The organism is Opitutus sp. ER46, from assembly GCF_003054705.1.
Taxonomy (GTDB): Bacteria; Verrucomicrobiota; Verrucomicrobiia; order Opitutales; family Opitutaceae; genus ER46.
In genome coordinates this window covers 115,344-173,014 of the sequence record NZ_QAYX01000017.1, presented here as the reverse complement: position 1 = coordinate 173,014, position 57,671 = coordinate 115,344, and the positions used below count along the sequence as shown (strand labels likewise).

At 66.3% G+C, this 57,671-nt stretch carries 47 protein-coding genes (2 of these 47 cut by a window edge); 17 read left to right on the top strand and 30 right to left on the bottom strand.

Annotated elements, in window-relative coordinates; genetic code table 11:
• Positions 1 to 480, top strand: partial view of a tetratricopeptide repeat protein gene (locus DB354_RS03040; protein ID WP_107833954.1) — the 3' portion only. 1,782 nt of this gene lie to the left of the window's left edge; only the last 480 of its 2,262 coding nucleotides appear in the window; its start codon lies off the left edge, out of view; the stop codon is at positions 478 to 480.
• 171 nt (positions 481 to 651) lie between these two features.
• On the opposite strand, the gene arr is transcribed toward DB354_RS03040, so the two are convergent.
• The 4 genes from arr to menB all read right to left on the bottom strand — a co-directional run bounded on the left by arr (position 652) and on the right by menB (position 4,767).
• Complete coding sequence (gene arr, locus DB354_RS03035) at positions 652 to 1,086, bottom strand: NAD(+)--rifampin ADP-ribosyltransferase (protein ID WP_107833953.1); 435 nt, start codon at positions 1,084 to 1,086, stop codon at positions 652 to 654.
• A 119-nt stretch (positions 1,087 to 1,205) separates the two neighbouring features.
• Positions 1,206 to 2,096, bottom strand: a complete 891-nt coding sequence (locus DB354_RS03030; RefSeq protein WP_107833952.1) for a TIGR01777 family oxidoreductase — start codon at positions 2,094 to 2,096, stop codon at positions 1,206 to 1,208.
• Positions 2,093 to 3,550, bottom strand: coding sequence for a deoxyribodipyrimidine photo-lyase (locus tag DB354_RS03025; RefSeq protein WP_107833951.1), 1,458 nt, complete (start codon positions 3,548 to 3,550; stop codon positions 2,093 to 2,095). Before DB354_RS03025 ends, DB354_RS03030 begins: the two co-directional genes overlap by 4 nt.
• A 383-nt stretch (positions 3,551 to 3,933) precedes the next feature.
• Positions 3,934 to 4,767 carry a 1,4-dihydroxy-2-naphthoyl-CoA synthase gene (gene menB / locus DB354_RS03020; RefSeq protein ID WP_107833950.1) on the bottom strand — a complete coding sequence of 278 codons (834 nt, stop codon included), beginning with the start codon at positions 4,765 to 4,767 and terminating at the stop codon, positions 3,934 to 3,936.
• Positions 4,768 to 4,887: 120 nt separating this feature from the next.
• Between menB and DB354_RS03015 the strand changes: the two genes are divergently transcribed.
• The 3 genes from DB354_RS03015 to hemL all read left to right on the top strand — a co-directional run bounded on the left by DB354_RS03015 (position 4,888) and on the right by hemL (position 8,885).
• Positions 4,888 to 6,774, top strand: coding sequence for a KUP/HAK/KT family potassium transporter (locus tag DB354_RS03015; protein ID WP_107833949.1), 1,887 nt, complete (start codon positions 4,888 to 4,890; stop codon positions 6,772 to 6,774).
• Positions 6,771 to 7,265 (top strand): GNAT family N-acetyltransferase, encoded by a 495-nt coding sequence (locus DB354_RS03010; RefSeq protein ID WP_199226780.1) that lies wholly within the window; start codon positions 6,771 to 6,773, stop codon positions 7,263 to 7,265. The genes DB354_RS03015 and DB354_RS03010 overlap by 4 nt, the downstream gene beginning before the upstream one ends.
• Before the next feature lie 342 nt (positions 7,266 to 7,607).
• Positions 7,608 to 8,885 (top strand): glutamate-1-semialdehyde 2,1-aminomutase, encoded by a 1,278-nt coding sequence (gene hemL, locus DB354_RS03005; protein ID WP_107833948.1) that lies wholly within the window; start codon positions 7,608 to 7,610, stop codon positions 8,883 to 8,885.
• 215 nt (positions 8,886 to 9,100) lie between these two features.
• Here hemL and DB354_RS03000 read toward each other — a convergent pair whose 3' ends face one another.
• The 9 genes from DB354_RS03000 to tkt all read right to left on the bottom strand — a co-directional run bounded on the left by DB354_RS03000 (position 9,101) and on the right by tkt (position 25,550).
• Positions 9,101 to 11,362, bottom strand: a complete 2,262-nt coding sequence (locus DB354_RS03000; protein ID WP_107833947.1) for an AMP-binding protein — start codon at positions 11,360 to 11,362, stop codon at positions 9,101 to 9,103.
• Positions 11,363 to 11,584: 222 nt separating this feature from the next.
• Positions 11,585 to 12,232, bottom strand: coding sequence for a hypothetical protein (locus DB354_RS02995; protein ID WP_107833946.1), 648 nt, complete (start codon positions 12,230 to 12,232; stop codon positions 11,585 to 11,587).
• On the bottom strand, positions 12,229 to 13,218 hold the full coding sequence (locus DB354_RS02990) for an ATP-binding protein (protein WP_107833945.1): 990 nt from the start codon (positions 13,216 to 13,218) through the stop codon (positions 12,229 to 12,231). Before DB354_RS02990 ends, DB354_RS02995 begins: the two co-directional genes overlap by 4 nt.
• A gap of 114 nt (positions 13,219 to 13,332) precedes the next feature.
• Positions 13,333 to 16,377, bottom strand: coding sequence for an AsmA-like C-terminal region-containing protein (locus DB354_RS02985; RefSeq protein WP_107833944.1), 3,045 nt, complete (start codon positions 16,375 to 16,377; stop codon positions 13,333 to 13,335).
• A 236-nt stretch (positions 16,378 to 16,613) separates the two neighbouring features.
• Positions 16,614 to 17,978 (bottom strand): TolC family protein, encoded by a 1,365-nt coding sequence (locus tag DB354_RS02980; RefSeq protein ID WP_107833943.1) that lies wholly within the window; start codon positions 17,976 to 17,978, stop codon positions 16,614 to 16,616.
• A 6-nt stretch (positions 17,979 to 17,984) separates the two neighbouring features.
• Positions 17,985 to 21,134, bottom strand: a complete 3,150-nt coding sequence (locus DB354_RS02975) for an efflux RND transporter permease subunit (RefSeq protein WP_107833942.1) — start codon at positions 21,132 to 21,134, stop codon at positions 17,985 to 17,987.
• A gap of 49 nt (positions 21,135 to 21,183) precedes the next feature.
• A complete protein-coding gene (locus DB354_RS02970) occupies positions 21,184 to 22,320 on the bottom strand; it encodes an efflux RND transporter periplasmic adaptor subunit (protein WP_107833941.1) in 1,137 nt (378 codons plus the stop codon).
• Positions 22,321 to 22,371: 51 nt separating this feature from the next.
• The gene (locus DB354_RS02965; protein ID WP_107834066.1) at positions 22,372 to 22,944 is read right to left on the bottom strand and encodes a MarR family transcriptional regulator; all 573 of its coding nucleotides are present in this window, start codon (positions 22,942 to 22,944) and stop codon (positions 22,372 to 22,374) included.
• A 611-nt stretch (positions 22,945 to 23,555) separates the two neighbouring features.
• Positions 23,556 to 25,550: a transketolase gene (gene tkt / locus DB354_RS02960; RefSeq protein WP_107833940.1), complete on the bottom strand. Its 1,995-nt coding sequence runs from the start codon at positions 25,548 to 25,550 to the stop codon at positions 23,556 to 23,558.
• Between the two features lie 264 nt (positions 25,551 to 25,814).
• Between tkt and DB354_RS02955 the strand changes: the two genes are divergently transcribed.
• Positions 25,815 to 26,702, top strand: a complete 888-nt coding sequence (locus DB354_RS02955; protein ID WP_146180085.1) for a hypothetical protein — start codon at positions 25,815 to 25,817, stop codon at positions 26,700 to 26,702.
• A gap of 163 nt (positions 26,703 to 26,865) precedes the next feature.
• Here the strand turns inward: DB354_RS02955 and rpsA are convergent, their stop codons facing one another.
• From rpsA to hisG, 7 genes are all read right to left on the bottom strand, one after another.
• A complete protein-coding gene (rpsA, locus tag DB354_RS02950; protein WP_107833938.1) occupies positions 26,866 to 28,524 on the bottom strand; it encodes a 30S ribosomal protein S1 in 1,659 nt (552 codons plus the stop codon).
• A 353-nt stretch (positions 28,525 to 28,877) separates the two neighbouring features.
• Positions 28,878 to 29,375: a hypothetical protein gene (locus DB354_RS02945; RefSeq protein WP_107833937.1), complete on the bottom strand. Its 498-nt coding sequence runs from the start codon at positions 29,373 to 29,375 to the stop codon at positions 28,878 to 28,880.
• Between the two features lie 122 nt (positions 29,376 to 29,497).
• On the bottom strand, positions 29,498 to 30,325 hold the full coding sequence (locus DB354_RS02940; RefSeq protein WP_107833936.1) for an arylamine N-acetyltransferase: 828 nt from the start codon (positions 30,323 to 30,325) through the stop codon (positions 29,498 to 29,500).
• A gap of 112 nt (positions 30,326 to 30,437) precedes the next feature.
• Complete coding sequence (locus tag DB354_RS02935) at positions 30,438 to 31,442, bottom strand: agmatine deiminase family protein (protein WP_107834065.1); 1,005 nt, start codon at positions 31,440 to 31,442, stop codon at positions 30,438 to 30,440.
• Positions 31,443 to 31,610: 168 nt separating this feature from the next.
• The gene (locus DB354_RS02930) at positions 31,611 to 32,489 is read right to left on the bottom strand and encodes a carbon-nitrogen hydrolase (protein WP_107833935.1); all 879 of its coding nucleotides are present in this window, start codon (positions 32,487 to 32,489) and stop codon (positions 31,611 to 31,613) included.
• Positions 32,490 to 32,662: 173 nt separating this feature from the next.
• Positions 32,663 to 33,832 carry an oligogalacturonate lyase family protein gene (locus DB354_RS02925; protein WP_107833934.1) on the bottom strand — a complete coding sequence of 390 codons (1,170 nt, stop codon included), beginning with the start codon at positions 33,830 to 33,832 and terminating at the stop codon, positions 32,663 to 32,665.
• 153 nt (positions 33,833 to 33,985) lie between these two features.
• Positions 33,986 to 34,846, bottom strand: coding sequence for an ATP phosphoribosyltransferase (gene hisG, locus DB354_RS02920; RefSeq protein ID WP_107833933.1), 861 nt, complete (start codon positions 34,844 to 34,846; stop codon positions 33,986 to 33,988).
• A 242-nt stretch (positions 34,847 to 35,088) separates the two neighbouring features.
• Here hisG and DB354_RS02915 point away from each other — a divergent pair, with 242 nt between their 5' ends.
• Entirely contained in the window at positions 35,089 to 35,859 is a 771-nt protein-coding gene (locus DB354_RS02915; RefSeq protein ID WP_107833932.1) for a response regulator transcription factor, read from the top strand.
• A 41-nt stretch (positions 35,860 to 35,900) separates the two neighbouring features.
• Here DB354_RS02915 and DB354_RS02910 read toward each other — a convergent pair whose 3' ends face one another.
• Complete coding sequence (locus tag DB354_RS02910) at positions 35,901 to 36,908, bottom strand: 5'-3' exonuclease H3TH domain-containing protein (protein ID WP_107833931.1); 1,008 nt, start codon at positions 36,906 to 36,908, stop codon at positions 35,901 to 35,903.
• A gap of 111 nt (positions 36,909 to 37,019) precedes the next feature.
• On the opposite strand from DB354_RS02910, the gene DB354_RS02905 reads away from it, so the two are divergent.
• Entirely contained in the window at positions 37,020 to 37,517 is a 498-nt protein-coding gene (locus tag DB354_RS02905; RefSeq protein ID WP_107833930.1) for an NUDIX hydrolase, read from the top strand.
• 167 nt (positions 37,518 to 37,684) lie between these two features.
• Here the strand turns inward: DB354_RS02905 and DB354_RS02900 are convergent, their stop codons facing one another.
• The 3 genes from DB354_RS02900 to DB354_RS02890 all read right to left on the bottom strand — a co-directional run bounded on the left by DB354_RS02900 (position 37,685) and on the right by DB354_RS02890 (position 40,831).
• The gene (locus DB354_RS02900) at positions 37,685 to 39,172 is read right to left on the bottom strand and encodes an NAD(P)/FAD-dependent oxidoreductase (protein WP_107834064.1); all 1,488 of its coding nucleotides are present in this window, start codon (positions 39,170 to 39,172) and stop codon (positions 37,685 to 37,687) included.
• A gap of 138 nt (positions 39,173 to 39,310) precedes the next feature.
• Positions 39,311 to 39,574, bottom strand: coding sequence for a phosphopantetheine-binding protein (locus DB354_RS02895; protein WP_107833929.1), 264 nt, complete (start codon positions 39,572 to 39,574; stop codon positions 39,311 to 39,313).
• Positions 39,575 to 39,592: 18 nt separating this feature from the next.
• The gene (locus tag DB354_RS02890) at positions 39,593 to 40,831 is read right to left on the bottom strand and encodes a beta-ketoacyl-[acyl-carrier-protein] synthase family protein (RefSeq protein ID WP_107833928.1); all 1,239 of its coding nucleotides are present in this window, start codon (positions 40,829 to 40,831) and stop codon (positions 39,593 to 39,595) included.
• A gap of 227 nt (positions 40,832 to 41,058) precedes the next feature.
• Here DB354_RS02890 and galE point away from each other — a divergent pair, with 227 nt between their 5' ends.
• Positions 41,059 to 42,054 (top strand): UDP-glucose 4-epimerase GalE, encoded by a 996-nt coding sequence (gene galE / locus DB354_RS02885; protein ID WP_107833927.1) that lies wholly within the window; start codon positions 41,059 to 41,061, stop codon positions 42,052 to 42,054.
• A 154-nt stretch (positions 42,055 to 42,208) separates the two neighbouring features.
• Here galE and DB354_RS02880 read toward each other — a convergent pair whose 3' ends face one another.
• Entirely contained in the window at positions 42,209 to 42,853 is a 645-nt protein-coding gene (locus DB354_RS02880; RefSeq protein ID WP_233256536.1) for a redoxin domain-containing protein, read from the bottom strand.
• A 363-nt stretch (positions 42,854 to 43,216) separates the two neighbouring features.
• On the opposite strand from DB354_RS02880, the gene DB354_RS02875 reads away from it, so the two are divergent.
• The 8 genes from DB354_RS02875 (at position 43,217) to DB354_RS02840 (ending at position 53,040) form a co-directional block, all read left to right on the top strand.
• Positions 43,217 to 44,590, top strand: coding sequence for a hypothetical protein (locus DB354_RS02875; RefSeq protein ID WP_146180084.1), 1,374 nt, complete (start codon positions 43,217 to 43,219; stop codon positions 44,588 to 44,590).
• A gap of 228 nt (positions 44,591 to 44,818) precedes the next feature.
• A complete protein-coding gene (locus tag DB354_RS02870) occupies positions 44,819 to 45,058 on the top strand; it encodes a hypothetical protein (RefSeq protein WP_146180083.1) in 240 nt (79 codons plus the stop codon).
• Positions 45,059 to 45,140: 82 nt separating this feature from the next.
• The gene (fabV, locus tag DB354_RS02865; RefSeq protein ID WP_107833923.1) at positions 45,141 to 46,328 is read left to right on the top strand and encodes an enoyl-ACP reductase FabV; all 1,188 of its coding nucleotides are present in this window, start codon (positions 45,141 to 45,143) and stop codon (positions 46,326 to 46,328) included.
• Positions 46,329 to 46,412: 84 nt separating this feature from the next.
• Positions 46,413 to 46,865, top strand: coding sequence for a D-aminoacyl-tRNA deacylase (dtd, locus tag DB354_RS02860; protein ID WP_107833922.1), 453 nt, complete (start codon positions 46,413 to 46,415; stop codon positions 46,863 to 46,865).
• 514 nt (positions 46,866 to 47,379) lie between these two features.
• Positions 47,380 to 48,105, top strand: coding sequence for an RNA polymerase sigma factor (locus tag DB354_RS02855; protein WP_146180082.1), 726 nt, complete (start codon positions 47,380 to 47,382; stop codon positions 48,103 to 48,105).
• Complete coding sequence (locus tag DB354_RS02850) at positions 48,102 to 49,103, top strand: FecR domain-containing protein (RefSeq protein ID WP_107833920.1); 1,002 nt, start codon at positions 48,102 to 48,104, stop codon at positions 49,101 to 49,103. The genes DB354_RS02855 and DB354_RS02850 overlap by 4 nt, the downstream gene beginning before the upstream one ends.
• A gap of 79 nt (positions 49,104 to 49,182) precedes the next feature.
• Positions 49,183 to 52,563: a TonB-dependent receptor plug domain-containing protein gene (locus DB354_RS02845; protein ID WP_107833919.1), complete on the top strand. Its 3,381-nt coding sequence runs from the start codon at positions 49,183 to 49,185 to the stop codon at positions 52,561 to 52,563.
• A 57-nt stretch (positions 52,564 to 52,620) separates the two neighbouring features.
• Positions 52,621 to 53,040 carry an acyl carrier protein gene (locus tag DB354_RS02840; RefSeq protein ID WP_158277335.1) on the top strand — a complete coding sequence of 140 codons (420 nt, stop codon included), beginning with the start codon at positions 52,621 to 52,623 and terminating at the stop codon, positions 53,038 to 53,040.
• Here the strand turns inward: DB354_RS02840 and DB354_RS02835 are convergent.
• From DB354_RS02835 to leuC, 5 genes are all read right to left on the bottom strand, one after another.
• Positions 53,037 to 53,720: an SDR family oxidoreductase gene (locus DB354_RS02835; RefSeq protein ID WP_107833917.1), complete on the bottom strand. Its 684-nt coding sequence runs from the start codon at positions 53,718 to 53,720 to the stop codon at positions 53,037 to 53,039. The two genes, DB354_RS02840 and DB354_RS02835, sit on opposite strands and share 4 nt — an antisense overlap.
• A 104-nt stretch (positions 53,721 to 53,824) precedes the next feature.
• Positions 53,825 to 54,226 carry a biopolymer transporter ExbD gene (locus DB354_RS02830; RefSeq protein WP_107833916.1) on the bottom strand — a complete coding sequence of 134 codons (402 nt, stop codon included), beginning with the start codon at positions 54,224 to 54,226 and terminating at the stop codon, positions 53,825 to 53,827.
• A complete protein-coding gene (locus DB354_RS02825; RefSeq protein WP_107833915.1) occupies positions 54,223 to 54,825 on the bottom strand; it encodes a MotA/TolQ/ExbB proton channel family protein in 603 nt (200 codons plus the stop codon). The genes DB354_RS02830 and DB354_RS02825 overlap by 4 nt, the downstream gene beginning before the upstream one ends.
• Positions 54,826 to 54,978: 153 nt before the next feature.
• Positions 54,979 to 55,581, bottom strand: a complete 603-nt coding sequence (gene leuD, locus DB354_RS02820) for a 3-isopropylmalate dehydratase small subunit (protein ID WP_107833914.1) — start codon at positions 55,579 to 55,581, stop codon at positions 54,979 to 54,981.
• A 98-nt stretch (positions 55,582 to 55,679) separates the two neighbouring features.
• Positions 55,680 to 57,098, bottom strand: a complete 1,419-nt coding sequence (gene leuC / locus DB354_RS02815; protein ID WP_107833913.1) for a 3-isopropylmalate dehydratase large subunit — start codon at positions 57,096 to 57,098, stop codon at positions 55,680 to 55,682.
• A 204-nt stretch (positions 57,099 to 57,302) separates the two neighbouring features.
• Here leuC and DB354_RS02810 point away from each other — a divergent pair, with 204 nt between their 5' ends.
• A protein-coding gene (locus DB354_RS02810) for a LysR family transcriptional regulator (protein ID WP_107833912.1) crosses the window boundary here: on the top strand, positions 57,303 to 57,671 show its start. The gene runs 537 nt beyond the window's last position; the window shows 369 of its 906 coding nt (coding positions 1-369); its start codon is at positions 57,303 to 57,305; the stop codon falls past the right edge of the window.

Genomic DNA, 57,671 nt, shown 5'->3' with positions numbered 1-57,671 from the left:
AAGCCCGGCGACGCCGCGCCCTACATCAGTTGGGCCAACTTCCTCCTCAACCAGGGGCAACTGGCCGAGGCGTTGGCCGCCTACGAGTCCGGCCTGCAGCTCAAGCCCGACGCCGCCGACGCCCGCTACAGCTACGCCACCGCGCTCGCCCGCGCCGAACGCTACGCCGACGCCGTCTCGCAGTTCGAGGCAACCCTGCGGCTCCGCCCCGACGACGCCTCCGCCCACAACAACCTGGCCAATTCCCTCGCCGCGCTCGACCGCGTGGCCGACGCCATCCCGCACTACGAGGCCGCGCTCAAGCTGCGTCCCGACGACGCCCGCACGCACGACAACCTCGGGCTCGCGCTTGCCCGCAGCGGTCGCCTCGCCGAGGCCGCCAAACACTTCGCCACGGCCGTTCGCCTCGACCCCAGCCTGACCGAAGCCCGGGAACACCTCTCGCGCGCTCAGGCGCAGGAAAAGGGATTGAGGGATTGAGGGATTGAGGGATTGAGGGCCGTCGCGGGATGTCGTAGCCGCCCTTCCCTCGTTCTCGATTTTCGTTCTTCAATCTTCGTCACAGAGCACACCGAGGCCGGAGGAGGACACAGAGGAAGACCCGCCCCCCTGCGCCCGCGCATTCCGGGTCACGGCCTCACGGCCGGCAGCTCAGTCGTCCACCGCCTCGAAGCCCTGTTCCTTCAGGCGCGCCAGGTGGTCCTTCATCACCTTGAGCGCCTCGGGCGGGTGCCCCTGCCACTCCTTCACCTCACCCACAATTCGGACCGGCGCCTTCGAACGATACGACTTCGTGGGGTTTCCCGGGAAGCGCTTGTCCGTCAGGTTGGGGTCGTCCACGAACGGCCCCGTAGGCTCGACGATGTAGATTCGTCCGGTGCCATCGCCGACCGCCAGCTCCGCGCCCCAGACCGCCGCCTCCAACGTGGCCGCAAAGTAGACGTGGTTTGCCTTCCGCCGCTGCCCGTAGTTCGACGCGTAGCCGGGACAGATCAGGTCACCGATTTTCAGGTCGATGCGGGTGCCGTGGTAATACGGCGGCGGGCTCGGGTAACGTGGTCCCTCCGCCGCAGAAACGTGAGTCATGGTTCCTCCGAAGTTGAGCGTTGCGACGCCTCACGAGAATGCGGTCGCGCGTATCCGCAACTCCGCGACCCGCTTTCCCGTCGTCGCCAGAATCTCGCCAGCCCACCGGCGGGCCGCGATCACACCACGTCCTGCAGCGCGGGGCCGAGTTCCGGGAAGGCGAATGCAAAGCCGAGTTCCAGAAGTCGCGTCGGGACCGCGCGCGTGCTCGCCAGCAGCGCCTCGTCCGCCATCTCGCCCAACGCCAGTCGCAGCGCCCAGGCCGGCGCCGGCAGAACCGCCGGCCGGTGTACGGTTCGCGCCAGCGCGCGGGTGAAGTCCACATTGGTTACCGGCGCCGGCGCCACCACGTTGAGCACGCCGCCGAACCGTTCGTCCCGCAGCGCGCACTGGGTCACGCCGACCACATCGTCGAGGTGCACCCAGCTCATCCACTGCCGGCCCGAGCCCAAACGGCCGCCCAGGCCGGACCGGAAAAGCGGCCGCAGCCGCGCCAACGCCCCGCCCTCCTTCGCGAGCACCACCCCGAGGCGCAGGCACACCACCCGCGTGCCAAACTTCGCCGCCCGCTGCGCCTCGCTTTCCCACTCCGCGCACACCTCCGCCAGCAACCCGCGTCCGAACGGACTCGATTCGGTCACGATCTCGTCGCCGCAATCCCCGTACGCCCCGACGGCCGATGCATTCACCAGCACGCGGGGCGGCCGATGCATCGCCGCCATCGCCTCCACCAGCGTAGCCGTGGCGTGAATGCGGCTGGAGCGGATCCGCTGCCGCCGCTCAGCCGTCCAACGGCCCGCGCCGATGTTCTCGCCCGCCAGGTTCACCACGGCATCCACGCCTTCCAACGCGGCGGGATCCAGCAGCCGTTGCGGGGGCTGCCATGCGATCGCATCGCGTGCCGCAACGCCGCCGCGCTCAAGCCGCAGGACATCATCACCGTCCGCGCGCAATTGCGCTCCGAGCGCCCGCCCGACCAATCCCGACGCGCCTGCGATGACGATCTTCATCCGGCCCCATTCTCGCGCAGTTTGTGGAAAGCCGCCAGCGCCTCGGCCCGGGCGGTCGCATGGTCGACGATCGGCCGCGGATAGTTGCCGCCCAGCGCGACGCCGGCGCGCGCCAGTTCCTCGGCCGGCGCCTCCCACGGCGCGTGCACGTGGGCGGCGGGCAATCGCGCCAGCTCCGGCACCCAGCAGCGCACGTAGGCCCCTTCCGGATCGAAGCGCCGCCCCTGCGTCACCGGGGCAAAGATCCGAAAATACGGCGCGGCGTCCGCCCCGCACCCCGCCGACCACTGCCAGTTGAGCGTGTTGGCCGCCAGGTCGGCGTCGACCAGCGTGTCCCAAAACCACGTCGCGCCTTCGGTCCACGGCAGCCGCAGGTGTTTCACCAGGAATGACGCGGCGATCATCCGCACGCGGTTGTGCATCCAGCCCGTCGCCCACAACTGCCGCATCCCCGCATCGACGATCGGATAGCCGGTGCGGCCCGCGCGCCACGCGGCGAGTTTTTTTCCGCCCGGATCGGCGGCCCACGGGAACCGCGCGAACGCCTCCCGCAACGGCGCCTCGGGCGTGTGCGGGAAGTGAACCAGGAGATGGTGCGCAAACTCCCGCCAGCCGATTTCGTTGAGGAACACCCCGGCGCCGCGGCTCGGCGGAAACACCCCTGACTCGCGGCCCTGCGCCGCCACCGCCGCCCACACCTGCCGGGGCGAGACCTCGCCGTAATGAAGATGCGGAGACATTCGCGAGGTGCCATCCTCCGCCGGCAGGTCGCGCCCCTCCGCGTAGTCCTCCATCGCACCGCGCGCGAACCGCTTCAGCCGCGCCGCGCCCCCCGCCTCACCCGGTTCCCACGGGCCGTAGAACCCGCGGTCCCAAGCCGGTCGCGGCGACAGGTGCAGCTCCGCCAGTGCCAGCGATGCCGGCCAGCGGGACGGCACCGGCCACGGCCCGGCCGGGACCTTCTCCGGTGTCGGCACCGGGAGCGTTTGCGCGTGCCGCCAGAACGGCGTGAAGACCTGGAACGGCGTGCCCTGCTTGTTGCGCAGTTCGTCGGGGTCGAACAGGAGCGTGCCGGCAAACTCCGCGGTCTCCACCCCCGCCGCCTTCAGCGCTGCCGCAACCGCAGCGTCCTGCCGCCGGGCGGCAGGCTCGTACCTTCTGCTCCAATACACCGCCTGCGCCCCGGTCGCGCGCACGATCCGCATCAGTTCGGTCGCGGTATCACCGCGGGCGAGGATCAGCCGCGAGCCGCGCTCCCGCAGCGCTGCCTCGAGCGCCGCCAGCGAACGGTGCAGCCACGACCGTGCCGCCGCGCCGCATGCCCAGCGGCCCTCACCGGCATCGTCGAGCACGTACACCGGCACGACCGCACCGCCGCGGCGAAGGGCGGAAGCCAGCGCCGGGTGGTCCTGCAGCCGGAGATCCTGACGGAGCCATACCAGGGTGGGAGCCATTCTCCGCCCACAAAGCCCGCAACCCGTCCGGCGGCAAGGGGGTAATAGTCCTCCCGCCTTGTCACCCGCGCCCTCATCCTCGTTCTCGTTCTCGAAATCGTTCTCGTTCTCAAGCCGGGCCACCGACGCGCCCGCGCTCAGCGGCGTATCACCCCACATCTTTCTCTTCCTCTTCCTCTTTCTCTTACTCTCACCAATCCGTGGTCGGTCGCCCCCCGCCGCAGGCATTTGCCAACCGGCGCACGCGCGCGCCGGTCGAGAGAACGAGAACGAGAAAGAGAACGAGAACGATTGGGGGGGGGCACCGGCGCGCGGCCGGGCCTCGGTCGGAGAAAGATAAAGAGGAAGAGCAAGAGAAAGACCGCGCGGGCGGGCCGCCCGCGCTAAGGCAGCCAGGGGTACTTCCGGGCGTCCGGCTTCCGCTTCTCGCGCTGGGCGCGGTGAAACTCCTTCGCCTCGTCGCTCATGTAATAGAGCATCGTCGCGTTGCCCGCGAGTTCCTGGATCCCCGCCTGGCCGTCGAGCTCGGCGTTGAAGCCGCTTTTCAGCAGCCGAATCGCCAGCGGACTCTTCTGCAGGATCTCGTTCGCCCACTTGATGCCCTCGGCCTCGAGCTCCGCGACCGGGACAACGCTGTTCACAAGCCCCATCTCCAGCGCCTGCTGCGCGTTGTACTGACGGCAGAGATACCAAATCTCCCGCGCCTTCTTCTGACCAACCACCCGGGCAAGGTAGCTTGAGCCGAAGCCGCCATCGAAAGACCCCATCGCCGGCCCAACCTGCCCGAAGATCGCGTTGTCGGCGGCGATCGACAGGTCGCACACCACATGCAGCACGTGGCCGCCGCCAATCGCGTAGCCGGCCACCAGCGCGATCACCACTTTCGGCGTCGAGCGGATGAGTTTCTGCAAATCGAGGACATTGAGTCGCGGCACGCCGCCCGCATCGATGTAGCCCGCGTGGCCGCGCACCGCCTGATCGCCCCCCGCACAAAAGGCATACTTGCCATCCTTATGCGGTCCCGCCCCGGTGAGGAGGACCACGCCGATCGTCGGGTCTTCACGGGCGTCCAAGAATGCATCATACATCTGGGCAACGGTTTCCGGACGGAACGCATTGCGCTTCTCGGGCCGATTGATCGTCACTTTGGCGATTCCGCCGGCCTTGTGGTAGAGGATGTCGGTGTAGTTTTTGGCGACCTTCCAATCGAGACTCATGCCCCAGACCGTGCAGGGTTTCGGCGCGTTGTCGATCGGGCAGAATCAAGCCGATAGTTGCCAGCGACATAAAACAGCTTGGAGGAGCCGGACCCATCGTAGAGACTCTTCCTTTCCCTGATGAGCCACCAACCGACACCCCTCAGCCGGGGCGCCCAAATCGCGCTGTCGATCGGTGCGCTCGGAGTCGTGTTCGGCGACATCGGGACGAGCCCGCTCTACGCGCTCAACGAGACGCTCCGCACCCTCCCGCCCGTCGAACGGATCGAAGGCGTACTGGGTGCCCTGTCCCTGGTGTTCTGGGCCCTGACGTTCGAGGTCAGCTTCAAGTATCTCGGCTTCATCATGCGGGCCGACAACCGCGGTGAGGGCGGCATTTTCGCCCTGCTCGCGCTGAGCCACACCGATCGCAGCCCCACCAGCCGCACCGGCAGCTGGTTCACCCTCCTGATCCTTTTCGGCGCCGCGCTGCTCTACGGTGACGGCGTCATCACTCCGGCCATCTCCGTACTCGGCGCGGTCGAGGGCCTCAAGGACATCGATTCCCATATCGGCCCGGCCGTGCCGCTCATCGCGTGCATCATCCTCGGCGCGCTCTTCTGGGTGCAGCACAAGGGCACGCGCATCATCGGCAGGCTTTTCGGCCCGGTCATGCTGGTCTGGTTCGCCGCGCTCGCAGTCCTGGGCGTCTGGAACCTCGTGCAGCAGCCGGTCGTCCTGCATGCGCTCAATCCGCTCCACGGCCTTCGCCTCCTCGCCACGCATCCGCTGCACGCCACCAAGCTCCTCGGCGTGGTGATCCTCGCCATCACGGGCGCCGAGGCGCTCTACGCGGACATGGGACACTTCGGCCGCAAGGCCATCGCCCGCGCCTGGTACTTTGGCGCCTTCCCCGGTCTCGCGCTGTGCTACTTCGGCCAGGGCGCCTACGTGCTGCTTCACCCCGAGGCGACCGAAAATCCCTTCTTCGCCCTCGCTGGCCACGGGGCCGGGCGCTACGTACTGATTCTGCTTTCGACCATGGCGGCGATTGTCGCAAGCCAGGCCCTCATTTCCGGAACCTACTCGCTCACGCGCCAAGCCATCCAGCTCGGCTATTTCCCGCGCCTCCAGGTACGGCACACCAACGCGGAGCTCGTCGGCCAGATCTATCTGCCGTTCGTCAACACCACGCTGGCCATCCTGACGATCGCCGTCGTGCTCTATTTCCAGACGGTTGAACGGCTGATCACGGCGTACGGCGTCGCCGTCACCGGCACCATGGTCGTCACCACCCTCGCCTTCTACCGCGTCACCCGCATGCGCTGGAAATGGAAACTCTGGCACGCGCTCCCGCTGTGCGCGGTGTTCTTCCTCTTCGACCTGGGCTTCTTCGTTTCCAATCTGCACAAGTTCGTCGAGGGCGGCTGGCTGCCGCTCGCGATCGCGCTCGGCGTGCTCGCGGTCATGCACACGTGGAAGACCGGCCGCGCGGAAATCTACCAGCGCGTCTACGGCAACAACGTCACCGAAACCGAGCTCACGAGCATCGCGCGCAGTAAGCACGTCACCCGCGTCAGCGGGGCGGCGGTGTTCATGGTGGGCTCCCCCACCGGCACGCCGATCGCCCTCCTGCATCACGTAAAGGCCAACCGCGCCCTCCACCAGACCGTCGTCCTCCTGAGCATCGCGACCGAGGAGGTGCCGAGCGTGCCCGAGGCCGAGCAACTCACCCTCTACGAGATCGGTGAAGGCATCTGGCGCGCCGTGGGCCACTACGGGTACATGCAGTCGCCCGACGTCAGTGCGCTCATGGAGCAGGTCCGCGGCCGCGGCGTGGACATCAATCCCACCGCCGCGACGTATTTCTTCAACCGCGAGATGATCATCTCGGGCGGCAGCGCGCGGATGTGGGAGTGGCAGAAGAGTCTCTACGCCTTCCTCAGCCGCAACGCGCGCCCGGCAAAAGACTACTACCGGATCACGCCATCGCAGATCATCGAGATCGGCCTGCCGCTCCAACTGTGACGCCCGCCGCTCCGTCGTCCACGTCGGCCAATTCCGAGACGGTCGCAGGTCCGGCGCTGCCACCCGGCTACGCCCTGCGCGAGTTCACCCTCGCGGACTTCGAAACCGCCACCGCCCTGTGGCGGGTGAGCGAAGGTGTCGGGCTCAACGAGGCCGACTCGCGCGAGGGCATCACGCTCTTCCTCACCCGCAACCCGGGGCTGAGCGTGGTGGTCACCGCCGCCGACGGCACGCTGGTCGCCGCCGTGCTGTGCGGGCACGACGGCCGGCGCGGCTACCTGCACCATCTCGCCGTGGCGAAGAGCCACCGCGGCCGAGGCCTCGGCTCGGCGATCGTCCGCGACTGCCTTTCCCGTCTCCGTCGCGCCGGTATCCAGAAGTGCAACATCTTCCTCTACGCCACGAACGCGGCCGGCCGGGAGTTCTGGCTCCACCAGCGCTGGACCTCGCGCGGCGACCTCGTCGTTCTGCAGCGCAGCACCGGAGCCTAATCGGCAGCGTGCACCTCCAGCGCGCGGCTCTTCGAGCCCCTGCGCAGGACACCCCCCGCACGAGGGCTGCAATTATAAACGCCCTGCCAGCAGTAAGTACCGGGATAATGTCCAGATACTCCGGAATAATGTCCAGATACTCGCCCATAATGTCCGGATACTCGTCCGATCGTCGGCGCCCAACCTCTCACCCGCCCCTCCCCACACCCACTCTGACTCTCACACCCACTTTCACCTTCACTCTCACTGTCACTTCGGCGGGGCGGAGCGCGTTTACCGCGCTCCGCCCCGCCGAGGAACACGCTTCAAATTCGCGCTGAAACGCGTTCACTACCGCTTCCCATGACCGTCTCCGACCAACTCTTCGAACGTGCCAAGCAACTGATCCCCGGCGGCGTCAACTCGCCCGTCCGTGCCTTCCGGTCGGTGGGCGGCGCGCCGTTCTTCGTGAAGGCGGCGCACGGGGCGAAGCTCACGACGGCGGACGGCCGCGAGTTGATCGACTTCGTGTGCACGTGGGGCCCGGCGATCCTGGGTCACAACCATCCCAAGATCCGCGCGGCCGTCGCCGAGGCGCTCGACCGCGGCACGTCCTTCGGCATCCCCAACCCGTACGAGGTGGAAATGGCGGAGCTGATCGTGCGCTTCGTGCCTTCCATCCAGAAGGTCCGCATGTGCAACAGCGGCACGGAGGCGACGATGTCCGCCATCCGACTCGCGCGCGGCTTCACGCGCCGGGACAAGATCGTGAAGTTCGCCGGCTGCTACCACGGCCACTCCGACTCGCTCCTGATCAAGGCCGGCTCGGGCGCGCTGACGCATGGCAATCCCGACAGCGCCGGCGTGCCGGCCTCCTTCGCCCGCGAGACAATCGTCGTCGCCTACAACGATCGCGCGGCGCTCGAGGCGGCATTCGCCGCCAACCCCGGCCAGATTGCCGGCGTGATCGTCGAGCCGTTTTGCGGCAACTGTGGTTTCATCATGCCCGACGCCGGGTACCTGCAGTTCCTGCGCGAGATCACCGCGAAGCACGGCACGGTCCTGATCTTCGATGAGGTGATGACGGGATTCCGCATCGCGCGCGGCGGCGTGCAGGAGCGGGAGCAGATCACCCCCGACCTCACCTGCCTCGGCAAGATCATCGGCGGCGGCCTCCCCGTCGGAGCGTTCGGCGGCCGGGCGGAGATCATGGATCAGCTCGCGCCCCTCGGGCCGGTTTACCAGGCGGGCACGCTCAGCGGCAATCCGCTCGCCATGGCGGCTGGCATCGCCGGGCTGAAGCTGCTCGAGGAGCTCAACCCTTACGCCCAACTCGACCGCCTGGGCCGCCAGTTGAAGGATGCCGTGCTCGCGGCCGCCCGGGCCAAGGGTATTCCAGTTCAGGTGCCGCAATGCGGCTCGATGTTCAGCATTTTCTTCTCGGCCACGCCGGTGCGGGACTTCGCGACCGCCCTGCAAGGCGACGCCAAGGTGTTCAACCGTTTCTTCCACGCCTGCCTCGACCGCGGCGTGTACCTCGCGCCCAGCGCCTATGAAGCCGGTTTTCTGAGCACCGCGCACGAGGGCGCCGACATCGACCGCGCCTGCGAAATCTTCACCGAGTCCATCCGCAAGCTGTAGGTCGCAAACGCCGGGGACGATCTCCGTCATTTCGACATCCGACCTCTGGCCCCTGCGTCCGAAGGATGGTCCAGAACGCACCCGGCCTCTGACGTCGACATCTGGCATCTGACATCCGGTCTGGCCTCCGGCTTCAGGCTTCTGGCTTCCGGCCTCCGTCTTCCGGCCTCCGGCTTCCGGCTTCTGGCCTCCGGCTTCCGGCTTCCGGCCTCCGGCTATTTCGCCGCGACAGCGGAGCGCGTTCCGTTCGCCGTCAGTGTAAGCGCCAGCGTACGGCAGCCCTTGATGTCCATCTTGCCGGTGCCGAGCAGGGGCAGCGCTTCCACGCGGTGAATGATCCTCGGAATCCAGAGGCCAGGCAGGCCCGCCTCGAGCAGGCGCCCGCGCAGCTCTTCCGCCGAGACCTCGCGGGTCGTCAGAAGGACCAGCGCCTCGCCCTTGGCTTCGTCGGGCACCGCGGTCACGACCAGTTGCGGGGAGTCGGTGGGTTCCCAGGCGAAGACGTCGATGATCTTCTGCTCCACGGTCCCGTGAGGAACCATCTCGCCCCCGATCTTGGAGAAGCGCGAAAGGCGTCCCTCGATGAACAGGAAACCGTCCTCATCGAAGCGGCCGAGGTCGCCGGTCACGAACCAGCCGTCCTTGAGGACCGATCCGGTCTTTTCCGGCTCGTTGAGATAGCCGCCGAAGACGTTGGCGCCGCGGAAAGCGACGATCCCGGTCTCGGTCGCGGAGCGTTCCTTGCCCGTGTCCGGGTCGAGGATACGCGCCGTCATACCCGGCATCATGCGGCCGGTCGCGCCGAGGCGCTTGCCGATCTGCGGCCGGTTCGTCGCGGCGGCGATCGGCGGATGCGGCTGGTTCACGTTCGCCACGGGTGACGTCTCGGTGAGGCCATAGCCCTGGAGAATCTCGATGTGGAACGTCTGGAGGAAGGCGCGATAGAGGTCGTCCGGGAGCTTCTCCGCGCCGCTGACCACGACGTCGAGCGACTTGAGTTCGTGCGGCTGCGCCTTCTTGAGCAGCGGCCGCAGGAACGTCGGCGCGCTGATCATGATCGTGACCTTCTCCTCGGCGATGGCGTCGATGATCTTGCGGGTGTCGAGCGGGCTCGGGACGGTGACGATCTGGCAGCCGCGCATCATGGGGTACCAGAGGGTGACGGTGAAACCGAAGCTGTGGAAGATGGGCAGGCAGCCCATCAGCGAGCAGGACTCGGGCAAAATGGAGAGCGACGAAAACTGGGCGCAGTTCGCGAGGACGTTGCGGTGGGTCAGGACGACGCCCTTGGGCTCGCCGGCGCTGCCGCTGGTGAAGAGGAGGCCGGCCTCGGTGCGGTCGCCGACCTTCGGGAGGTGCAGCAGATTGGCGCACCACTGGTTGGGCAGGAGCCACGCGGCGAGCAGCCACGGGATCATCGCCTTCTTGCCGCCGGCTTCGCCGAGGACGGTGGGCAGGTCGAGGGTCTTCTCCGGCCACGGGAAATTGGGCACCTTGGTGCGCAGGGCGTTGGCCGAGATGATGGTGCTGACCTTGCCCACACGGAACGACGCCTCGATGGAGGCGCGGCCGGCGGTGAAGTTCATGTTCACCGGATGCTTGCCCGCACAAAGGATCGCGAGGTTGGCCACGAACGCGCCGATGCCAGGCGGCAGCACGACACCGATGCGATCATCGGGGACGGTCTTCTTGAGGTGCTGGCACAGGACCGCGGCGGCGGCGTAGAGCTGGGCGTTCTTGAGCACCTTGCGGTCAGCGGTGCGGTCAATCACCTGCACATGCTGCGGGTGCTTGGTCAGGCCGCGAATGCACTCGCGGGCCAGATTGCGCCGGAGCACGGGACGCTCCTCGAACGCCACCGCGCCGAGATCGAGCAACTCCTGGCGCGCCCACGCCGTCGTGGCCTGGTCGTAAGCCTGCGGCTTGCCCATCGCGACAAACACGGGCGTGGGCAGGAGGCGCGGCGACTTCCAAAGGTACTTGTTGCCCGCAAAGGAAAAGACGGAGCCCCAGAGACCATCGTGCGCCGCCGCGACGACGGGCACCTTGGCCTGGCGCGCGAGCAGTTCGAAGCTCTTGCGCACCTGCATCAGCTGGCCGGTGCGTGAAATCTGCCCCTCGGGGAACAGGCACACCACCTCACCGGCCCGCAGGGCCTTGGCGGCACGCTTGAAGCCCTCGGCGGGTTGGCGGGGCGAGATCGGAATGCAGCCGCCCAAGCGAACACAGAAGCGAAAAAGCAGGCTGCCTTCGAACAGCTCCTGGCTCAGGAACCGAATCGGACGCGGGCAGGCGAGCTGCAGCACGATGGCGTCGACGTACGAAAGGTGGTTCGCGATGAGCACGACACCACCGGTTTGGGGGAAGTTCTCCGTGCCGCTCGACCGCACGCGGTAAAGCAGGCGGGCGATGAGGAGGGCAACGGCTTCGATCCAAAATGGGAGTAAGGAGCGCCGACGGAGTACAGGCCTAGGCATGAAGCGGGGTACTTTTATGCTTTGTTCCCGCGGGTCTGTTCAAAGCATTTTTCTCCAAAGTTCGCCCGCGATTTGCAGGTCTTCGCATGCAATTTGCCAGTCCGCGGTTACAAAAGCCGCGGGATCGTCACCCCGGCCCGGAGGCCGCCGGCCAAGCCGGTTCGCGCGCCTTCCCGGGAGGCGACGCTGCAAGCCATTGGCCACGCGACGAACACGCGCCCCTCACGCCCGCCGTGCCTGGTCCCGCGCCTCGCGGAGGTCGCGCGCCAGCGCCGCAAAACTGGGAAAGTCGTTCTCCAACCGGCGGGAGTCGCCGCGAAAACGCGCGACCTCACGCAGCGCGCAATCGATCTCATGGGCCAGGCTCGGGCGATCGGTGCCGTAGACGCGGGCCTTGAGCTCCGCGCGCGAATAGGGCGCCCTTCCCCGCTCCTGCCCATCGAGCCACGCGACCTCCGAAACCTGCGGGTCGCGCCCGCACAGGTACCACGCCTCAATGGCCGGCACCGCGATGCCGACCGCCCGCAGCAGCCGTTGCCGGCCATGGGCGGGAGGCATGTTCTTCGTCGTACGCCGAAACACGGCGCGCAACTGGCACATCCGGCACTGCGGATGGTAGTACTCCGGCGCGTCGTGGGCCGCCGTATGCACGACCGAGTCGTCCGCATCGACCACCACCCCGAGCACGTCGGTATCGGTATTGAAATGCAGGTGGCGAATCACCGCCGGCAGCACCTGGGCGACATTGGGCCAGCCGCGCGCCCGAAATCCGGGCGAAACAAACCGGGGCGGCGCGCCGAGCACCGCCGTCACCAATCCGCGCAACGCCGCCTCGTCCGCTGGAGATTCGCTCAGCAGCGCGACCTTCATGGCTCGTCCGGCACCCCTCCCAGGATGCCGCTGAACCACATGTCGCCGAGGTTTCCCTCCTGCAGCAACTGCGGCAGGTCGGGACGGTCCGTCAGCCGCTGAAACTGCGCCTCGCGCCCGCGCTTCTGCGTGATGACGACCTCCTCGGGATGCTCGCGAAAGAGGTCGATGAAGTAAGGCGAATGCGACGTGACCACGACCTGCACCGGCGCCCGCTTCAGCCCAAACGCCTGCGGATAGCTCAGCCGGTAGAGCGCGTCGCGGATCTCGCGGAGCAGCCGCGGGTGGATGCCCCGGTCGACGTCCTCCATGCAGATCACCGCCGGCGGCCGGGGATCGAACGCGAGCGCCAGCATGCCAAGGATGTAGAGCATGCCCTGCGACATTTCCGATGGCGTCACCAGCCCGTCATCAGCCAGCCGCAACCCAAGTTCGACGTGTCCGTCCCCGCGCACGTCGAGTTCGAGCGAGCGGAATTCCGGCGTGATCCGCAGCATTTCAGCCGTGAGGGCGGAAAACAGGTCGGGCGCTTCGCGCCGGATCCGCGTCAGCACCGCCGCCATGTTGGCGCCATCTGTCGCAAGTTCCGCGCCGGAGGCCGCCAGCGGTGGCTGCGCCATGGTCGTGTGATCAAGGGTAAAGCCGCGAATGCGCGCCCACTGCTGGCGCAGCTCCTGCCACCCCGCGGCATCGGGCGGTTCCAGCGCGAGCCGACCGACATCGTCCTCCGACGAACACTGCACGCGGGCGATCAGCGTCTCATGTGGCGCGTCGAAGCGATATTCGAGTGACGGGCCGGGCGCGGGCGGTTCAGCCGCGGGAAGGTTCGCCGGCGGCGGCACGCCGAAGGCGCGCAGCCGCAAAATCGACTCCATGAGGCTCGTCTTGCCGCTGCCGTTCGGGCCGACAACGAGGTTGAAGGCTCCGAGCGAGACGCTCGTCGCGCGCAGAGCCTTGAAGTTCCTGAAAGCAACAGCGGCGATCACGCCGCGAGCCTCGCGCGGGAACGCGCCTCGCGCCAGCCGAAAGCTCGGTCGCCAGCAGGGCGATTCGACGGCAGGCGCACGCCACCGACGCCGCGAGCGCCTCGGCCGGCGCGGCTATTTGCCGCGCAGCCGGTTGATCCAGTCGACGGCCTTTTCCGTCAGGCCCGTCTTCTCCACCGCCAGCGCCACCAGCCGGTTGCTCAACTCGGTCGTGTCGACCTTGGCGAGCGTCCCCTGCACGCGCACCGGGATGGTGCAACTCGCGTAGCCAAGATTGTCCGGCTTCGGATCGAGCACCCCGAGGTACTTCATCAACTCGGCCGGGCGGCCCCGCGCGCGCAGCTGGTACTCCAACGCCAGGAAGCCCTCTCCCAGGGAGCGGCCCGGCGCGCCGAGGGAGCGGCCGGTCCCCGTGATGCGAATCTCCGGAGAAATCAGCGTGATCTCCTTCACGTTCATCTGCCCAAGCGCATCGCGGGACACGACGATGCTCAACTGGTCGTACGCGATCGCCGACAGGATGCGGGCCAGCTCGTTCGCCGCCTGCGAGCGGCTCGTGATCTCGTCGTAGTCCGGCTTCTTCCCGGCCAGCGACGTGATCGCGTGTCCAGCCGACGCCAGCCACGTGGCGAGCTTGCTGGAGTTCTCGACGAGATTGCCGACGTTTACCGACAGCCCGCGGAATACCCCCGACCTGCTGGTAAGCTGGAAATCGCCGGCGGCGCCATGCGAGAGCTCCTCGAGGGAAGCGGCGGCGGCCTGCAGATGGGAGTTGATGGTGAAACGGCCCTCGATCGTCGGCGGCTGCCCCGGATTCACGCTCGCCAGCAACGGGCCGGGATCCACATCGGAGAGCGACAGGTCGGCGTTGAGGCCGTAGGGCGGCCGCTTCTGCGCGGAGAAGGTCACCGCGCCGTTGGCCTGCGCCCCTCCCTCGCCCACGGCGGCGCGTAGATTGTCGAATTTCACGGCATCGCCACTGAGCCGCAGGGTTCCGATGACGTTGTTGAGCGTCAGCGTGCGGGAGTAGACGAGCTCCTTGAGCTGGACGCCAACCGTGCCCTTCAACCCGGCCCAAGCCGGAGTGGCGGACGCCCCGTCGCCCGCTTTTGGCGGCAACATCTCGCCGAGCACGCGCGCATCGCCCAGGTCGAAATGCTGGCTGAGCGCATGGCCGTCAAAGGTGCCGCCGCCACGTGCAGGTTTGTACGTCCCGGCCACGGTCACGTCGGAGGTCCGCTCCTCCCGCACCAGCGTGACAGGGACATTCACCGTCACGGTGCCGTCCTCCGCGATATCCGCCCGGACCGTCGCGGAAACCGCAGGCAGCGCGACGTTGGCGGAGGCACCGCTGGGCAAACCAAGGTTCTTCACGCGGACATTGGCCTGGATCTCCTGCCGGCGGCCGAGGCTCGCGGCAAACTCGATGCTCGCATCGCCCCGGTCGATCGCGAGGAGCTTGGCCGCCAACGGCTGCGCGAGCAGGGCGCCAAGGTCGACGCTCAGCAAGCCAGTCGCCTTGATCGGCTGATTCGCGCCGGCGAGCTGGCCGGCCTTCGCATCGAGGAGCAGCATGCGCGCTTCGCCGCTGCGGGCGGTGAACCCGTTCACCTCCGCCTGCCAGCCCTCCGGCGTGAAATCGCCGGAGGTCGACAAGGAAAGGTCAAGGTGCTGGAGCACGGCCTTGCCGCGGTGGCGCAGCTCGAGGTTGCGCACAATCAGCGGCACCCGCGTGCGGAAGCTGAACCCACCCGCGCGCGGCGTGGCGACGAGTTCACCACGTACGTTGCTGCCGGTAACCTGAACCTGGGGAAAAATCGGTCGGAGCCACTCGAGCGGCAGTCCCTCCAGCGCAATGCCGATGAGATCGCGCGCCGGATCCGCGGCACTTACCTCCCGCGCATGCGCGGTGAACTGAAACGGCTGCAGCGCCCGAATCGTTCCCACCGCCCGCCACGCCGAATCGGCCGCCGCGGGGGCGCCCCCGTTGCTGGTTGCGACGGCGACATCGAGTTTTCCCACGGTGAGGACGTCGCCCTGGCGCGCAACGTCCAGGTCGGCCGACAGCTTGATCGCACCGAGTACGGCGAGGTCGGGCTTCAGGACAGCGAGGTTCTCGAAAGTGGCATCGAGCTTTCCCGTGGCGTGCACCGTCGCCAACGACGGCTCGGTCTCAAACGTCCCCTCGCCCAAGGCGCTGAACTGCGGCACGCGCCAGCCCAGCGCGAACGGCGCCAGATCGACGTGGCGCACATCGAGCTGCCATGCCCCGGTCAACTGGTCCTTGCCGTGATTCGGAAACTCCGCCTGCAGCGCGGCGAGCCGCCGGTCGCCGCGCGTCACCCGCACGGAATATGTCTCCGCCGCGCCGCTGCGCCGCGCGCCAAGTTCGGCGTGAAGCGGCACGGGCGCCGTGAGCTGCCCGCCACTCGCGGTGGCGTCCAGCCGCAGGCCCACTTCGGTGAGCGTGCGCGGCGTATCCATCGTCGCGACCAGGTTGCCCTCGGCGGTCACCGCGTTGACCGTCTCGTCGCGGAACGTCGCCTTGGCGTTGACCTTGAAGTCGGCGCGCCGCCCCGCCCCCAGTCCGCCGCCGGACATGTCGACCAGGACGCGACCGCGGTCAGCCGGCAGGATCACCTGCCCCCGCACGGCCAGGTGATCGACCGCCAGGTCATAGGGCAGCCGCACGGGATCAAAGACCCCGGCAAACGTCGTCGGCGTCAGCGCGGCCGGGGCGCCGGACGCGGCGACCGGAGGCGTGCCTTCGTTCGCCGGCTGCCGAGCGGGCTCGGACGCGGCGGACGGCGGCACGTTGGCCGGGGCGACCGGTTCGACGAGTGTGACGGTCCATCCCTCCGCCGTGAGCGACGCGATGGCAAACTGCCGGCTCCACACCGCCCGGAGCACATCGAGTTCGATATGAACCGCCGGCGCGTGAAGACGCAGCCCCGGCTCCTCATAGCGAATCTCGGTGAGGTCGACGTACCTGAAGCCGGCGGACACACGTTCGACCGCGAGGTGCACTCCCGGGGTGCCAGCGACCGCACGCCGGAAAGCCCAGGTCTGGAACGCCGAGGAAAACACCACCACGGCGGCAAGCAGGACCAACGCCGCCACGACGGAGGCGCTGATCACGATGAGCCGGATGGGTTTCATGAGCGGAAGATGTGGCACACCAAACCGGTGGTGGCGACTACGGTTATGACGACCGGAGATGCCACCAGTTGTACGGATTCTGGGCGACGTCGGCGGGCTGGGGCTCCCCTGTTCTTGCCATCCGGCGACAGGGAGGCACGGCCACGGCCAGCCTGTCGCGCCGTCCCCCTGCAGGCCGCGCGGCTCGTGGCCCTGCGGCATGCCTGCCGGGAGGGCCGCGAGTCACCCAACCGGGCTCAGCGCGTCACGAATTCGTCGGCGAGGCCCATCGCCGTGCGGAGGGCCGCGACCGCGACATTGTACGAATAGAAGGCCTGGATCTGGTTCGTGCGGGCCGTGGTGAGCTCGACCTGGGCCTGGAGAACATCCAGCTGCGTGCTGGTGCCGGCCGCGTAACGGGCGTTGGCGAGGCGCACGGCTTCGGTCGCCTGCTCCACGACCTTTTGCGAGGTCTCGGCGAGTTCGGTCGCTTCCTGCCACTGCGAGTACGCGCGGCGAACCGCGACGTCGACCGCCAGCTGCGTCTCGGTCAGCCCGAGGCGGGCCTGCTCAACCGCGGAACGAGCCTGGATGACGCGACCGGCGGTGGCCCGCCCGTCGAAGATGTTCCACTGGGACTGGACGCCGCCGAGGAACCCCTCCGGGGAGTCGCGAAAGGCGTTGGTCGAGCCGCGACGGAGCGCCCAGCCACCGAAGGCGGACACCGTCGGGAGGTAACCGGCGCGGGCGGTCTTCACGTTCTCCTGGCCGGCATCGACGAGCTTCTCGAGCCGCTTGAGGTCGGGCCGATTGGCGTGGGCGGCCCCAAACGCGGACGCGAGGTCGAAGTTGACCGGCGTGAAGTCGAGCGTGCCGACAAACTCCGGCGGCCGGCTTTGCGGATCGCGCGAAGCGCTGGTGTAGCCGGCAACCTGCCGCAGGGTTTCAATGGCGAGCCGGTAGTCGTTGCGCGCGGTGATCAACGGCGCGCGGGCGTTGGCCACGGCGACCTCGGCGCGGAGTTGTTCGAAGCTCGAAACCGTGCCGGCGCGGTAGCGGTCGGTCGCGGTACGCAACTGGCTTTGGAGCAGCTCGAGGTTGGACTCCTGAACCTTGATCTTCTCCCGGGCGAGCAGGACGCCATAGAAGGCGGTGCGCACCTGGAGCAGCGCGTCGTTGATCGTGGCCTGGAGGTCGAGCACGGCCGCCTCGCGCGCGAGGTTGGAGCCGCGCACCGCCGAGCGCACGCCGCCGCCGGCGAAGAGCACCTGGGTGGCGGTGACGCTGATCTGCCAGGACCGGTCGGCCGCGGGAATGTAGGAGCTGATCTCCTTCTCGTTGAGCTGGTAGGTACCGGCGGCGCCGACATTCGGGATCTGCCGGGCCCGCACCTCGAGGACGACACCCTCCTGCTGCCGGATGCGCTCCTTCGCCTGCCGGATGGCGAAGTTGTTCTCCAGCGCGAAGGCGATCGCGCTCCGCAGGTCCAGCGTTTCAGGCGCGGGACCGGTGGGAGCGGCAGCGGCGCGACCCGGAGCGGCGCTCACGCTGAGGAACAGTGCGGTGGCCAGGAACACGGCCAGTGGGCGCACGGGCGTGAAGGATTGGCGGACGAGTTTCATGGTGAGTTATTTGACGAACGTGGGAGCCGGCTCGAGCGCCGTTTCCGTCGCGGTGGCCTGGGCCTCCGCGCGGTGGTCGCGCGCGATGAGCACGTACAGGGCAGGCACCACGAAGAGGGTGAAGAACGTGCCGATCGTCATACCGCCGACGAGCACGAGGCCAATGGAATTTCGGGCGGCGGCGCCGGCACCAGTGACGAGGATCAGCGGGAAGTGACCGGCGATGGTCGCGGCACTGGTCATCAGCACCGGGCGCAAGCGGGTCATCGCGGCCTCGTGGGCCGCCTCGAGCTTCGTGCGGCCCTGTTCCTGGAGCTTGTTGGCAAACTCCACGATCAGGATGCCGTTCTTCGCGATCAGGCCGACCAGGGTCACCAGGCCCACCTGCGCGTAGATGTTGAGCGTGGTCGTGAACGCATTGGTCCAGTACGGCATGTTCGGCACCGGGAACTTCAGCCAGGTGAAGATCAACGCGCCGAAGAGCGCGAGGGGCACCGAGCCGGCCAGGATCACGAGCGGGTCGCGGAACGAGTTAAACTGCACCGCGAGGGCGAGGAAGATCAGCACGACCGCCAGCGTGAAGGCGGGAACGAATTTGTTGCCCTCCTGACGCAGCTGGCGCGACTCGCCCGTGTAATCGATCGTGTAGCCGCCCGGCAGGACGTCGCGCGAGATTTCCTCGAGCGTCTTGAGCGCGTGGTCGAGCGTGGTGGCGGGGACGCCGGAGATCGTAACGGCATTGAGCTGCTGGAAGCGGTTCAACGACCGCGGCACGACGCGATTCTCGATGTGGGCCACCGAGCTCAGCGGGATCAGTTCGCCCTTGGGGCCGCTGATGTAGATATCGCGGAGTTGGTCCGGGTTGAGCCGGTCGGTCCGCTCGATCTGCGGGATGACCTTGTAGCTGCGACCGGAGATGTTGAACCGGTTGACGTAGTTGCCGCCGAGGGCGGAACCGAGATCGGCGCCCACCTGGGCGAGGTTGAGTCCGAGGGCCGCGACTTTCTCGCGGTCGATGACGACCTCGGCCTGCGGCTGGTCGATCTTGAGGTCGAGTTGGAGGAAGCGGAACTTGCCCGACTTCATCGCCTCCGCCTCGATCTTCTGCGCCATGGTGAGCAGCTCGTTGGTGTCGCCGGTCGAGGCGACCACGAACTCAACCGGGAAGTTGCTGCCGCCGGGGAGCGCGGCGGGCGTCGCGGCGAAAACCTGGATGCCCGGAATCTTCATCAGCTTCATCGAGAGCTCTTCCTGGATCTGGAAGATCGTGCGTTGACGCGGGTGCTGCCACGGTTTGGTCACCAGGCCGGCGAAGCCGTCGGCCCCCATGGACGCACCGACCGACGGCGGGAACATGATGGTGAACGTCAGATCGGTTTCGGGCGTCTCGAGGAACGCCTGCTCGATGGCCCGCGCCTGCTGGCTCTTCTGGTCGGCGGTGGCATTCGCGGGCGCCGTGACGATCGCGAACATGAAGCCCTGGTCCTCATTGGGCGCGAGTTCCTTGGGCGACATCATGAACATCGGAATCCACATTGCGAAGACGATCACCCAGAGCATGTAGACGACCGGACGATGCTGCAGCGTGCGGCCCAGCACGCGGCCGTAGGTTTGCCGGAGCTTGTCGAAGCGGTGGTTCACCCAGCCGGCGAAGCCGCGTTCCTCGGCCTCGGCACTCTTGAGGAGGCGCGCCGACATCATGGGCGAGAGCGTGAGGGCGACGATGCCGGAGATGGTGACGGCGCCGGCGAGGGTGAGCGCGAACTCGCGGAAGAGCGCGCCGGTGAGGCCGCCCTGGAGACCGATCGGGGCGTACACCGCGGCGAGCGTGACGGTCATCGCGATGACGGGTCCGACGAGCTCGCGGGCGCCCAGGATGGCAGCCTCGCGCGGGGTTCGGCCCTCGCGCAGGTGCCGTTCGACGTTCTCGACCACGACAATGGCGTCGTCGACGACGAGACCGACCGAAAGCACGATCGCGAGCAGCGTCAGCAGGTTGAGGGTGAACCCGAACATCTGCATCAGGAAGATGCCGCCGACGAGGGAGACGGGGATGGCGAGCACCGGCACGAGCACCGAGCGCATCGAGCCGAGGAAGAGGAAGATCACCACGACGACGATGAGCAGCGTGTCGATGAGCGTGTGGGTGACCTCGCTGATGGCGGTGCTGATGTAGGCGGAAGCATCATACGCGACCGCCGCCTCGAGACCCGACGGCAGGTCGCGTTTGACGAGGTCGAGTTCCTTCAGCACGCGCTTCACCACATCGATCGTGTTGGCATTGGGCAGCGGGAAGATGCCCATGAAAACGGCGGTCTTGCCGGAGTAGCGGACCTCGGTGTCGTAATCCTCGGCACCGAGTTCGACGTCGGCGATGTCCCGGAGGCGGACGCTCGTGTCATTCTGCTGGCGGATGACGAGCTGCTTGAATTCGTCGACCGTGTGGAGGTCGGTGTTAGCCGTGAGGTTGACCTGGACGAGGTTACCCTTGGTGGTGCCGACGGCGGACAGGTAGTTGTTCGCCGCGAGCGCCTGGCGGACCTGCGCCGGGCTGATGTTGAGGGCGGCCATCCGGTCCGGCTTGAGCCACACGCGCATGGCGAAAACGCGGGCGCCGAGCACCTCGGCCCGCTGCACCCCGGCGACCGCACCGAGGCGCGGTTGTACGACGCGGGTGAGGTAGTCGGTGATCTCCGCCTGGTTCAGGATGGTGGACGAGAAGCTCAGGTAGGCGGCGGCGATCTGGGAGTCGGCGGACTCGACCGTGATCGACGGCACCTCGGCCTCGGGTGGCAGGTCGTTGCGGACCTGGTTCACCTTGGAGGTGATTTCCGCGAGTGCCTTGGTCGGATCGTAATTGAGCTTCAGGCGCGCGGTGATGACCGAGATGTTCTGCAGGCTCTTGGACTGGACGTAATCGATGCCGTCGGCGGAGGCGATGGCACGCTCGAGGGGCGTGGTGACGAAGCCGCGGACGAGCTCGGCGTTGGCCCCGACGTAGGCGGTGGAAACGACCACGGAGGCGTTTTCACTGCGCGGATACTGGCGGATGCTGAGCGTCCGCCAGGCTTGGATACCGGCGATGACGATGACGAGATTGACGACGATCGCCAGGACGGGACGTCGAATGAAGAGATCGGTAAAGGCAGGTTTCATGGGTGGTGTGGGCTGGCCATGGTGGTAGGCAACCGGCACGCAGCGCGGATCAGGTATTGGCGGGCTTGGGATCGAGCTGCGCCTTGGGCGCGAGCTTGTTGTCGATCACGACCGCCATGCCGCCGCGGAGCTTGAAGACCCCGGAAGTGACGACGGTCTCGCCCGGCTTAAGGCCGTCGACGACGGCGACGAAATCGCCGCGCGCCAGGCCGATGCGGATGAACTGCTGGCGGAGAACCTTCTTGGTCTCGCCGGATTTTTCGTCCTTGCGGTCCTCGACCACGAAGACGGAGTCGCCGAAAGGCGCGTAGAGGACGGCAGTCGCCGGGATGGCGAGAACCTCCTGCTTCTCGGGCAGGATGACATCGACGTTGGCGAACATGCCGGAGCGGAGCTTCTCGCCCTTGTTGGCGAGGGTGGCCTGCACCCGGACGTTGCGGGTGACGGGATCGACCTCGGCGTTGATAGCCGTGATCTTGCCGTCGAACGTCACGTTCGGCGCGGCGTCGGTCTGGACGCGGACCGGAGTACCGGGTTCGAGCCGGGCCAAGCGCTGCTGCGGCACGGAGAAGTTGGCGTAAATCGGGTCAAGCGTTTGGAGCGCGGTGATCTCGTCGCCTTCGCGCAGGACCTGGCCGAGGTTGATCATGCGAAGGCCGAGGCGGCCGGCGAAGGGGGCGCGAATGGTCTTCTTGGCGATGACGCCCTTGAGGTTATCGACTTGGGCGGCGGCCTGCTTGGCCTGGGCGTCCGCGGCATCGAGCTCTGCGACGGAGTTGGTGTTGCTCTCGCGGAGGTCTTTGGCGCGCTGGAGATTAGCCTTGGCGAGGGCGGCGGTAGCCTCGGCGGCGCGGAGTTGGGCCTCCTCGGTGGCAGTGTCGAGTTGGACGAGGAGGTCGCCGGCTTTCACGTTGGCACCCGCCTCGAAGGCAATCTGGGTGACCTTGCCACCGACCTCAGCGGCGACGGTAACACCCTGAACAGGGGCAATGGTGCCGGTTGCGGAGATGCTGGTTTCCCAGGTTTGCGGCGCCACTGGAGCAGCGGTCACGGTCTCGGGCGGCATGACCTGGTTCTCGCCCATGGCCATGAGGGTCCGAATCTGGCCGCCCTTGATGAGGGCGAGCGGACCCGCGATGCAGGCGACGATCAGCAGGAAGATGAAGGCGTAGCGGACGAGTTTCATGGGCGGTGGTGGTGGGTGAGGCTAAGCAGTTACAATAATGCGGGAAGGAGGTCAGCCGGCGGCTTGGGGAGCGGAGTCGGTGGCGGGACAGGCGGTGGGGGTGGAACGTTGGGCGGCTTGGGCGTGCACTTTCGTCAGGAGGGCGACGAGCGTGCGGCGTTCGTCTTCGCCAAGCGGCTGCAACAGCCATGCCATACGCTTGAAATGCTCGGGAAGGATGGTGGCTAGGAGCGACTCAGCCCGGGGCGTAATCTGAACGCACATCATTCGCCTGTCATCGGCGTGAGGAGCCCGCGTAACGAGACCATCGCGAACAAGGGTGTCGATGAGCCCGGTCATGGTGGCCCGGGTGACACAGGACCGATCGGCGAGTTCGGCCGGCGTAAGCGAATGAGGCCCGTTGCATTGGCGGCGGGTCCCCCAGAGGGCCATGAGAACACCAAAGCGGCCTTTGGTTATATCATGTTTTGCCAGATGCTCTTCGGCAATTTTCATGACCTCGTCGCCGGTACGGAGGAGATGCATGAACGCCTCTGTCGCCGACGGATCCAAATCAGGAAACTCGCGTGCCGCGGCAAGGAGGCACTCGTAACGAGGAAGGTCCTTAATGGAACTCAGAGGCATGTCGGATTGATTAAAGGGGCGGATAGTTAGGGTCCTAACGATAAAAGCAAGCGGAACCATGAGATTTGCATTCCCCACCCCCTATCCAAATTTCTCCCCTGCTGTACCTAAGGCCTCATGGAACATTCGTATCCCGTAGCTGTGGGTGTTTCCACGTACGCCTTGCTCCCCTCCGCTGAGGGAGAGGTTTGCGTCGTCGCATCAGTGGTCGATCAGGGACAGGTTCGTACCCGATTAGGCATACACCACCAGGGGCAGCCCTCGTAACCACCAATTGGAGACAGACCTGTCCAACGCCCCCTTTCTCGTAGTGCCGTCCGACCTTGGCGACGCGGCTTCGCGCAATACAGAGATCCAGTTCGCACTCGCCGCCGTCGGCGGCCAAATATCTCTCTTGTTCTGCCGCGCACCGTTCGTGATCGCAACAGCTCCCTCCAGCTAACCCGAGGCTTTCTGTCGCGTCCGCCAGACTCCCTTCAACTCCTGCACCAGAGGGCGACGGCTGCGAAGAGTTTGCCGCATTGGTGACAAGTTCGGACGGTGCGTGGCCAGATCGGCCCAAAAAAAGCCCGACCGAAGTCGGGCTTGGAGAAAAGGGAGCAACTGTTCGCTCAGAGCGACTGCGCGGCGGCGACGAGGGCTTCGGTCGTGAGGCCGAGTTCCTTGAACGCGATCGGTGCCGGGGCGCTGAGACCGAAGCGGTCGATGCCGACCACCTTGCCGTCGAGACCGACGTACTTGTACCAGAGGCCGGTTACGCCCGCCTCGATGGCGACGCGCTTGCGGCAGGAGGCCGGGAGGATGCTCTCGCGGTACTCGGCGGACTGGCGGTCGAAACGCTCGGTCGAAGGCATTGAAACGACGCGGGTGCCGGCGCCGAGCGTCTTGGCGGCGGCGACCGCGTACTGCACCTCGGAACCGGTCGCGATGAGGATGCGCTCCAGAGCGGCCGTTTCCTTGACCGCAATGTAGGCACCCTTGAGCACGCCTTCGCGGCGGGTCTGCGCGGGAATATCGTTCAACGTCGGCAGCGCCTGGCGGGTGAGCGCGAGAAGCGTCGGACCATCGGCACGCTCCAAAGCCGCGGCGAAGGCACCCGCGGTTTCCTCGGGATCGGCGGGACGAATCACGTCGAGATTCGGGATGACGCGGAGGCCGGAGACGGTTTCGACCGGCTGGTGGGTCGGGCCGTCCTCGCCCACGCCGACGGAGTCATGCGTGTAAACGTAAACGACGGGCAGCTTCGACAGCGCCGCGAGCCGCATCGACGGACGGGAGTAATCCGCGAAGACCAGGAAGGTGGCGATGCTCGGGCGGAAGAGACCGTCGTACGCGATGCCGTTGGCGATCGCGGCCATGCCGTGTTCGCGGATGCCGAAGCGGATGTTGCGCCCGGCGCGGTTGGTCGGGTCGAAGTCCTTGTCCGCCGCGATGTAGTTGAGCGTCGAGCCGTAGAGGTCGGCGCTGCCGCCGATGAGCAGAGGGAGCTGCGCGGCGAGCGGCTGGAGGACATCGCGGCCGGCGGCGCGGGTCGCGAGCTTGGCATCCGCCGGGAAGAGCGGGATCTTCTCGAGCAGCGCGCCGGCCTTGGGCGCGTTCTCGGGCGAAGCGGAATCGAGGAGCGCGGCCTTGTCGGGGTTCGCGTCACGCCACGCCTTGTAGGTCTTGGACCACTTGTTGCAGCGGCGGACGAGCGTCGCCTTGTGCTGGGCGAAGTAGGCGCGGACGTCGTCGCTGACGAAGAAGTGCTGGTCGGCGGGCAGCTCCAGGCTGGCGCGGGCGGCGTCGGCGAACTTGGCGCCGCCTTCGCCGTGGCCCTTGGAGGTGCCCTGCACCTCGGCGATGCCCTTGCCGATGATCGTCTTGGCGATGATGAGCTGCGGCTTGCCGCTCTTGGTCTTCTTGGCGCGGTTGAACGCCTTCAGGAATGCGGCCATGTCGTGGCCGTCGACGGTCTGGACATCCCAGCCGATCGCCTTGAAACGGAGCGCGGTGTTCTCGCTCTGCGTCTTGTCCGCCATGGCGTCGAGCGTCACGGCGTTCGAATCGTAAATCAGGATCAGGTTATCGAGCTTCTGGTGACCGGCAAAGGCGACGGCCTCCATGGCGACGCCTTCCTGCATGCAGCCGTCACCGGCGAGGCAGACGACGTGGTAGTCGAAGATCGGGTGCTCCGCGGTGTTGAAGCGGGCGGCGGCCATCTGGCCGGCGAGAGCCATGCCGACGGCGTTGCCGATGCCCTGGCCGAGCGGACCGCTGGTACACTCGACGCCGGGCGTCTCGTGGAACTCAGGATGGCCGGGCGCCTTGCTGTGCAGGACGCGGAACTTCTTCACCTCTTCGAGCGGCAGATCGTACCCGCTGAGATGCAGCCAGCTGTAGAGGAACATCGAGCCGTGGCCGGCGGAGAGGATGAAGCGGTCGCGATTGATCCAGCGCGGACGCTCGGGGTTATGCGAGAGGGCGTGGCCGAAGAGCACGGCGCCGATGTCCGCACAGCCGAGGGGAAGGCCGAGGTGACCGGACGAGCAGGCGTGAACGGCGTCGATCGCGAGACCGCGGGCCTGGTTCGCAGCCTTGGCGAGGAGGTGTGTTTGGAGCGTCATGTGAGGTGAATAAAGTCTCAACAGAGGTAGCTGCGGGCGCCGGAATGGGAAAGCCCGAATTTGGCATTACGGTCCCAAATTTCTGTCCAACGATCGCGCAAAACCGCACCGGCAGGTCCACGTGACTCTCCCCCCGGTGAATCGCTATTCGCGGCGCCCCAAGTTTGGGAGAAAGGTGTCGCCCTCGGTACCGGTCCCACACGGCCGTGGGCCGATTGCGCATCGTTGAATGCGAACAATCCCCGGGCCGGCGGCGGCATCACCATGATTGCCTCCCCGGACCGATTGCGAAACCGTGGGACCATGCTGCTCGAGGCGCTCGAACACTGGCTGACCCCCTGCCCTCGGCCCTGGCGGGAACTCGGGTACCTCCACGAGCAGATCGCGATCGATGCCCGCCTGCGCCGCAATCACGACGCCTGGGCGCCGCACCTGCAGGCCACGCGGCGGGCGATCCTCGATGCGGCTGAGCTCTGCGCGCGACCGAAGACCGCGTTGCTCCTCGGCGCCGGCATCCACCACGACGTTCCCTTGGTAGAACTGGCCTCGCGCTTCGAACGCGTGCTGCTCGCGGACCTGGTCCATCGCCCGCGCGTGCGCCGGCGGGCCGCAGCGATCAGCGCCCGCATTGCATGCGTCGAGTTCGATGTCACCGGCATCCTGGGCGACCTCATGGCGCACGGCCGCGCCTGGAACGAGGAGGAGATGGTCGAGCGGGTGCGGCACGCCCCCATCGGCCTCCCGCCGGGTGCGGGCGAGGAGCCCGATCTCGTCGTGTCGGCCAACCTCTGCGCGCAACTGATGCTGCTGCCGTATGACTGGTTGGCGCGGCAGCGGCCGACAACCGACGACCTGGCCGAGCAGCTCGAGCGCGCCGCGGCCGAACGCCACCTGGAGTGGCTGCGCCAGCGGCGCGGCGTCTCCCTGCTGATCTCGGAGACGGAGCGCCGCCAGGTCAGCCCGACCGGCGAAGTGCTGGACCGCGAACGCGTACCAGGGCTGGGGCAGCTTGGCGTGGCCGATCGGAAGTGGCTGTGGCGCGTCGCGCCAATTCCAGAGGCGAGCCGCGCCTACCACCGCGAGCACCTCGTTGGGACCTGGTACCTGCGGGGCGGTCCCCGACGGGGCGGCGCTTCCGGAACTCCGTGGTGAGGAGCCAGCCGGCCGGAGCTGGGAGCCAACGTGGGAGAGAAAGAGGAAGAGAAAGAGGAAGAGGAAGATATTGGCGGGGCCCGGCGGGTGGACGTCACCGGCGGGCACAAAAAAGCCGCCCGGCGGCAGGCCGGGCGGCTTCGGGAAAACGGAGAGGGAGCGATTACTCCTTCTTCGAGGCCTCGTCGAGGATGTCGCCGAGGTTCATCATGTCGTTGCTCGCGCTGCGGTTGAGCGCCTCGTAGGCCGAGGTCTCGGCGGCAAGCTGCTCCGTGGAGTAGTTCGCGGCCTTGATCGACAGGCCGAGGCGGCGCTCTTCGCGATCGATCTTGATCACGCGCGCGGTCACTTCCTGACCGGGCTTGAGCACGTCCTTCACCTTGTCGATGCGCTCCTCGCTGATCTGCGAGATGTGCACGAGACCGTCGATCCCGTCCTTCAGCTCCACGAAGGCGCCGAACGAGGTGATCTTGGTGACCGTGCCCTTCACGACGTCGCCGATCTTGAAGAAGCTGTCGATGTCCGACCACGGGTCGGTCGCGAGCTGCTTCATGCCGAGGCTGATGCGCTGCTGCTGCGGATCGACGTCGAGGACGATCGCGTCGACCTCGTCGCCCTTCTTCAGCATTTCCGACGGGTGGTTCACCTTGCGGGTCCAGCTCATGTCGGAGACGTGCACCATGCCGTCGATACCCTCTTCGAGTTCGATGAAGGCACCGTAGGTCGTCATGTTGCGGACCTTGCCGCGAACACGAGCGCCGATCGGGTAGTTGTGGCGGACCATGTCCCACGGATTCGGCTCCAGCTGACGCAGGCCGAGGGAGATCTTCTGCTCTTCCTTCTGGATGCCGAGGACGACCGCATCGAGCTCCTGACCGACCTTGAGCAGTTCGGAGGGCTTGGTGATGCGCTTGGTCCAGGACATCTCGGTGATGTGGACAAGGCCCTCGACGCCCGGCTCGATCTCGACGAACGCGCCGTAGGGGACGAGGTTGACGACCTTGCCGTGAACCTTGGCGCCGACCGGGTACTTGCGGTCGATTTCGTCCCACGGATTCTTGGTGGTCTGCTTGAGGCCGAGGGAGACGCGCTCCTTCTCACGGTTGACCTCGATGATCATGACCTGGACCTCCTCACCCTGCTTGAGCATTTCGCTCGGGTGAGAGATGCGGCCCCAGCTCATGTCGGTGATGTGCAGCAGGCCGTCCATGCCGTCGAGGTCGATGAACGCGCCGAAGTCGGTGATGTTCTTGACGACGCCCTTGCGGATCTGGCCCGGCTGGATCGACTCGAGCAGGTTGCGGCGCTTCTCGGCGCGCTGCTGTTCGATGAGCTCGCGGCGGGAGAGAACGATGTTCTTCCGCTCGAGGTTAATCTTGAGGACCTTGAAGTCGTAGGTCTGGCCCACGTACTGATCGAGGTTCTTGGGCGGCTGGATATCGATGTGCGACGCCGGCATGAAGGCATCGACGCCGATGGAGATGATGAGGCCGCCCTTGACCTTGGCCTTCACGCGGCCAGTGGCCACGGAGCCTTCGGGAAACTTGGTGAGGATGTTGTCCCAGTTCTTCTTCTGCTCGGCCTTGTCGAAGGAGAGAACGGGGGCGCCGCTCTTGTCCTCGAGCTTCTCGACCATCACTTCGATGGTGGAACCGATCTGCAGTTCGCCAATGTCGATGAACTCGTTGGCGGAGATAACACCTTCCGATTTGCCGCCAATATCGACGACGACTTCGTTCTGGCGGATTTCGGTGATAACGCCCGGGACAATCGCGCCTTCCTTCAGCTTGTCGAAGGACGACTGAGCGAGCAGCTCTTGCATGACTGAACTCATATAACAGATGCGCCGGCCGTGCGCTTGCTCCGAGAACGTCCGTCCGACGGGTCGACCGCGCCGTGAAGCGCGACCGGATTGGTTGATGGTTGAACTAACGTAGCAGGCCGGCGGGAGCATCGCGGCGGTACGCCAGCCTGACCGACCAACTGCCGCGAACGGTCAAACTCGCTGCGCCAGCAACTAGCCGCAAGCCCTATTTCCGAGGTTGTTCATCCCGGCGGCGCCGCTGACGCACCGCCGCCAATAGGCTAGGCGACGTCACAAATCGCAGCCAGCGCTTAGCCACGTGGCAGTAGCCGGCAACCCGCTGTTATCCTGAGTTTTACGACAAGCTTGACCTAGGGAGTCGACGCAGCCGGCGGCTGCACGCGCTGCGCGGCGGGGCGGGCATCAAGCGCCTGCTGCACTTTGCGGAAAAAGACTTCGTACTGGGGGGTGTCGCGCATCGTGGTCTCGGTCGCCATCCCCATCCGATTGCTCGAGTCGCTCTCCACGATCTCCGTGAAGCGAACGCTGGCCTCGGTGCCGGTCTCATCGAGCGTGGCTTTCAGCCGCACGCGGATCGTGACCTGACGCGACGACCCGGCGCTCTCGCCGATGTCGACGCCCGTCACGCCGTCGAACTCGCCTTGGGCGGGCCCGCCCCGCGTCATCCGGTAGCCCATCGCAGTCGCAGCCTGTTTCACGGCATCGAACACCACCCGCGGCGGCGCGGAAAACGTGTGCCGGCGCGGCTCGTTGCGCGCCGCGATGCGTTCGCGCACCGAGGAGACGGACTCACAACCCGAGACGACGAGACACGCGACCAGCAGGCCAAGGACAAACCGGAGCTTCATGGAGCCAAATCGCATGTCCGCGTGCCGCCCCGCCGGCAAGCCGCAACGCGCACCCTCCCCTTTGTCCTCCGGTGGGTGGGTCGCCCGTTTCGAAGGCAGCACGACGAACTGCAGGCGGCCAGCTATCGCGGCCACGGCGAGCCCGGCGGACCGAAATGCGTGCCGGCGGGGAAGCTCAGGCCGAAGTACTCCTCGAGCATCGCCAGCAGTTCCGCGCCATCCCGGATCAACCGCGTCTCCGGCGCGCCGCCCGTCGGCCGGCGCGTGAACTCGTGATTCAGGATCGAGAGCCGGCCCGAGGGCGTGGCCAGCGCGACGCCCAGCCGCGCCCTCATATGCGACTCCGGGTGCCGGCTCGTGAACCAGTTGGCGATCTCGCGATCGATCGGAGGCATCTCTTCCAGCGTAAACTCGCAGACGTCCTGCCAATCACTGCCGATCCGGATCTGGTGAAACAGCCGGCCGCCCTCCCGCACGATGCGCCGTGGCTCGTGCCGCGTCGGCAGTTCGCGGCCGGAGTCGTCGAGCGGGATCGCCGACGTCAGCGAAAGGCCGCCGACGCCGACATCCGTCAGCCACGAGGTGCCGTCGATCTCCACGCGGAGGAAGAGGTGCGTGCGGGGAGGCGTGAACTCACGCGGCCTTTGCCAGCGCACGCGGGCGCTGAGCGGCCGCACCGCGAAACCCAGCGCCTGCAGGACCTCGAGCAGGAGCCCGTTTTGCTCGAAGCAGTAGCCGCCGCGGCCGGCGTGGACCAGTTTCCGTTCCACCGTCGCGGGCGTGAGATCGATGCCGCGATCGAGCAGCACGTCCAGATTTTCGAAGGGAATCGAGGTCGCGTGGGCGAACGTCAGCGCGTGCAACACCGCCAACGTGGGCGCGCGCGGACCGGCGTAGCCCACGCGGGCGAAGTAGGCGTCGAGATCGGGAGTGTACGGCGGCTGGGTCATCGAGGGCGCGAGGCGTCAGAGCCACCCTACCCTGCGATCGCGTGGCGGCACAACGTCCGCGCCAACACAGCCCCGGTGAAACTCCCGCGCGCGCTGTGTCCGTACACCCGTCTCACGCCGGCTGCTGCTGGGATAGGCAGTGCAGCGTGCCGAGCCCCCAGATCAGGTCGAAGCAGTCCACGGGTACGACTTCGCGATCCGGGAAACACTGGCCGATGATCGCGCACGCTTCCGTGTCGCGGCGACGCTGCCGGAACGTCGGGACGAGCACCGCGCCGTTGACGATGAGGAAATTCGCGTAGCTCGCCGGTACGCGCTGCCCTTGGAACGCGACACGCCCAGGCATCGGCAACGGCACGATCGTCAGTTTCCTGCCCTCGGGCGTCCGGTAGCGTTTCAACCGGGCGAGGTTCTCCGCCAGCGGCGCATGGTTGGCGTCGCGAGAGCTGGCTTCGACGCAGGTGATCACGCCGTCCGCACGGAAGAACCGCGTCATGTCGTCGATGTGGCCATCCGTGTCGTCACCGACGATCCCCTCGCCCAGCCAGATCACGTCACTCACCCCGAGCCAGTCGCGAAGCGTCTGCTCGATCTCGGCACGTGAGCGGCCGGGATTGCGATTCGGGTTGAGCAGGCACTGTTCGCTTGTGAGCACCAGGCCGCGGCCGTTCACGTCGATCGAGCCGCCCTCAAGGACAAAGTCCGTCGCGAAACGGCGGACTTTCAGGCGCGCGGCGATACGCGGCGGGATCGCATTGTCGCGGTCGACGGGGCCGTACTTGCCGCCCCACGCGTTGAACTGCCAGTCGGTGATGGCGACCTCGCCCGTGCGGTCGTGCTTTACGAAGATCGGTCCGTGATCCCGGCACCAGGCGTCGTCCGTCGGGTGGTTGTAGAAGGTGACCCGGGCCAGGTCGGCGCCGGCGGCGGCGCACAACCGCCGCGCCCGCGGCTGCAGCGCCGTCGCGGCATTGATCCGCACCGGCTCAAAGCGGCTGATCGCCGCGACGTACTTGGCGAACGCATACGGCACGGGGCGGAACTGGCCAGGCCAGGTGGAGCGCTTGTGTGGCCAGGAGAGCCAAACCGCCGCCTGCGGCTCCCATTCGGCGGGCATGCGAAAGCCGAGCGCGGCGGGCGTGGCCGGAGCGGCGAGGCGGGACGGACGAAGGGCGTTTTTGGCTTGGGTCACGAGCAAAGGACGGACGAAGGAGGTTTCAGGCGGAAGTCTCACGGCAGCGCGGCACAAGGCCCACCGCGCGAGATGGTCGGATACTGTGACGCCTCAGTCGATGAAGCGGCGGGTGAGATTCTCGTACGCGTCGATCCGGCGATCACGCAGGAAGGGCCAGTGGGTGCGCGTGGTGTCGACCTGGCCGAGTTCGAGGGGCACCACGAGGATCTCCTCTTGGTCGACGCTGGCCTTGGCCAGGATCTGCCCGCTGGTACCCGCGACAAAGCTCTGGCCCCAGAACTCAATGCCGTCGCCCCCTTCCGGACGCTCGACGCCGATCCGGTTAACCGCCGCGACATAGCAGCCGTTGGCCACGGCATGGCTGCGTTGGATCGTCTCCCAGGCGCCGTGCTGATTGGCGCCGTGTTCCTGCTTCTCGCCCGGGTGCCAGCCGATCGCAGTGGGATAAAACAAGATCTCGGCCCCCTGCATGGCAGTGAGGCGCGCGGCCTCCGGGTACCACTGGTCCCAGCACACGAGCACGCCGATGCGGCCGAACTTGGTGTCCCACGCGCGAAACCCGGTGTCGCCCGGCGTGAAGTAGAACTTCTCGTAGTAGAGTGGATCGTCCGGGATGTGCATCTTGCGGTACACGCCGAGCAGCTTGCCATCGGCGTCGATGATCACCGCGGTGTTGTGGTACAGCCCGGCGGCGCGTTTCTCGAACAGCGACGCCACAACAACCACGCCGTGTTTGCGGGCGAAACTCTGGAAGGCCTTGGTACTCGGGCCAGGGATCGGCTCGGCGAGGCCGAAGTACTCGTGCTTCTCTGCCTGGCAGAAGTACTGCGACCGGAACAGCTCCTGGGTGCAGATGAGGTTCGCACCGCGCTTCACGGCGCGCTCCGCCAGCGCGAGCGTCTTTTTCAAGTTCGCGGCCGGATCGGCGGAACAGGCGTGCTGCAGGAGGCCAAGGGTGACGGTGCTCATGGTGGAGGGGGCAAAACGTTGTGGGCGTCGCGGCGCCGAACACAACCCTAGGCCTGACCGCGTCGGCCGCGCAAATCGCGCCTTGTTTCGACGCCCGGTCCAACCGGCGGCCGCACCGACACTGTCCCTCCGCTGACGGGCCGGGACAGCGGAGTCTGGCGGCGTTGGCCGTCCTACTTCTTCACGCGAAGCAGGTACACGTCGCCATTGCCCGCGCGGCTACTCGTAAACAGCACGTACCGGTCGTCGGGAGAGAACGCCGGATGCGGGTGCCAATGCTGCTGGGAAAACAAGCTGCCATGGCGGAAGACGTGCCGGCCGGTCAGCTTGCCCTCCACCAAGTGGTAAAGGTTCAGGTACGGCGCACTCTCCTTGCCATCCCCGACGAACCAGCGCCCGTCATGGCTCACCTGCGTGTGGCCGTCGAAAAACTCCGTCGGGTATTCGCGATACGAGCCATCCCGGGTATCCGCGACGCCGATCATCTTGGCCTTTTTGGGGTACGTGGCCTGGTAGCCAACGTGGATGCCGTCGGGAAACCAATACTCGTGGCCGATACTCAGCGCCGGCGTTTCCTCCGGGCGCAACGGCCGATTGCCGGCGGCGCTGACGAGCCACATCCGCTGCTCGACCTGATCCCAGCGGCCCTCGTGGCAGTAGAGCGTCAGGTCCGGATTGGTCGGGCTCATGATGACGTGGCTGATCCACTTCTTCTGCCGCGCCCGTTCGTGCCACCCGGTCCCATCCGCGCGACCAATCATCACCGCGCTCCACGGTCGCTTGGTGAAGCGCTCGTTCATGTCGGAATAGATCACGTCCGTCTTCGTAGCCACGTGGATCTTCTCGCTGATCGAAAACGCGACTGTGTCGCCGGCGTCCGTGACCGACACCGCCGCGCCGACGCTGTAGCCTTCGGGAACGGTCGTGATCGTGCGCTCCTTGAGCGTGGTGAGGCTCACCGCCTTCACGAGGTTGCCGTCGCGGTAGAAGACTTCCCGGGTGGCCGCGCAGACATCAGCCCCCGTGCCGGCGATCGCCTTCCCGTCGGTCAGCTGCACGAACGCGAATGTCCGCAGGTCGAGGTAGTAGAGATTCCAGGCGCCGGTGCGGCGCGACGTGAACACGAGGCCGTGGTCTTCCGGTACGAAGCTGTGGCTCGTGAAGTACAGGCCGCTGTCGTCGGCAGGATCGGTTGTCACCTGGATGACTTCCCAACCGGACTCCTCGGCGAGGAATGTCTTCTGCTCCGCCGGATAACGGACTCCCTTCCCTCCCCGCGCTCCGGCTGCGTCGAGCACGGGAGCGGTGAGGGCGAGCACACACAACAGCGCTGGCTTGATCATGTGCCGCCAGACGCACGTGAGCGGAATTAGGCACCGCGCGCCGGATTGGCCGAATGGCCAAGGGTGGCGCCGCCGAAAAACGATCGAGGCTGCGCCGGTCGAACCGGTGCAGCCTCGGCAAGACAGATCCACGGCGCGGCGCGGACGCCGAGCTCAGTATACGACCTTGTTCAGCGGATACTCGACGATGCCTTCGGCGCCGAGCGCCTTGAGCTGCGGGATGATCTCACGGACCACGCGCTCGTCGATGATTGTCTCCAACGCGACCCAGCCCTCGTTCGCCAGCGGCGAGACGGTCGGATTGCGCAGCGACGGCACGGCCTTGATGATCGCGTCGAGCGACTTCGTCGGCGCGTTCATCTTGAGGCCGACCTTGGACTCGGCTTCGAGCGCGCCCTGCAGGAGCAGCGCGATCGTCTCGATCTTCGCCCGCTTGGCGGGATTGGCCCAGCTCGCCTTGTTGGCGATGAGCTTGGTGTTGGTCTCGAGGAGCGTGTCGACGATCCGCAGCTTGTTCGCCCGAAGCGAACTGCCGGTCTCGGTGATGTCGACGATCGCATCGACCAGGTCGGGCACCTTGACCTCGGTGGCGCCCCAGGAGAACTCGACGTTCACCTTCACGCCCTTCGACTCGAAATAGCGCTTGGTCGTCTGGACCAGCTCGGTGGCGATGCGCTTGCCCGCGAGGTCGGCGGCCGACTTGACCGACGATGCCTCGGGGACGCAGAGCACCCAGCGCGACTTCTGCGTGGAGACTTTGCTGTAGATCAGGTCGCACACGTCGACGACGTCGGACTCATTTTCCTGGATCCAGTCCTGGCCGGTGAGCCCGCAGTCGAAGAACCCATGCTCCACATAACGGCTGACCTCCTGGGCGCGGATGAAACGTCCGTCGAGCTCCGGATCGTCGATCGACGGCCGATAGCTCCGCGAGCTGGTGGTGATCTTCCAACCCGCCTTGGCGAACAGGTTCTTGGTGGATTCCTCAAGGCTGCCCTTCGGCAGCCCGAGCATCAGGAGAGGTGCTTTGTCGGACACGCCATGACGCCAATCACGCGGGCAAGTGCACTCAAGCCATTTGTGAGCCCCTTGCGACCTGGGGTCACCCGCGTGCGTCATATGTGGCGGCCCGCCGGACTGCGCGCGCTTTTGTGCCGATCGATCAAGTAAACGAGTCGCAACACCGCACAGGACGGCGTCCCGCCCGGCAGTTGACAACAACTGGCCGCAACTTCAAAGACACCAAGCAGCGTCGTATGCCCAACCCTCCTCCTGCCCGCATTGAGGCAAAGCCGCTCATCGTGATCGTCGAGGACGAAGCCGAGCTCGCATCGCTTGTCGCGCTCCACCTCGAACGAGAGGGCATGCACACCCAGATCTGCAATCGCGCGGTCCACGCCCTGAATTTCCTCCGGCGCAATTTTGCGAACTTGGTATTGCTGGACATCAACCTTCCCGACCAATCGGGCTTCTCGCTGCTGGAGGAACTGAAGGCGGCCGACGTGACCGTCCCGATCATTTTTCTGACCGGCAATGTCGAGGAGACGATGAAGGTCCGCGGCCTCGAGAGTGGCGGCGACGACTACATCACGAAGCCGTTCAGCTACGCCGAACTGACGGCCCGGATCCGCGCCGTGCTGCGCCGGACCGAGGCCAAGGCGGATCTCAACGTCACGAAGAACGTCCGGCTGACCGACGAGCCCTTTGATTTCTGCGGCGCGCACGTCACGCCCGAGCGGCTCGAGATCAGCTTCCCCGACGGCGCGACCCAGAAGCTGGGCCGCAAGGAACTCGGCATCCTCGCCTACCTTAATTCTCATCCCGGCCAGGTGATCACGCGCAAGGCGTTGATCCATTCCGTGTGGGGCATCCACGCCGACGTGCGCAGCCGCTCGCTTGACCAATACGTGGTCAAGGTGCGCGACTTGTTCAGCGCGCACGGTCTCAATCTGGACGCGTTCCGAACGGTCCACGGGATCGGTTACATTTTCGACCCGTCCGGCGTCTCGACCGAGGGCCGCTCGTAGCGCGAACGGGCGCGGCCTGCGCCGGCCCGACACGCGCCGGATCAGAACAACTCCCCCTGCTCCGCCTTTTGCGCCGCGGGCCGCGGTGCGGGAGCGAGCCCGGCCACGGAGGCGGTGGGCGATGACGCAGCAGCATGCGCCCCGCCGATTCCCGGCACCGGCATCGAAGCGACGGCCCCGCCCGCGTACCGACGGCGTGCCTCCACGCCGGTGGAGCGCATCTCATACTCGTCCATCAAGCGGAAGAGCTCGGGCGGATTGGGCGTGCGCCACTCGGGGGCGACGCGCGGCAGGGCCAGGTTGAGGGTGGTGAGCCGCAGGTTGAGCCGCAGCCGCTCGGCGTTGGTCGCGACCGCCTCGCGGAACCGCTCGGGCTTGAGTTCGCCTGCTTTCGCGACGACGCACTCCACGCTGCCGCCGCATTCGGCCAGCCACTTGGCGGCAGTCTTCGGGCCGACCCCGTCGAGGCCCGGGATATTGTCGGAGGTGTCGCCCACCAACGCCAGGTAGTGCGCGATCTGCGCGGGCGGCACGCCAAACTTTTCCTGCACGCCGGCCGCATCGAGCAGGCGCCAGCCGAGCTTCGGATTGGCGGACGGCGGCGGCAGCATGATCCGGATGCGGTCATCGACGATCTGGGCAAAATCCTTGTCGCTGCTGACGATCACGACGTCGTGCCCGTCGCGCGCGAGGGCGACGGCCTCCGATGCGAGCAGATCGTCGCTCTCGACGCCCTGTTGCTCGATGCCGGCGAGGCCCATGGCGCGGGTCAACGCCTTGATCGGGTCGATCTGCTGCCGCAGGGCATCGGGCATCGGCTTGCGTTGCGCCTTGTACGCCGCGTGAAGCGCCACCCGGTCCTCCGATTCACCGAGGTCGAAGAACACGAGCGTCGCATGGGGATGCTCCTGGTCGATGAGCTTCCACAGCGACTTCACCCAGCCGTGCAGGGCCCCGGTGGGAAAGCCGCGGGACGAAGTGAGCTCCGGCAGCGCGTGGAAGCAGCGGTAGGCGAGGTTGAACCCGTCGACGAGGAGCCATTTGGACATGAGCGGAAGTGAACGGGCGGATGCCGAAGTAACAAGGCACAATCCGCCGCGCGCCGTGGGCGGAGCGACTTGGGTCTTGTTACTTGGCAGTCCGGGCTTTGAGGTGTCGGCGTGAGTTCCGGTTTATCGTACAAGATCGCAGTCCTGGTCTTCCTGCAGAACGAGGCGGGCGAGCATTTGCTCCTGCTCCGCGCCAAGCCGCCGAATTACGGGATCTGGAGCCCGATTGGCGGAAAGCTGGAAATGCACCTGGGCGAGTCGCCGTTCGAGTGCGCCGTGCGCGAGACGTTCGAGGAGACCGGATTCGTCATCAAGTCGGACGACCTGCACCTCTTCGCCGCGATCGCGGAGAAGGCGTACGAAGGGCAGTCCCACTGGCTGATCTTCCTGTTCAACTGCAAGAAAGTCCTGCCGCAGCTCCCGCCCGACATGCACGAGGGGAAGTTTGGCTTCTTCTCCCGGGCGACGATCGACACCTTGCCGATCCCGGACACCGATCGCAGCGCGCTCTGGCCAATCTACGACAAGTACCGCGACCGCTTCGTGATGCTGAAGGCCAACTGCGCCCCGGGTCAGCCGGTCAAAGTCGAGATCGAGCAGATCACGTAGGGGCCGCCGGCGGACGCAGCCGCATCCGGCACTCTGCTGGGTGGCGGCCACGGCGCACGACCGCCCCAGTCGAAGTATCCGGACATTATTCCGCGGAGTATCTGGACATTATTCCAAGTGCCTGGCTGACGGAGAATTATAATTGCACTCTCCTTACCTATGACTCCTTACCTGGGCTCCTTGCCAGCGGCAGCCAAGATGTGGAAGTTCGCCATGGAGATGCCGCTGAGCATCGCGCCGACGATCCCGAGGAAGCCCTGGTCGGTGCCGCAAAGGTAGACGTTCGGGAGGGAGGTGCGGCCTTGCCGACGTTTGTGCGGTGACCCGTAAATCGCGCCGGCGATGTGGCCTGTGAAGCGGGCGACCGTGCGCGGCGTGAACATGTCGGTGGCCACGGTGGCCGTGGCGAGCGTCGCATCGTCCACGGCCGGCAGAAAACGCCGACCGCTGTTCTGGACGGCGGTAAACCAGCGCGCCTTTGCGGCGCGGTAATCGGCCTCGGGCAGGTGCGCCCAGCGGGCGAAATTGGCGAGGCACGTCACCCGGAGCATGCCTTCCGGCAGCACGCGGCCGGCCCCGAATTGGAAATTGTTCGGAATGCAGACGACGCCGCTTCGAACGTCGACCGCCTCGGACGGGCGCGCGTACTCGAAGCGCATCGAGTCGTTGAAGAACACGATCGTGTCGTCCCCCCACCCGAGCGCCTCAGGCTGCGTGTTCAGCACCGTCATCGTCTCCACGTAGGAGAGGCGCGGCAGCTCCGCGGCCGACGCCGGCGCGGTGCCGTCAGTGGTCGCTTGCAGGTCCGACGGGCGCGCACCAACCGGCCCGACGATCAACGCCTCGGTTTCATCCGCGCCGATCGAGGAGATGACCTCGTGGGCGAGGATCTCTTCACCGGAATCCAGCACGACGCCGATAGCGCGGCCGTCGCGCACGAGGATGCGTTGCACGCCGCACTTCATTCGCCGCTCCCCACCGGCCGCGCGGTACTTGTCCAGCAGCACCCGCAGGATCAGCCGCACGCCTTCGTACGGACGCGCGAAGCCCTCGACAAAGACCGCCTTGAACATGATCGCGAACTGCCCGAGCTCCATGTCCCGCTCCACCGCGCTGCCGTAGTACATAAGCGGGCAGAACAACATATCCTCGAGCACCGGATCGGTGATGAAGCGGCGCACTTCCGCCCGGGCTGACGTCGGCTCCGCATCGAGCGCGGTGTCGTCCAGGCTCCGCAGGCGTGCGACGAGCGCGCGAAATCCATCGATCTGCCGGGGAAACTTCGCGGCCAGCTGCGCCTCCAACACGCTGAAATCGTTGGTAAACTCGAGTGACAGTTCGCCCTGGGGTCCAAATGCGACCCGCGAGCGCTTCTGTTCGCAGAGGGCAAACTCGTCGCGATCGATGCGCAGTTGCCGGAGCAGCTTGGTCAGCGGCGTTCCCTTCACGCCGGGGGCGACGTAATTCGTCATCGCGTGCAGGCCGACGTCGAATTTCCGGCCGGCGATCGCGTAAAACCCGTTCAGTCCGCCGACGGCGTTGTGGCGTTCGAAAATACAGACCTTCTTGCCGAAGTGCGCCAGGCGGATGCCCGCGGCCAGTCCGGACATGCCGGCGCCGATGATGACGACATCGTACTGGGAGGCGGAATTCATGGCGTGTTGGAGCGGGCGACCTGCGGCGATCGAATGGGGCCCGCGGCGCACGACGAGCAAATTCACCGGCCAGCAAAAAGCCGGACCCGAGCGGGTCCGGCGGCAAAGTGGTCGGCGGGGAGCAACCCGCGGCGGTCCTTATTTCTTCGCTGCGATCGCGTTGAACTTCGGGGTCAGGTACTCGGCGCTGCTGTCGAGCGAGGCGAGCTGGATGTACTCCTTCTCGGGCACCTCGATGCCGTACCGTTTCCGGAGCTCCATCACGATATCCAAGAAGTCCATGCTATCGAGCTGGAGCTGGTCGCGCAGGCGCACGTCGGGCTTCACATTGCTCAGATCTTCGTCGGGCGCGATGTCCGCGATGATGTCCAGCACCACCTTCTTGCATTCGTCTTTTGTCATGGTCAGCGAGGGCGAGGATTAGGCGACAAACCGCTTAACAATCAACGTGGAATTTATCCCGAGCATCCCGAACGAGTTGTTCAGGATCGTATCCACCGTGGCGACGGTCCGCGGCTGATTCAGGACCAGCCCCGGCAGCGCGCATTTCGGGTCGAGATTGTCCACGTTGATCGTCGGGTGAACGACCTTGTCATTGAACGACGGCAGGTTGCCCGCGAGCTCCAGCGCACCGGCGGCGCCCATCGCGTGGCCGATGAAGCTCTTCGTGTTGTTCACGAAGGTGTCGGGGCAGGTGTCGCCAAACACGGTGCGAATCCCTTCCGTCTCCTGGATGTCACCCATCGGCGTCGCCGTGGCATGCGTGTTGACGATGTGGATATCCTGCGGGGTGAGCCCGGCGCGCTTGATGGCCGCGCGGATGCACTCGGTCTGGCGGACGGGATTCGGCAGCACGTAGTCGCTGGCGTCGCTGTTGACGTGGTAGCCCGAGATCTCGCCGTAGATCTTGGCGCCGCGCGCCACCGCATCCTCCAGCCGTTCGAGCGTGTAGAGGCAGCCGCCTTCGGAGATGACGATACCGTTGCGCGCGAGGTCGAAGGGCCGCGAGGCCTTGTGCGGATCCTCATGGGTCGCGAGCGCGTTCTGGGACTTGAAGCCCGCGAAGATGCCGAAGGTGTGAATGCTCTCGCTGACACCGCCGCAAATGGCGAAGTCGACTTCGCCCAGCCGCAGCATCTGGGTCGCGTGGATGAGGCCGAGGTTACCGGCGGCACACGCGGCGCCGATGGTGTATGCCGGCCCCGTCACGCCGAGGTTCAGTGAAGCCTCGCCCGCCGGGTTGTTGGCGACAGTGCGAGGGTTGTGGTAGTGCGACCAGAACTTGGTGTCGTAGTTGAACTTGGAGACGTTGTAGATCTCGTTCTCGGTCTCGACGTTACCGTGCTCCGTGCAGCCAATGTAGATGCCAACGCGGTCCTTGGGCACGGTCTCGAAGTTCACCCCGCTGTCGGCCAACGCTTCCCGCGCGCAGTAGATCGAGATGCTGCCCGCCCGCGTACCCACCCGCAGCTCCTTCTTTTTCTGATACTTAAGCGGGTCGTAATGGCAGACGCCCGCCAGCTGGGTCCCCATGTAGCGCACGTCGATCCGTTCGATGCCGGCGCGCCCGGCGAGGAGATTCTGCCGGAATTCCGGCAGGTTGTTTCCGTTCGGGGCGGTCAATCCGACGCCCGTGATGACAATGCGCGCTGGCTTCATGCTGGGTGAAGGGCAACTCGGTATCGGAGTGGGCCCCGAATGCAACCCTCGGCTATTTCCTGCGGCGAGAGGGCCGAAGGAGCGTGGTTTGCCTCGGCAAATCCGCGAGCCGCGCAGCGCGGAAAACGGGACGTCCGGCCACCCCCGCCGACACGATTCGGCCTTGCGAGTGCCGCCGTCCCCTTGTCCCTTAGTCCCTCACTCCCTCAATTCCTCAATCCTTTCCTATGAACGTCCTTGTTGTTGGAGGTGCCGGGTACATCGGCAGTCACTGCGTCCGCCAACTTGTCGCTGCCGGGCATCATCCGGTCGTGCTCGACAACTTCGTCTACGGCCATCGCGGCGCCGTCGCCCCCGGCATCAAGGTCCATGAGGGCAATCTCGGCGACGAGGCGTTCGTCAGCCGCGTTCTCCGCGAGGAGAAGATCGAGGTGGTGATGCACTTCGCGGCCTACTGCTACGTCGGCGAATCCGTGACCGACCCGCTGAAATACTACTTCAACAACTCGGTCGCGACCTTGCACCTGCTCAAGGCGATGCTCGAGACCGGCGTGAAGAAGTTCGTGTTCTCCTCGACGTGCGCGACCTTCGGCATTCCGGCGACGCTCCCGATTCACGAGAACTTGCCGCAGGCCCCCATCAATCCTTACGGCCAGACCAAGCTCGACATCGAAAACGCGCTCAAGGCCCTGGCTCACGCCAACGGTCTCAGCTTCGCCGCCTTCCGCTACTTCAATGCGGCGGGCGCGTCCGAGGACGGCCTGATCGGCGAGGACCACAGCCCGGAGACACACCTGATCCCGGTGACGATCGACGTCGCCGTCGGCAAGCGCCCGTACCTGGAGTTGTTCGGCACCGACTATCCGACGCCCGACGGCACCTGCCTGCGGGACTACGTGCATGTCGATGACCTGAGTCGCGCGCACATCGCGGTGTTCGACAAGCTGGGCAAGCCTGGCACGCAACTGTTCTACAATCTCGGCACGGGCCGCCCCACCTCCAACCGCGAGGTCATCCGGGCCGTCGAGAAGATCACGGGCAGGAAGGTGACGGTGAAGGAGAGCCCCCGTCGGGCCGGCGATCCCCCGGCGCTCTACGCCGACTCCACGAAGGCCCAGAAGGAGCTCGGCTGGCAGGTGAAGTTCCCGACGATCGAGAGCATCGTCGAGACGGCGTGGAAGTGGCACTCCACCAAGCCGAACGGTTACGGCGATCGCAAGTAACGCCGCTGAGAACTGCACATCCGAGATAACTCGCCAAATCTGGCTAGTTACGGTCGATAACTCGCCAGATTTGGCGAGTTATCTCCGCCGCTTGCGACCTGCATGAAAAAGGGGCACCCGCAACGGTGCCCCCTTTTTTCGGTCTCGAACCAGCTCAGCCCTTCGAGCCGTACTTCACCGAGCAGCCGTAGGGCTTGGTGTTGGTGTCCTTGATCGGCTGGCCGGCCTTGATCGCGGCCAGCGCTTCGCGGACATAGTTCGTTGCCCGGGCAATATCGTCCTTCTTCGCCGTCGGGATGCTGTCGATGCCGCCTTGGTACACGAGGTTGCCGGAGGCATCGATGATGAACAGGTGCGGCGTGGTCTTCGCCGCGAACAGGTGCCCGACCTTGCCCTCGGGATCCCGCAGGTAGTGGGCCGGGGCCGCATGGTGCTTCTTCAGGTAGTCCTTGAGCGCGTCCGCGCTGTAGTCGGCTCCCTGCAGGCCGGGCGCCCCAGAGTTGATGATCAGCCAGACGACGCCATCGGCCGCGGCGGCCTGCTGCAGCTTCGGGATGTTCTCGCTCTCGTAATGTTTCTTCACGAGCGGGCAGTCCGGGTTGTGCCACTCGAGCACGACCACCTTGCCGCGGTACGCGGAGAGGGACTGCGGCTGGCCGTCGATATCGGTGAGCGTGAAGTCCGGGGCAGGCTGACCAACCTCCACTCCCGCGCGTGCCGGGGTGAAGGCGAGCATGGCCGAGGCGGCCAGCGTGAGAACAAGCGATTTGATGTGGGTCTTCATGGTGAGCAGAGGCACGACGAATGGAATGGGAGCGGGTTGCGCGCCGGGAGGCCGGAAGTGATCACCCAGGCGGCGCGCGAATGAAGCCGGAGCACGCCGAATTTCAATTCGCCGCGCTTCCGAGTCCGCCGTGCTTCGATGTGCCCGACGCCAGGGGCCGCCGCCGTGTCGGCGAGGCGAGCGGTCCCCTGCTGGCCCAGATTGCATTTGCGGCAGTCTCCTGCGGCCCCGTACCCTCGCCCGGTGCTGGGCTGGCTCGCCGACTCCTTCCGATTCGCGTGGGCCCTGCTGTACTGGAACACACGCAAGTCCTGGTTTCGGTTACGGCGGGGGCGTTCGCCATGCCCATGTCAGTCGTTAAGCGACTCCGGCCGGGCGATGGACACGCGTTGCGATGCCTGCCTGGGCTGGCACCAGCCCGCCCGTTTCCGTCGCGTCTGTCCGTTGCTCGTGTCCACGCCCGATGGGCTGCGCTGCTCCGTCAACACATCCGACGTGCGTCCCTTCTGGGGCCTCGCCGGGATTTACGTGGGAGGCGCACTGCTGGCCGTCTATCTCGCGGCGGTGCTCGCGGTCTTTGCCCTGCTGCGGGGCGTCGGGTATCCGGTGAGCATCGTGCACATTGGGCTTCCGCCCATGTGGCACCGGGTCGGTGAGGCACGCGGCTGGTTCTTTCTGAATCGTTCGCAACAGGCATTCGCGGCGGGGCGGACGAACGAGGGCATGCTGTACCTGACGAATGCGTACGAGTTCGACCCCAGGAACTACCGGGCCGGGCTCGCTCTGGCGCAGCACACCCAGCTGCCCAACCCGCCGCGGTCCGACCAGATTTTCCAGCGCCTGCTCAACGACCATCCCGCGGAACGCGAAGCGACGGCGCAGCAGTGGTATCGCGCCTTGCTCGCCCGCGGTGATTTCGAACGCATCAGCGAGCTGGCCACCAGCCGCGTCCTCGCCGACAGCCCTTCCGCCAACGTCTGGATGCGCGCGCTCGTGTTCGCCTCCCGACACGGCGGCAGCGAAGCCCACCTGAATGCGATTGTCTCCAGCCCGCTGCCCACCGCCCGACGCTGGCAGCCACTCGTCCAGACGGAATTGCTCGCACGTGCCCAACGCCTGGCGGACGTCAGGACCGCCGTTACGCGCCCCTGGGCACCCGACGCCCCACCCTACACGATTCTCTACCGGGTCGAGATGCTCGTGCGCCTGGGCGATCCCACCGCCGCGATGAACCTGCTTCTCGCGCAGCGACCGCGGCTGGACGACGAGGCCTTCTTCACCCTGCGTCTGCACTGCCTGGCCAGTGCGGGCGCCTACGACACGCTCCGGACCGAATTCGACACCGTTCTCCTCCGGCCGCCGCTGACGCAGCCGATCCTCAAGATCATGTGTGCGCAACTGATCCGTCATCCGGATCGCATCCTGTTCGACAAGGTACTGGCGAAGGTCGAGGCCGCCGGCATGCCCTTCAACGATTCGACCGCCGGCGGCTGGTTCTCCCTCCTCTGCACCGCCGGTGTTGCCGGAGACGAAGCCCAGTTGCGGGCGCTCGCATCCCGCATCGGCAACCTCGCGCCCGCGCCCTTTGCCGCGCTACCGATGATCGAGAGCTTTTTCCGTGGCCGCATGGCGGAGCGACGGGCGACCGCCTTTCTGCCCCTGCTGCCGATGCCGATCGAGGTTACCTATGCCATGATCGACCGCTTTCCGGGCAGCCGGCTGACCGACACCGCCGCGGATGCGGGCAGATAGGCACGGGCAACCGCCCCGCCGTTCGCCACCAAATTCTTTACCGCCTTGCGCGACGGCAGCGCTTGGGTTGCCATGCCCGGCCATGCCACTTCGCGTCACCAAGGCCGAAATGAAGATCCTGTCCGCCCTCGCCGTCCTGGTTGTCCTGGGTCTCATCGGCATGGCCGTGCTCTGAATCGTATGAACGAGGTCTCCTCTTCCATCCGGGCGCCGGTCTTTCGCCTTTCCGTGCTTCTGCCCTGGTTCTTCACCGTTGTTTTCGCCGCGGCCGCGCTCGTCGTCGGATTTCGATACGAGACGGCGCAGGCGGAATACGCGCTTCTGGAGCAGACGCACACCCTGACGGAACTCGAGTTGAAGCGCCTGCGGGCGCAGCTGGAGGCCGAACGCATCCTGGCGGCGAAGCTCGCGGCCGACTACGACGTGCTCAAAGCCGCGGCCAAGCCGACTCCGGCGACTGTTCCGTAGCGGGAGCAGGCCTGGGATGGCGTAAGACGGCCTCTTACTTGAAACTTGTCATGGGAAAACCGGCTGAGGAGTCTCGGCCGGTATGATTATCAAACCGAAGGTTCGCGGCTTCGTCTGTGTCACCGCCCACCCCGAAGGTTGCGCCGCACATATTCAGGAATGGATCGATTATGTGAAGGCGCAGGCGCCGATCTCGCAGGGCCCCAAGAAGGTCCTCGTGATCGGGGCCTCCACCGGGTACGGCCTGGCCTCCCGCATCGCCGCCGCCTTTGGCTCGAATGCCGCGACGCTGGGCGTGTTCTTCGAACGCCCCTCCGACGAGGGGCGCCCCGCGACCGCGGGATGGTATAACACGATCGCCTTCACGGCGGCCGCCCGGGCCGCCGGGCTTTACGCGAAGAATCTCAACGGCGACGCGTTCTCCGATGAGATCAAGCAGAAGGTCATCGAGCTCATCAAAGCGGACCTCGGCCAGGTTGACCTGGTCGTCTACTCGCTCGCTTCTCCCCGGCGCACGCACCCCAAGACGGGAGCCACCCACAAGTCCGTGCTGAAGCCGGTTGAAGCCCCGTACACGAACAAGACCGTGGATACGGATAAGGGCGTGGTCAGCCAGGTCACGATCGAGCCCGCCTCCGAACAGGAGGTCCAGGACACGATCGCCGTCATGGGCGGCGAGGACTGGGAGCTTTGGATGAACGCGCTCTCGGACGCGAAGCTCCTGGCGCCCGGCGCCCAGTCGGTCGCGTACTCGTACATCGGGCCGGAGGTGACCTGGGCAATCTACAAGAACGGCACCATCGGCCTCGCCAAGAACGATCTCGAGCGCGCCGCCCGCAACATCGACTCGCTCCTGAAGCTGAACGGCGGCGGTCGGGCGTTCATTTCGGTCAACAAGGCCCTGGTCACCCAGGCGAGTTCGGCGATCCCCGTCGTCCCGCTCTATATCTCGATTCTCTACAAGCTGATGAAGGCCGCCGGCACGCATGAGGGTTGCATCGAGCAGATGTACCGCCTCTTCGCGACCCACATGTACAACGGTCACACTCCGAAGTTCGATGAAGGTGGCCGCGTACGTATCGACGATCTTGAAATGCGCCCCGAAATCCAGAGCGCCGTCCAGGCCATCTGGCCGCGCGTGACGACGGAGAACCTCGCGACCGAGACCGACATTGCCGGCTACCGGACCGAGTTTCTGAAGCTCTTCGGATTCGGTCTTCCCGGCGTGGATTACGACGCGCGCACCGAGCCGCACCGGCCGATGCTTTGAGCGACAGGCCGAGTCCGCCGCGCCATCGACTCCACGCTGGGAGCGGTGGCGCGATCGGCACTCACGACCTGTGGAAAATTCCCCATGCGTTTGGTCCTGCAGCGTGTCGCCTCTGCGCGTGTGTCCGTGGAAGGCGTGATCACCGGCGAGATCGGTGCCGGCCTGCTCCTCCTGCTGGGCGTCGCACCGCACGACACCGACGAGGATGCGCGATGGCTCGCCGAGAAAGTCACCGCGCTCAGGATCTTTGAGGACGCTGAGGGCAGGATGAATCGCTCCGTCGTGGACGTCGGAGGCGGGATCCTGGTCGTCAGCCAGTTCACCTTGTTCGCCAGCACGCGCAAAGGCACACGTCCCTCTTTCAACGACGCTGCCCGGCCTGACGTAGCCATCCCGCTCTATGAGCGCTTCGTCAGGCTCGCCAGTGAGGCGCTCGGACGTCCCGTCGCCACCGGCAGATTCGGCGCGATGATGTCAGTGCAACTCGTCAACGACGGCCCCGTGACGCTCGTCATCGACTCCAAGGCGCGCGAATAGCGCGGCGCTTGTCAGCCCCGCCGCGCCGCCAACCTGCTGCCCTTCTCCCCTTTTCCGGCCGCGGTTGGCAGTTGCGCTGCAACTAATTGGGATAGGGGCCCGGCGTCTGCGCGCTCATTGGGGATTTTTCCCCAACGGCAAGAATTGCCGAGCACGCATTTTCATCCCAATCTACTATACATCTGCTATTTACAACACTCTTTTCTCTTGGCATGCGAAATGCAATATCCGGGCGACTACACCTGTAAAACCCTTACCAAGAAAACCGTACCGATGAGATTCCTCAAAACAGTGATTCAGCTGTTGGTCGCCGGAGCTTTCGCGGTGACGGAGGCGGTCCTCTACTTCGGAGAACTACCGATCGCCCGTCGCTGGCATCGCAAACATTCCTAGGCCTTCGCGGCCACGTCATTTTCTAGACTGACGAGCCAACTCGCCCCTGCCGAGTTGGATTGGCTTTCAATAGAATGCAGCAGCCGGGTACAGCCCGCCCCTGTCGGGTTGTACCCGGCTTTTGTTTGAAATCATTCTGGCGACTAGCGGACGGCAGGATTTCGATTGTCGCGTATGGGCAGACGTGAATCCCAGTTCGCCCACTTCTTTGATTCGTTTCGACGGATCATCCGACCCTGCCTCCACGGCGGAGGCTTCTTCCTGCGCGATGCCTGACGAGCCGGAAACTCCGCGCGATTTTGGAGCCTTCTATCGCGCCACGCTTTCCCCGCTCCGCCGCTATCTGGCGCGCCTGCTGGGCAATCCGTCGGAGGCACAGGACATCGCGCATGACGCCTACCTCCGCGTCTATCCCACCGTGCAGCGGCAGGAAGCCAATCGCCCCGAAGCTCTCCTCTATGTCACCGCCCGTCGCCTGGCCATCAATCGGCTGAAGCGACGCAGCATCTCCCCAATTACCCCGGAAGGCGTCAGTCTGGAGACGACCGCTGCGCCGCATCCCGACGTCGCGCGCCAAGTGATGGCCCGTCAGGAACTGCAGTTGCTGCAGCAGGCGATCGCGCAGCTGCCGTCGGGCTGCCGCAACGTGCTCCTGCTTCGCAAAGTCGAACTTCTCTCCCACCGCGAAATTGCCGAGCGACTCGGCATCGCCGTGAGCACGGTTGAAAAGCAACACGCGCGCGCCCTCCGGCTGCTCAAGGCGGCGCTGCCCGCGGAATCCAGACTCGCGCCCGCCGACACATCGGTGCCGCGGTCCGGCAAACCATCCCAGGAGGCAACGTCATGAGCCTCTCCCATTCTACCAACCGCAACGCTGACGACCAAGCTGCTCGCTGGGCCGCCAAGCTCGACGGCGGCCCATTGTCCGCCACGGAACGCAACGAACTCGACGCCTGGCTGGCGCAACATCCCGATCACCGCATCCTACTCTCCGAGTATTGCCAGTTCTCCACCGATCTCGAAGCGCAGCTTCCCCTCCTCGTCGCCTCGGGGCAGGTCGCCATGCCCGAGACGGTTCATCCCCGGCGTATCGGCCGGCGTGTTCTCTGGTTTGCCGGTGCCCTCACCGCGGCCGCGGCGGCCCTCACCGTCGTCGTGTGGAGCGGACGCCCAGCGGTCCAGACGGATGCGATCGCGACTTCGTTTGCCGAGCGCAAGACCCTGCGCCTGGCGGATGGCACCGCGGTTGAAGTCAATGCCCGCACCAGCCTCCTGGTGAACCTCGACCGCACGGAACGCCGTGTCCGCATGGCCGACGGACAGGCGTTCTTCACCGTCGCGAAAGACCCCTCCCGTCCCTTCATTGTCGAAACGCCGGCCGGCTCAGTCCGCGTAACCGGCACCGTCTTCGACGTCCACGCCGAGAACGAGGCGGAACTCGAGGTCACTATCGTCGAGGGCTCCGTCCAGGTGCGGCCAAGCTCCAGCAACGCCCGCCCCACACCGGCTCCGGTTTCGCTCATCGGTGGCCAGCAGCTCATTGCCGCACCGGATTCGGTTTCGTGCCGTTCTCTCGCCGCCTCCGAAATCGAGGACGCGCTGGCGTGGCGGCATGGCGAAATCGTGTTCACCGGCGCCACCCTCGATCGCGCGCTCGCCCGGTTCAGTCGATTCCACGGCCGGAACATTTCGGCCGCTCCCGAGATTGCCTCACTCCGCGTCGGCGGTCGCTTCCGACTCGCCGACCTCGACGGCTTCCTGAACGCGATCGAGGCGTTTCTTCCCGTGCAGGTTTCGCGCGATTCGAGCGGCGCGATCGCCGTACGGTCCCGCCCCAGCCGCTAGCCCGCCCGTGCGCGCATTTACCCCAACCGCAGCAGAACCGTCGGCCGATGGCGCCGCCTGCGATCGCCGACGGCGGCACATGACCACGCCATGCGGCGGGCGAACGCCGCGCGCACGCCTCCTGGCGTTGGCCCTCGTGCTCCTCGGGATACTCGCGTTGCCGAGTCTTTCTCGCGGCGCCCCGGTCGAGTTCAACATCCCGGCTCAGTCGGCCGATCGAGGACTCCTCGCCTTCGCCAAACAGGCCAAAGTCGAGATCCTTTTCTCTTATGAGGACTTGCGCCGTGTCCAGTGCCAGGCCGTCGTCGGACGTTTCGAGCCGCGGGAGGCCCTTGAACGACTCCTGCGCGGCACGGGGTTCACCGCCCGCCAGGCCGCTGAGAACCGATGGATCATCACCGGCGCCGCGCCGCCAAGCGGCACCATCCAAGGCACAATTCGCGCGCCGGACGGATCCTCCGCCCGGCGCGTTCGCGTCCTGCTCCCGGCACTCCAGCGCACGCTGGAAACGGACGCGCACGGCAATTTCGCCCTGCCCGACGTGCCTCCGGGCGCACACACGCTCGCAGCGACGGCTCCGGGCTGTCGCCCGCTCCAGATCATCGACATTCCCGTCGTGGCGGGCCGCGTGACCCAGTTGGAGCCCCAGGTCCTTCTGCCCACCGAAGATCCCACGCAGCTCGAACCGTTTGTCGTCCGTGGCCGAGCCTCCCACCTCTCGCCGCTCGATCACAGCGACGCCCTGTACGAACCGCGTCGCGCCGGCGGCAACCTCGACCTGCCCCGCACCGAGAGCGGGCCCCTCCCGTACATGATCTTCAACCGCACCCAGATCGCGCGGAGCGGCGTCGTCAGTCTCAACGAGTTCATCCAGCGCGAGCTCATCGACAGCAACGCCGATGCCCTTCCGCCGGAGCAGAACGGTAGCGCCGAGAGCGTGCTCGTCGGGAGCAGCAACGTCAGCATGCGCGGCTTCAAGGAGGAGGAGACCGTCATCCTCGTGAATGGCCGCCGCCTGCCCGAGGTCCTGATCAGCGGTGAGATCAACGGCCAGCGGAATGATATCCAGCCGCCCGACGTCAGCTTTATCCCCCTCAGTCTGGTCCAGCGCGTCGAGGTGCTGCCCGTCGCGGCCGCGGCACTCTACAGCGGCAACGCCGTCAGCGGGGTGATCAATATCGTGCTCCGGCCTGATGTGGACGCCGATGCCACCGAGGTCACGTCAACCTATACAAACACCCTCGGCGGGTACGACGCCGCGCAGGCCTCCCTCTCGCTGCTCCACGCCCACTCCTTGCTCGGTGGGCGTCTCCGCGTGCGGCTCAATGCCACCTTCACCAAGGCCAGTCCCCCCACCGAGACCGAGCTGGGATTCCGGCAGGCCCGGGTACGCGTCGTGCCGGAGCAGGATGCCGCCGTCTTCGGCGCGACGCCGAACGTCCGAACCATCCGCCCCGTCTCCGCCTTGCCGAAGTCGCTTCTCCCGCCGCTCTTCCCCGCGGGCAACGCGAGCGTCAGTTCGGTCGCGCCCGGCGCCGACGGCTCCGGGGGGCTGGCCGCCTTTCAAGGGCGCGAAGGCCGGCGCAATCTCGGCTTCTTTGACTCGCCCGGCAGCCTCTCGACCGGCTTGCAGAGCTTGGACTTTCCGTACGGCCGCGAGCAGCGTCGCTCCACCTATTTCGGATCCGTCGTGGGTGACGTCACGCCGTGGCTGCAGCTCTCGCTCGACGGCACCTATTCGCACCAGACCGTGCATCGCGGGTTCGATGTCATCGCTGCCGATCTGACGCTCCCGACCGCCTCCCCGCTCAACCCCTTTGGCCAGGAGGTGAAGGTGTCCCTGCTCGAGACCGCTCCACAGCTGGGTGAGAATTACAGCGAAGCCCGGCTCGAGTCGGCCGCCTTCGTCCTCGGCGCGCTCGTCAGCTTGCCCCGCGCCTGGCGGCTCGCCCTGGATGCGCAGTATTCGCGCGCACTCGTCCGCTACCGCGGGCTCTGGGGCGCCGACACCGAGCGCTGGCAGCGGTTGATCAATGAGGGACGCTACAATCCGCTCCGCGACACGCAGGTCTACGGCCCTCCGCCTGCATTCTACGACGAGGTCCTCGTTTATCGGAAGGGTCGCGGCAAGTTCGCCACCATGGGCGACTACTCCACGATCGATCTCGCCGCCCGGGCAATAAACGAGGCGCTGCCGCTCCCCACGGGCGCGGGCGTGCTCAACCTCGGCGCGGACTATCGCCAAAACCGCCTCGAGAAGTACAACGACGAGCGGCGCTACGCCGATGGCACCGAGTACGATACTCCGACTCGCTGGGATGCCCGTACGCTCACCCGCTACAGCCTGTTTGGCGAGGTCCAGGGGAACGTGGTCCGCCCGGAAGCGCTGCCCCGCTGGCTCGCCCGCATCGAGGGCGATGTGGCGGTGCGGTACGTAGCGGCAAACAGCTCCCGCGAGTCCAACGTCGCCCCGACCTTCGCCGCCAAGATCGCCTTTCCCGGCGGGCTGGCACTGCGCGGCAGCGTCACGACCTCCACCCGGTTTCCCACGCCACACATGAGTCGGCCGTTGATCGTGCCCGGGACCGGTGGTGGCGTGGCCCCCGTCAATCTCGAGGAGATCACCGATCCGCGCCGCAACAACCAGACCTACGCCGTGGCGGTAAATGAGATTCTCACGCCGGACCTGCAACCGGAGTCCACCGCCACGCAGGCCGCCGGGCTCCTCTACCAGGCGGGCAAGGCGCATCGCATACGCGCGGCGATCGATTTCGTGGATACGCGCAAGGTGAACGAGATCGCGTTTATCGACCGCAATACGGCCGTGGCGCACGAAGCGCTGTGGCCCGACCTGATCCAGCGCGCCGCGCCGGGGCCCGGCGAAGCCCCCGGCACCGGGATAATCGAACGGATCACGACCACCCGCGCGAACCTCGCGGACCGCCACTCGCAACACTGGCTGAGCTCGGTCGATTATCGCTGGGACGCGTGCCTCGGCGGGCGGCTCGAGGCCTACGCCCGTCTCCTCGCCTTCACGCGCTACGACGTGCGCTCGCTGCCGACGGAGCCGATGGTCAACGAGCTGAGCCATCCGGACGGCCTCGTGCACCTGCTCAAGTACCGCTCGAATTTCGGCGCCGCGTGGTCGAACCAGAACTGGGGGTTTGGCCTCGATGGTCACTACTTTGCCTCCCGGCTGCTGCGCCAGGCTGAGTGGGAGGCGCAAGGCCACGACCGCATCCGCCCCTACTGGCAGTTCGACGCCTTTGTGCAGACGGAACTGGCGCGTTGGTTGCCGTGGAATCCGTCGCGTTACGGCCTGCGGCTGCAGGTCCGCGTCAACAACCTCCTCAACGATCCGTTTCCCAAGTACGCCAACGACTCCGTCGGCGCGGGCGTCCAGCCTTACGGCGACTGGCGCGGCCGCGTTTATTCTCTGTCGTTGACCGCATCATTCTGAAAGCCGATGGCGGGTCTCGGTTACCGGGTTGTCGTCCCATGCGTCACCATCCGTGCCATGCCCCCCCTTTCTGAAGTTGTCCCTGCTCCGCGCGAGCGCGCTCCGGCCGATCCCGAGCTCAGCGCCTTGCGCGACACGCTCAAGCGCTGCTCGCCCTCAACCATCGAGGCCGCCTGCCTCCTGCATCGCACCGGGGACATGACTCACCTCAAGCCCGTCCTGCTCGGCGTGGTCGAACGTTACGTCGAAAACGATCGGCGCGCCCGCGTCCGCACCGGCGACGATCAGCTCCGGCTGGTCGAAGATCTGGGCATCGATTCGCTGACGATGCTGGAGATCGTCGTCCTCACGGAAGAGGCCCTGCACATCTCCATCAGCAACGAAGAACTCACGCAGGTCCGCACGCTCGGCGACGTGCGCCGTTTCCTGGCCACGAAGGTTGAAACCGCACCGTGGCGGCTCGCTCGCGCGGGCTAGTTCCGTCCGCCGACGCTCAGGGAACGTCCATTGTCCTTCGCCCCCAGCTGGAGAATGAACGGAGCGGCGACTTTCGCCCACGCCTCTGCCTTGGGATAGGCTCCGGCCTCGTCGCCCCAGCAGGAGCGCAACATCTCCGTGTCGATCACGCCCGGGTTCAGCGGCACCGCGGCCATGCCCTCGGGCAGTTCCTCGGCGAGCGCCTTGGTCAGCCCCTCGATGCCCCACTTGGACATGCAGTACGGCGCGACCTTCGCGTCCACGCTGCGGCCCCAGCCCGAGCTGAGGTTCACAATCACGCCCTGGCGGCGCGCCACCATGGCGGGAACGAAATGTCGGATGACGTTCGCGACGCCCCGGAGATTGGCATCGACCAGCTTGGTGAACTCGCGGTCATCGATCTCCCAGAGGGGCGCGGGACGATTCATCACGGCCGCGTTGTTGATGAGCAGGTCAGGCGGATTGTCGTTCTCGAGCACCTTCGCCGCCCAGATCGCCACCTTGGTGTCGAGTGCCACGTCGACGACCGAAAAGTCATGCGGCGCCTGATACGCCATGCGCAGGTCAAACACCGCGTCACCGCTCCGGCCGCAGCCGATCACGGTGTGACCGCCGCGAATGAACTCCTCCGTGAGCGCGCGCCCCAGGCCGCGAGTAACGCCGGTGATGACGATCTTCATGCGTCAACTGGTAGCGCGCGCCCGCCCGACCGCCACCCGAAATTCGGCGGACGCGACTGGTCCGGCGCCGTCGTGGCTTCCGGGACGCAGTCGCGGCGGCCCGCCTACTCGCGAACCAGCAGGCTGAACTTGTGCAGGCCGGCCTTGCGGCAGACGTCCATGACGAACGTCGCTTTCTTCAGTTGCGCGGTCTCGTCCGCGCGAATCAGCACCGGGATTTCGCGGTCGATGTTCTTCACCTGCCGGAGCACGTCCAGCAACTGATTGTCGGCGACTTCGCGGCCGTTGAACGCGAGGCGCCCCTGCGCGTCGATGCCGATGGTGATCGACCCCTTGAACGCATTTTTGCCGGCCGTCTCCGCCTTCGGCAGCGTGATGTTCAGGCTGGCCGCGGTGCGCGCCTGCATCGTCACATACGCAAAGAGTACGAGCATCACCAGGACGTCGATCAGCGGAACCAGCGGGAGCTCCGGCCGACGGCGGCGACGGGTGACCAGGAGGCTCATGGTCCCTTCTGGGCGGGCGTGTCAGCGTGCTGGGCCAGCACGCGTTCGAGCAGCACATCCAATTGCGCCGCATGTTTCTCGATCACGCGCTGCAGGTAGCCGCTGCCGACCAGCGCCGGGAGCGCGATGCAAAGGCCAAGCACCGTCGCGGACAGCGCATAACCGACGCTCTCGGTGAACTGCACCGGATCGGGCATGCGCGTATCAGGGTCGACCACGGAGAATGCGCCGAGGAGGCCGGTCACGGTGCCGATCAGGCCGATGAGCGGCGCCGCGGCGTAGATGGTGTCCAGATAGCTGACGCCACGCTCCATCTTGATCACCTCGAGCCGCGCGTAGGCCTTGATGGCCTCGACGTCGCCCCGGTGACGTTCCGCGAACTCCAGGATGCGCCCGAGCGCAGACCGTTTGTCGCCCGCCGGCGGACGCCCCTCGATCACGGCCTCGGTCAGGTGCTCCGGCAGCACGACCGCACGCCTGAGCGCGAAAAGGCGCTCACAGATGATGAACGTGGCGGCGATGGAGCAAAGCCCGAGCGGATAGATCAGATTGCCAGCCTCGCGAAAGACGCGGGCCAAATCGATGGCGGCGAGAAACATTGGAATGACAGTGGGAGACGCGAGCGCCCGCCAAATGTTCAGAAAAAATGGTCAGGCTGGCCGGATCCTTTCACCCGGCTCCCGTCCCGCGCAAGCCTGGAGCCGACCACGGTTGCCGCGGGTCGGCTGCATTAACTTTGCCCGGTTTCGCCCTCAGGCCGCGAGATACGGCAACTTGGCGGCCGTCTCCTTTACCTTCGGAAGTCCCTCCAGCAGCTCCCCGATGGCATCCCAGCGTCCATTGACGAGGGCGTCGCGCGCCGAGGCCCGAACCTGGGCTGGCACGCGCTCGGTCCCGAACCGGATTTCCTGCTTCGCGACATCCACGACCACCTCCAGCTGCGGGTCGCGTTCGATCGCCGCCGCCACTTTCGCGATATCCTCGCGCTTGGCCGTGGCGCACGGGATGCCGAGCGTCGTGCAGTTGCCAAAAAAGATCTCGGCAAAGTTCTCCGCCACGATGGCCCGGAAGCCGTACTTCTGGATGGCCTGCGGCGCATGCTCGCGCGACGAGCCGCAGCCGAAATTCGCGCCCGACAACAGGATTGTCGCCCCTTTGAAGCGCGGCTCGTTGAGCGGGTGCGGCTTGTCGGTGCCGTCCGCATTCTTGCGCACGTCGAAGAACAGGAACTCGCCCAGCCCGTCGAACGTGACGCATTTCATGAATCGCGCCGGGATGATGCGGTCGGTGTCGATGTCATTGCCGGGCACATAAACCGCGCGGCCGGCAACCTGGGAGATCTGGGCGAGAGACATGGGAGGAAAGAGGGCCCGCGAACTCGCGAGTCAGCGCCGGCTCACCGGCGTGACCCGCGATCATTCGCGGGCGGTGTGTGTGTGTGCGTACCGGAAAATCAGTTGGCGGTGACCGAGAAGACCTGGCGGGCGTCGCTCACCCGCCCCGTGACCGCGGCGGCTGCCACCATGAGCGGGCTCATCAGCAACGTGCGGCCGGTCGGGCTGCCCTGGCGGCCCTTGAAATTGCGATTTGAGGAACTCGCGCAGAGCTGGTCGCCGACGAGCTTGTCGGGATTCATTGCGAGGCACATGGAGCAGCCCGCGCCGCGCCACTCGAAGCCGGCCTCGGTGAGAACCTTGTCGATCCCTTCCTTCTCACACTGCCAGGCCACAATCTGGGAACCCGGCACGGCGATCGCCTTGACCCCCGGAGCCACCCGTTTGCCGCGGACGTACCGCGCCACTTCCTGGAAGTCGCTGAGGCGCCCGTTGGTGCAGGAGCCGAGGAAAGCGACGTCGATCTTGGTGCCGGCGATCGGCGCACCGGCCTGCAGTTTCATGTAGGCCAGCGCCTCCTCGATCGAGGCCTTCTCATCGCCGGAAACCGCCTGCGTCGGATCGGGGATCGACTCCGTGATCGAGATACCCTGGCCCGGATTGATGCCCCAGGTGACCGTCGGGGCGATGTCCGCCGCATTGATCGTGACGACGTCGTCGTAATGGCAGCCCGGATCGCTCGCGAAGCTCTTCCACCGCGCCACGGCGGCATCCCAAGCCGCACCCTGCGGGGCGTACGGACGACCCTTCAGATAGGCAAAGGTGGTCTCGTCGGGATTCACATACCCGGCGCGCGCGCCGCCTTCGATGGACATGTTGCAGACCGTCATCCGCTCCTCCATCGAGAAGCGGTCGAACACCTCGCCCGCGTATTCGTACGCGTATCCGGTGCCGCCATTCACGCCGAGCACCCGGATGATGTGGAGAATGACATCCTTGGCATAGACCCCAGGACGGAGCGCGCCGTTCACATTGATCCGGCGTACCTTGAGCTTGCCCATCGCCATCGTCTGCGTGGCCAGGACGTCGCGGATCTGCGTCGTGCCGATGCCGAACGCGATCGCGCCGAACGCGCCGTGCGTGCTCGTGTGCGAATCACCGCAGGCGATCGTCGTGCCCGGCTGCGTGATGCCTTGCTCTGGCCCCACGATGTGCACGATGCCCTGCTTGCCGGTGGCGCGGTCGAAGAACGTGATCCCGAAATCGCGGCAGTTTTTCCGCAGTTCGTTCATCATGGCCTGCGCCAGCGTGTCGCGGTACGGCTCCACCAACTGATCCGTGGGCACGATGTGGTCCACCGTGGCAAAGGTGCGATGCGGCATCGCCACCTTCAGCCCCAGATCACGGAGCATGCCGAAAGCCTGCGGGCTGGTCACTTCATGGATGAGGTGCGTACCGATCAGCAACTGGGTCTGGCCATTCGCGAGGGAGCGAACGCTGTGGGCGTCCCAGACTTTTTCGAAGAGTGACTTTGGCATGGCGGAGAACGGCCGGAGCCGCGGGAAAAAGGATGTATGCGCTTCGGTCGGGCGCGGAGGCGCGCCAAATCAGTCGCACGAGGGCCGCAGTTTACCAGAGGGTTGCCATACCCGGGAAATACTTATTTGGTGCCCGGTGATGCCATTCCGGCATCAGCATCGATCCGGCTGCAACCCCGCCACTTCCCTGCGCTCCCTCTCACCATGGCTCGTGAATACCAGATTCCCTTCGATATCCGGCACCTCCTCTACTTCGTCGAGGTCGCCCGCCGTCTGCATTTCCGGCAAGCCGCGGAGGCCCTTGCCATCGCCCAACCCGCGTTGAGCCGGGCCGTCGCGCAGCTCGAAGCCGCGGTTGGCGTTGACCTGCTTAATCGTACCCGGCGGGGCGTTGAGCTCACCCCCGCCGGCAAGCTCCTGCTCGATCGCGTACAACCGCTCCTCCGCAGCATCGCCGCCCTGCCGGGCGAGCTGAAGGCCGTCGCGTTGGGCGAGGTCGGTCACATCCGCGTCGCGTTTACCGGCCTCGCCATGTCGACCGTCCTCCCGGGCATCCTCCGCGATTTTCACCGC

Bases quoted from the DNA above. Each gene is read 5' to 3' on its own strand.
- DB354_RS02835 (WP_107833917.1), bottom strand. From the start codon at position 53,720: ATGAAGATCGTCATCACCGGCGTTACTCGCGGCCTGGGGCGCGCGCTC.
- dtd (WP_107833922.1), top strand. From the start codon at position 46,413: ATGCGTTTGGTCCTGCAGCGTGTCGCCTCTGCGCGTGTGTCCGTGGAA.
- DB354_RS02825 (WP_107833915.1), bottom strand. From the start codon at position 54,825: ATGTTTCTCGCCGCCATCGATTTGGCCCGCGTCTTTCGCGAGGCTGGC.
- DB354_RS02965 (WP_107834066.1), bottom strand. From the start codon at position 22,944: ATGCCTCTGAGTTCCATTAAGGACCTTCCTCGTTACGAGTGCCTCCTT.
- DB354_RS02980 (WP_107833943.1), bottom strand. From the start codon at position 17,978: ATGAAACTCGTCCGCCAATCCTTCACGCCCGTGCGCCCACTGGCCGTG.
- galE (WP_107833927.1), top strand. From the start codon at position 41,059: ATGAACGTCCTTGTTGTTGGAGGTGCCGGGTACATCGGCAGTCACTGC.
- hemL (WP_107833948.1), top strand. From the start codon at position 7,608: ATGACCGTCTCCGACCAACTCTTCGAACGTGCCAAGCAACTGATCCCC.
- DB354_RS02935 (WP_107834065.1), bottom strand. From the start codon at position 31,442: ATGCCCGCCGAATGGGAGCCGCAGGCGGCGGTTTGGCTCTCCTGGCCA.
- DB354_RS02985 (WP_107833944.1), bottom strand. From the start codon at position 16,377: ATGAAACCCATCCGGCTCATCGTGATCAGCGCCTCCGTCGTGGCGGCG.
- DB354_RS02875 (WP_146180084.1), top strand. From the start codon at position 43,217: ATGGACACGCGTTGCGATGCCTGCCTGGGCTGGCACCAGCCCGCCCGT.
- leuD (WP_107833914.1), bottom strand. From the start codon at position 55,581: ATGTCTCTCGCCCAGATCTCCCAGGTTGCCGGCCGCGCGGTTTATGTG.
- DB354_RS02970 (WP_107833941.1), bottom strand. From the start codon at position 22,320: ATGAAACTCGTCCGCTACGCCTTCATCTTCCTGCTGATCGTCGCCTGC.
- DB354_RS03015 (WP_107833949.1), top strand. From the start codon at position 4,888: ATGAGCCACCAACCGACACCCCTCAGCCGGGGCGCCCAAATCGCGCTG.
- DB354_RS02830 (WP_107833916.1), bottom strand. From the start codon at position 54,226: ATGAGCCTCCTGGTCACCCGTCGCCGCCGTCGGCCGGAGCTCCCGCTG.
- rpsA (WP_107833938.1), bottom strand. From the start codon at position 28,524: ATGCAAGAGCTGCTCGCTCAGTCGTCCTTCGACAAGCTGAAGGAAGGC.
- DB354_RS02995 (WP_107833946.1), bottom strand. From the start codon at position 12,232: ATGAAGGTCGCGCTGCTGAGCGAATCTCCAGCGGACGAGGCGGCGTTG.
- DB354_RS03000 (WP_107833947.1), bottom strand. From the start codon at position 11,362: ATGCCTAGGCCTGTACTCCGTCGGCGCTCCTTACTCCCATTTTGGATC.
- arr (WP_107833953.1), bottom strand. From the start codon at position 1,086: ATGACTCACGTTTCTGCGGCGGAGGGACCACGTTACCCGAGCCCGCCG.
- DB354_RS02840 (WP_158277335.1), top strand. From the start codon at position 52,621: ATGCCCCCCCTTTCTGAAGTTGTCCCTGCTCCGCGCGAGCGCGCTCCG.
- hisG (WP_107833933.1), bottom strand. From the start codon at position 34,846: ATGCTCGGGCTGCCGAAGGGCAGCCTTGAGGAATCCACCAAGAACCTG.
- DB354_RS03025 (WP_107833951.1), bottom strand. From the start codon at position 3,550: ATGGCTCCCACCCTGGTATGGCTCCGTCAGGATCTCCGGCTGCAGGAC.
- DB354_RS02900 (WP_107834064.1), bottom strand. From the start codon at position 39,172: ATGAATTCCGCCTCCCAGTACGATGTCGTCATCATCGGCGCCGGCATG.
- DB354_RS03030 (WP_107833952.1), bottom strand. From the start codon at position 2,096: ATGAAGATCGTCATCGCAGGCGCGTCGGGATTGGTCGGGCGGGCGCTC.
- fabV (WP_107833923.1), top strand. From the start codon at position 45,141: ATGATTATCAAACCGAAGGTTCGCGGCTTCGTCTGTGTCACCGCCCAC.
- DB354_RS02890 (WP_107833928.1), bottom strand. From the start codon at position 40,831: ATGAAGCCAGCGCGCATTGTCATCACGGGCGTCGGATTGACCGCCCCG.
- DB354_RS02945 (WP_107833937.1), bottom strand. From the start codon at position 29,375: ATGAAGCTCCGGTTTGTCCTTGGCCTGCTGGTCGCGTGTCTCGTCGTC.
- tkt (WP_107833940.1), bottom strand. From the start codon at position 25,550: ATGACGCTCCAAACACACCTCCTCGCCAAGGCTGCGAACCAGGCCCGC.
- DB354_RS02910 (WP_107833931.1), bottom strand. From the start codon at position 36,908: ATGTCCAAATGGCTCCTCGTCGACGGGTTCAACCTCGCCTACCGCTGC.
- DB354_RS02930 (WP_107833935.1), bottom strand. From the start codon at position 32,489: ATGAGCACCGTCACCCTTGGCCTCCTGCAGCACGCCTGTTCCGCCGAT.
- DB354_RS02895 (WP_107833929.1), bottom strand. From the start codon at position 39,574: ATGACAAAAGACGAATGCAAGAAGGTGGTGCTGGACATCATCGCGGAC.
- DB354_RS02925 (WP_107833934.1), bottom strand. From the start codon at position 33,832: ATGATCAAGCCAGCGCTGTTGTGTGTGCTCGCCCTCACCGCTCCCGTG.
- menB (WP_107833950.1), bottom strand. From the start codon at position 4,767: ATGAGTCTCGATTGGAAGGTCGCCAAAAACTACACCGACATCCTCTAC.
- DB354_RS02850 (WP_107833920.1), top strand. From the start codon at position 48,102: ATGAGCCTCTCCCATTCTACCAACCGCAACGCTGACGACCAAGCTGCT.
- DB354_RS02845 (WP_107833919.1), top strand. From the start codon at position 49,183: ATGACCACGCCATGCGGCGGGCGAACGCCGCGCGCACGCCTCCTGGCG.
- DB354_RS02975 (WP_107833942.1), bottom strand. From the start codon at position 21,134: ATGAAACCTGCCTTTACCGATCTCTTCATTCGACGTCCCGTCCTGGCG.
- DB354_RS02915 (WP_107833932.1), top strand. From the start codon at position 35,089: ATGCCCAACCCTCCTCCTGCCCGCATTGAGGCAAAGCCGCTCATCGTG.
- leuC (WP_107833913.1), bottom strand. From the start codon at position 57,098: ATGCCAAAGTCACTCTTCGAAAAAGTCTGGGACGCCCACAGCGTTCGC.
- DB354_RS02940 (WP_107833936.1), bottom strand. From the start codon at position 30,325: ATGACCCAGCCGCCGTACACTCCCGATCTCGACGCCTACTTCGCCCGC.
- DB354_RS02955 (WP_146180085.1), top strand. From the start codon at position 25,815: ATGATTGCCTCCCCGGACCGATTGCGAAACCGTGGGACCATGCTGCTC.